Source organism: Halomonas sp. TP35 (assembly GCF_052375975.1).
Lineage (GTDB): Bacteria > Pseudomonadota > Gammaproteobacteria > Pseudomonadales > Halomonadaceae > Vreelandella > Vreelandella citrativorans.
Window position 1 is genome coordinate 57,672 of record NZ_JBQSUZ010000005.1, and the last position, 55,915, is coordinate 113,586.

Annotated in this window: 58 protein-coding genes and 1 pseudogene (1 of these 59 running past the window's edge); 26 read left to right on the plus strand and 33 right to left on the minus strand. The window is 53.1% G+C overall.

Going from position 1 to position 55,915, the window contains the following annotated elements:
• Positions 1 to 23 precede the first annotated feature (23 nt).
• The 7 genes from ACT3RU_RS08085 (at position 24) to pepQ (ending at position 8,142) form a co-directional block, all read left to right on the plus strand.
• Positions 24 to 1,595 (plus strand): ABC transporter substrate-binding protein, encoded by a 1,572-nt coding sequence (locus ACT3RU_RS08085; RefSeq protein WP_192528052.1) that lies wholly within the window; start codon positions 24 to 26, stop codon positions 1,593 to 1,595.
• A gap of 182 nt (positions 1,596 to 1,777) precedes the next feature.
• Positions 1,778 to 2,827 carry an ABC transporter permease gene (locus ACT3RU_RS08090; RefSeq protein WP_087107568.1) on the plus strand — a complete coding sequence of 350 codons (1,050 nt, stop codon included), beginning with the start codon at positions 1,778 to 1,780 and terminating at the stop codon, positions 2,825 to 2,827.
• Entirely contained in the window at positions 2,824 to 3,780 is a 957-nt protein-coding gene (locus ACT3RU_RS08095; RefSeq protein ID WP_483392653.1) for an ABC transporter permease, read from the plus strand. The genes ACT3RU_RS08090 and ACT3RU_RS08095 overlap by 4 nt, the downstream gene beginning before the upstream one ends.
• Positions 3,781 to 3,787: 7 nt before the next feature.
• Entirely contained in the window at positions 3,788 to 4,804 is a 1,017-nt protein-coding gene (locus tag ACT3RU_RS08100) for an ABC transporter ATP-binding protein (RefSeq protein ID WP_087107570.1), read from the plus strand.
• 17 nt (positions 4,805 to 4,821) lie between these two features.
• Entirely contained in the window at positions 4,822 to 5,868 is a 1,047-nt protein-coding gene (locus tag ACT3RU_RS08105; protein ID WP_087107664.1) for an ABC transporter ATP-binding protein, read from the plus strand.
• A gap of 49 nt (positions 5,869 to 5,917) precedes the next feature.
• Positions 5,918 to 6,829, plus strand: coding sequence for a LysR family transcriptional regulator (locus ACT3RU_RS08110; protein ID WP_192528055.1), 912 nt, complete (start codon positions 5,918 to 5,920; stop codon positions 6,827 to 6,829).
• Positions 6,830 to 6,843: 14 nt separating this feature from the next.
• Positions 6,844 to 8,142 carry a Xaa-Pro dipeptidase gene (gene pepQ / locus ACT3RU_RS08115; protein ID WP_192528057.1) on the plus strand — a complete coding sequence of 433 codons (1,299 nt, stop codon included), beginning with the start codon at positions 6,844 to 6,846 and terminating at the stop codon, positions 8,140 to 8,142.
• Between the two features lie 89 nt (positions 8,143 to 8,231).
• On the opposite strand, the gene ACT3RU_RS08120 is transcribed toward pepQ, so the two are convergent.
• Positions 8,232 to 8,837 (minus strand): OmpW/AlkL family protein, encoded by a 606-nt coding sequence (locus ACT3RU_RS08120; RefSeq protein ID WP_172118208.1) that lies wholly within the window; start codon positions 8,835 to 8,837, stop codon positions 8,232 to 8,234.
• 564 nt (positions 8,838 to 9,401) lie between these two features.
• On the opposite strand from ACT3RU_RS08120, the gene ACT3RU_RS08125 reads away from it, so the two are divergent.
• Both ACT3RU_RS08125 and ACT3RU_RS08130 read left to right on the plus strand, forming a co-directional pair.
• Complete coding sequence (locus ACT3RU_RS08125; protein WP_192528059.1) at positions 9,402 to 10,256, plus strand: AAA family ATPase; 855 nt, start codon at positions 9,402 to 9,404, stop codon at positions 10,254 to 10,256.
• A gap of 3 nt (positions 10,257 to 10,259) precedes the next feature.
• Positions 10,260 to 11,441 (plus strand): vWA domain-containing protein, encoded by a 1,182-nt coding sequence (locus ACT3RU_RS08130; RefSeq protein ID WP_192528060.1) that lies wholly within the window; start codon positions 10,260 to 10,262, stop codon positions 11,439 to 11,441.
• Between the two features lie 28 nt (positions 11,442 to 11,469).
• On the opposite strand, the gene ACT3RU_RS08135 is transcribed toward ACT3RU_RS08130, so the two are convergent.
• On the minus strand, positions 11,470 to 12,033 hold the full coding sequence (locus ACT3RU_RS08135) for a hypothetical protein (RefSeq protein WP_192528061.1): 564 nt from the start codon (positions 12,031 to 12,033) through the stop codon (positions 11,470 to 11,472).
• Between the two features lie 161 nt (positions 12,034 to 12,194).
• Between ACT3RU_RS08135 and ACT3RU_RS08140 the strand changes: the two genes are divergently transcribed.
• Entirely contained in the window at positions 12,195 to 12,344 is a 150-nt protein-coding gene (locus ACT3RU_RS08140) for a RidA family protein (protein WP_225733880.1), read from the plus strand.
• Between the two features lie 8 nt (positions 12,345 to 12,352).
• On the plus strand, positions 12,353 to 12,529 hold the full coding sequence (locus tag ACT3RU_RS08145; protein WP_318779702.1) for a RidA family protein: 177 nt from the start codon (positions 12,353 to 12,355) through the stop codon (positions 12,527 to 12,529).
• 72 nt (positions 12,530 to 12,601) lie between these two features.
• Here the strand turns inward: ACT3RU_RS08145 and ACT3RU_RS08150 are convergent, their stop codons facing one another.
• The 3 genes from ACT3RU_RS08150 to ACT3RU_RS08160 form a co-directional block, all read right to left on the minus strand.
• Complete coding sequence (locus ACT3RU_RS08150) at positions 12,602 to 14,557, minus strand: tripartite tricarboxylate transporter permease (protein ID WP_192528062.1); 1,956 nt, start codon at positions 14,555 to 14,557, stop codon at positions 12,602 to 12,604.
• A gap of 80 nt (positions 14,558 to 14,637) precedes the next feature.
• Positions 14,638 to 15,744, minus strand: a complete 1,107-nt coding sequence (locus tag ACT3RU_RS08155) for a type 2 periplasmic-binding domain-containing protein (RefSeq protein WP_225733881.1) — start codon at positions 15,742 to 15,744, stop codon at positions 14,638 to 14,640.
• Positions 15,745 to 15,796: 52 nt separating this feature from the next.
• Entirely contained in the window at positions 15,797 to 16,921 is a 1,125-nt protein-coding gene (locus tag ACT3RU_RS08160; RefSeq protein WP_192528064.1) for a 4-oxalomesaconate tautomerase, read from the minus strand.
• 148 nt (positions 16,922 to 17,069) lie between these two features.
• Here ACT3RU_RS08160 and ACT3RU_RS08165 point away from each other — a divergent pair, with 148 nt between their 5' ends.
• A complete protein-coding gene (locus ACT3RU_RS08165) occupies positions 17,070 to 17,975 on the plus strand; it encodes a LysR family transcriptional regulator (RefSeq protein WP_192528065.1) in 906 nt (301 codons plus the stop codon).
• On the opposite strand, the gene ACT3RU_RS08170 is transcribed toward ACT3RU_RS08165, so the two are convergent.
• Positions 17,972 to 19,429: a cobyric acid synthase gene (locus ACT3RU_RS08170; protein ID WP_192528068.1), complete on the minus strand. Its 1,458-nt coding sequence runs from the start codon at positions 19,427 to 19,429 to the stop codon at positions 17,972 to 17,974. The two genes, ACT3RU_RS08165 and ACT3RU_RS08170, sit on opposite strands and share 4 nt — an antisense overlap.
• 356 nt (positions 19,430 to 19,785) lie before the next feature.
• Between ACT3RU_RS08170 and ACT3RU_RS08175 the strand changes: the two genes are divergently transcribed.
• On the plus strand, positions 19,786 to 20,706 hold the full coding sequence (locus tag ACT3RU_RS08175; protein ID WP_192528070.1) for a glutaminase: 921 nt from the start codon (positions 19,786 to 19,788) through the stop codon (positions 20,704 to 20,706).
• 10 nt (positions 20,707 to 20,716) lie between these two features.
• Here the strand turns inward: ACT3RU_RS08175 and ACT3RU_RS08180 are convergent, their stop codons facing one another.
• Both ACT3RU_RS08180 and ACT3RU_RS08185 read right to left on the minus strand, forming a co-directional pair.
• Positions 20,717 to 21,229, minus strand: coding sequence for an O-acetyl-ADP-ribose deacetylase (locus tag ACT3RU_RS08180; RefSeq protein ID WP_192528072.1), 513 nt, complete (start codon positions 21,227 to 21,229; stop codon positions 20,717 to 20,719).
• An 18-nt stretch (positions 21,230 to 21,247) separates the two neighbouring features.
• Entirely contained in the window at positions 21,248 to 22,105 is an 858-nt protein-coding gene (locus ACT3RU_RS08185; protein ID WP_192528074.1) for a methylated-DNA--[protein]-cysteine S-methyltransferase, read from the minus strand.
• Between the two features lie 146 nt (positions 22,106 to 22,251).
• Here ACT3RU_RS08185 and ACT3RU_RS08190 point away from each other — a divergent pair.
• Positions 22,252 to 22,461 (plus strand): annotated as a pseudogene (locus tag ACT3RU_RS08190) (LysE family translocator); the annotation flags it as partial.
• Positions 22,462 to 22,503: 42 nt separating this feature from the next.
• The gene (locus ACT3RU_RS08195; protein WP_225733882.1) at positions 22,504 to 22,839 is read left to right on the plus strand and encodes a VTT domain-containing protein; all 336 of its coding nucleotides are present in this window, start codon (positions 22,504 to 22,506) and stop codon (positions 22,837 to 22,839) included.
• A gap of 148 nt (positions 22,840 to 22,987) precedes the next feature.
• Here the strand turns inward: ACT3RU_RS08195 and ACT3RU_RS08200 are convergent, their stop codons facing one another.
• Complete coding sequence (locus ACT3RU_RS08200) at positions 22,988 to 23,305, minus strand: antibiotic biosynthesis monooxygenase family protein (protein WP_192528075.1); 318 nt, start codon at positions 23,303 to 23,305, stop codon at positions 22,988 to 22,990.
• A 195-nt stretch (positions 23,306 to 23,500) separates the two neighbouring features.
• On the opposite strand from ACT3RU_RS08200, the gene ACT3RU_RS08205 reads away from it, so the two are divergent.
• The 5 genes from ACT3RU_RS08205 (at position 23,501) to ACT3RU_RS08225 (ending at position 27,363) form a co-directional block, all read left to right on the plus strand.
• Complete coding sequence (locus ACT3RU_RS08205) at positions 23,501 to 24,067, plus strand: isochorismatase family protein (RefSeq protein WP_192528076.1); 567 nt, start codon at positions 23,501 to 23,503, stop codon at positions 24,065 to 24,067.
• The gene (locus ACT3RU_RS08210) at positions 24,042 to 25,025 is read left to right on the plus strand and encodes a GlxA family transcriptional regulator (protein ID WP_192528077.1); all 984 of its coding nucleotides are present in this window, start codon (positions 24,042 to 24,044) and stop codon (positions 25,023 to 25,025) included. The genes ACT3RU_RS08205 and ACT3RU_RS08210 overlap by 26 nt, the downstream gene beginning before the upstream one ends.
• Before the next feature lie 106 nt (positions 25,026 to 25,131).
• On the plus strand, positions 25,132 to 25,935 hold the full coding sequence (locus ACT3RU_RS08215) for a helix-turn-helix transcriptional regulator (RefSeq protein WP_192528079.1): 804 nt from the start codon (positions 25,132 to 25,134) through the stop codon (positions 25,933 to 25,935).
• A gap of 50 nt (positions 25,936 to 25,985) precedes the next feature.
• A complete protein-coding gene (locus ACT3RU_RS08220) occupies positions 25,986 to 26,441 on the plus strand; it encodes a carboxymuconolactone decarboxylase family protein (protein WP_192528080.1) in 456 nt (151 codons plus the stop codon).
• Positions 26,442 to 26,577: 136 nt separating this feature from the next.
• Positions 26,578 to 27,363 (plus strand): class I SAM-dependent DNA methyltransferase, encoded by a 786-nt coding sequence (locus ACT3RU_RS08225; RefSeq protein ID WP_192528082.1) that lies wholly within the window; start codon positions 26,578 to 26,580, stop codon positions 27,361 to 27,363.
• Here ACT3RU_RS08225 and ACT3RU_RS08230 read toward each other — a convergent pair whose 3' ends face one another.
• Entirely contained in the window at positions 27,364 to 27,768 is a 405-nt protein-coding gene (locus tag ACT3RU_RS08230; RefSeq protein WP_192528083.1) for a DUF4019 domain-containing protein, read from the minus strand.
• Between the two features lie 214 nt (positions 27,769 to 27,982).
• Positions 27,983 to 29,026, minus strand: a complete 1,044-nt coding sequence (locus tag ACT3RU_RS08235) for a linear amide C-N hydrolase (protein ID WP_192528084.1) — start codon at positions 29,024 to 29,026, stop codon at positions 27,983 to 27,985.
• 272 nt (positions 29,027 to 29,298) lie between these two features.
• Between ACT3RU_RS08235 and ACT3RU_RS08240 the strand changes: the two genes are divergently transcribed.
• Genes ACT3RU_RS08240 through poxB form a run of 3 tightly spaced genes read left to right on the plus strand, consistent with a single transcriptional unit; the run spans position 29,299 to position 32,963 of the window.
• Positions 29,299 to 29,694: a cupin domain-containing protein gene (locus tag ACT3RU_RS08240; protein WP_172118233.1), complete on the plus strand. Its 396-nt coding sequence runs from the start codon at positions 29,299 to 29,301 to the stop codon at positions 29,692 to 29,694.
• 21 nt (positions 29,695 to 29,715) lie between these two features.
• Positions 29,716 to 31,218 (plus strand): malate dehydrogenase (quinone), encoded by a 1,503-nt coding sequence (gene mqo, locus ACT3RU_RS08245; RefSeq protein ID WP_192528085.1) that lies wholly within the window; start codon positions 29,716 to 29,718, stop codon positions 31,216 to 31,218.
• Positions 31,219 to 31,226: 8 nt separating this feature from the next.
• On the plus strand, positions 31,227 to 32,963 hold the full coding sequence (gene poxB / locus ACT3RU_RS08250; protein WP_192528086.1) for a ubiquinone-dependent pyruvate dehydrogenase: 1,737 nt from the start codon (positions 31,227 to 31,229) through the stop codon (positions 32,961 to 32,963).
• A gap of 96 nt (positions 32,964 to 33,059) precedes the next feature.
• Here poxB and ACT3RU_RS08255 read toward each other — a convergent pair whose 3' ends face one another.
• The 6 genes from ACT3RU_RS08255 to ACT3RU_RS08280 form a co-directional block, all read right to left on the minus strand.
• On the minus strand, positions 33,060 to 33,542 hold the full coding sequence (locus tag ACT3RU_RS08255; protein ID WP_087107629.1) for a YehS family protein: 483 nt from the start codon (positions 33,540 to 33,542) through the stop codon (positions 33,060 to 33,062).
• Between the two features lie 85 nt (positions 33,543 to 33,627).
• Complete coding sequence (locus tag ACT3RU_RS08260; RefSeq protein ID WP_192528088.1) at positions 33,628 to 34,050, minus strand: tetratricopeptide repeat protein; 423 nt, start codon at positions 34,048 to 34,050, stop codon at positions 33,628 to 33,630.
• 175 nt (positions 34,051 to 34,225) lie between these two features.
• A complete protein-coding gene (locus ACT3RU_RS08265; protein WP_192528089.1) occupies positions 34,226 to 34,501 on the minus strand; it encodes a putative quinol monooxygenase in 276 nt (91 codons plus the stop codon).
• 13 nt (positions 34,502 to 34,514) lie between these two features.
• A complete protein-coding gene (locus ACT3RU_RS08270) occupies positions 34,515 to 34,961 on the minus strand; it encodes a GNAT family N-acetyltransferase (protein ID WP_192528091.1) in 447 nt (148 codons plus the stop codon).
• 367 nt (positions 34,962 to 35,328) lie between these two features.
• On the minus strand, positions 35,329 to 35,889 hold the full coding sequence (locus ACT3RU_RS08275; RefSeq protein ID WP_192528092.1) for a flavodoxin family protein: 561 nt from the start codon (positions 35,887 to 35,889) through the stop codon (positions 35,329 to 35,331).
• Positions 35,890 to 35,934: 45 nt separating this feature from the next.
• Positions 35,935 to 36,360 (minus strand): VOC family protein, encoded by a 426-nt coding sequence (locus tag ACT3RU_RS08280; protein ID WP_192528094.1) that lies wholly within the window; start codon positions 36,358 to 36,360, stop codon positions 35,935 to 35,937.
• Positions 36,361 to 36,455: 95 nt separating this feature from the next.
• Here ACT3RU_RS08280 and soxR point away from each other — a divergent pair, with 95 nt between their 5' ends.
• Positions 36,456 to 36,935: a redox-sensitive transcriptional activator SoxR gene (gene soxR, locus ACT3RU_RS08285; RefSeq protein ID WP_192528095.1), complete on the plus strand. Its 480-nt coding sequence runs from the start codon at positions 36,456 to 36,458 to the stop codon at positions 36,933 to 36,935.
• Between the two features lie 129 nt (positions 36,936 to 37,064).
• Here the strand turns inward: soxR and sugE are convergent, their stop codons facing one another.
• On the minus strand, positions 37,065 to 37,382 hold the full coding sequence (gene sugE, locus ACT3RU_RS08290) for a quaternary ammonium compound efflux SMR transporter SugE (RefSeq protein ID WP_192528096.1): 318 nt from the start codon (positions 37,380 to 37,382) through the stop codon (positions 37,065 to 37,067).
• Positions 37,383 to 37,605: 223 nt separating this feature from the next.
• Here sugE and ACT3RU_RS08295 point away from each other — a divergent pair, with 223 nt between their 5' ends.
• A complete protein-coding gene (locus ACT3RU_RS08295) occupies positions 37,606 to 38,793 on the plus strand; it encodes a DEAD/DEAH box helicase (protein WP_192528098.1) in 1,188 nt (395 codons plus the stop codon).
• 134 nt (positions 38,794 to 38,927) lie between these two features.
• Here the strand turns inward: ACT3RU_RS08295 and rho are convergent, their stop codons facing one another.
• The 9 genes from rho to cbiE all read right to left on the minus strand — a co-directional run bounded on the left by rho (position 38,928) and on the right by cbiE (position 47,374).
• A complete protein-coding gene (gene rho / locus ACT3RU_RS08300; RefSeq protein WP_192528099.1) occupies positions 38,928 to 39,887 on the minus strand; it encodes a transcription termination factor Rho in 960 nt (319 codons plus the stop codon).
• 411 nt (positions 39,888 to 40,298) lie between these two features.
• On the minus strand, positions 40,299 to 41,267 hold the full coding sequence (locus ACT3RU_RS08305; protein WP_192527650.1) for a hypothetical protein: 969 nt from the start codon (positions 41,265 to 41,267) through the stop codon (positions 40,299 to 40,301).
• Positions 41,268 to 41,450: 183 nt separating this feature from the next.
• Entirely contained in the window at positions 41,451 to 42,563 is a 1,113-nt protein-coding gene (locus ACT3RU_RS08310) for a hypothetical protein (protein ID WP_192527651.1), read from the minus strand.
• Positions 42,560 to 43,117: a DUF4365 domain-containing protein gene (locus tag ACT3RU_RS08315; protein ID WP_192527652.1), complete on the minus strand. Its 558-nt coding sequence runs from the start codon at positions 43,115 to 43,117 to the stop codon at positions 42,560 to 42,562. Before ACT3RU_RS08315 ends, ACT3RU_RS08310 begins: the two co-directional genes overlap by 4 nt.
• 574 nt (positions 43,118 to 43,691) lie before the next feature.
• Positions 43,692 to 44,132: a YtoQ family protein gene (locus ACT3RU_RS08320; protein WP_192527653.1), complete on the minus strand. Its 441-nt coding sequence runs from the start codon at positions 44,130 to 44,132 to the stop codon at positions 43,692 to 43,694.
• Positions 44,133 to 44,206: 74 nt separating this feature from the next.
• Positions 44,207 to 44,971: a precorrin-6A synthase (deacetylating) gene (gene cobF, locus ACT3RU_RS08325; protein WP_192527654.1), complete on the minus strand. Its 765-nt coding sequence runs from the start codon at positions 44,969 to 44,971 to the stop codon at positions 44,207 to 44,209.
• Positions 44,968 to 45,765, minus strand: a complete 798-nt coding sequence (gene cobM, locus ACT3RU_RS08330; protein WP_192527655.1) for a precorrin-4 C(11)-methyltransferase — start codon at positions 45,763 to 45,765, stop codon at positions 44,968 to 44,970. The genes cobF and cobM overlap by 4 nt, the downstream gene beginning before the upstream one ends.
• Positions 45,762 to 46,169, minus strand: coding sequence for a cobalamin biosynthesis protein (locus ACT3RU_RS08335; protein WP_192527656.1), 408 nt, complete (start codon positions 46,167 to 46,169; stop codon positions 45,762 to 45,764). Before ACT3RU_RS08335 ends, cobM begins: the two co-directional genes overlap by 4 nt.
• Positions 46,166 to 47,374, minus strand: coding sequence for a precorrin-6y C5,15-methyltransferase (decarboxylating) subunit CbiE (gene cbiE / locus ACT3RU_RS08340; protein WP_483392654.1), 1,209 nt, complete (start codon positions 47,372 to 47,374; stop codon positions 46,166 to 46,168). Before cbiE ends, ACT3RU_RS08335 begins: the two co-directional genes overlap by 4 nt.
• Here cbiE and ACT3RU_RS08345 point away from each other — a divergent pair.
• Positions 47,373 to 48,101: a cobalt-precorrin-6A reductase gene (locus ACT3RU_RS08345; protein ID WP_192527658.1), complete on the plus strand. Its 729-nt coding sequence runs from the start codon at positions 47,373 to 47,375 to the stop codon at positions 48,099 to 48,101. The genes cbiE and ACT3RU_RS08345 overlap by 2 nt on opposite strands.
• Before the next feature lie 61 nt (positions 48,102 to 48,162).
• Here ACT3RU_RS08345 and cobJ read toward each other — a convergent pair whose 3' ends face one another.
• The 6 genes in view from cobJ to cobW are tightly spaced (each overlapping or abutting the next) and all read right to left on the minus strand, a layout consistent with a single transcriptional unit that may run on beyond the window.
• Positions 48,163 to 48,912 carry a precorrin-3B C(17)-methyltransferase gene (gene cobJ, locus ACT3RU_RS08350; RefSeq protein WP_192527659.1) on the minus strand — a complete coding sequence of 250 codons (750 nt, stop codon included), beginning with the start codon at positions 48,910 to 48,912 and terminating at the stop codon, positions 48,163 to 48,165.
• Entirely contained in the window at positions 48,909 to 49,646 is a 738-nt protein-coding gene (locus tag ACT3RU_RS08355) for a precorrin-2 C(20)-methyltransferase (protein WP_192527660.1), read from the minus strand. Before ACT3RU_RS08355 ends, cobJ begins: the two co-directional genes overlap by 4 nt.
• Positions 49,643 to 50,272 carry a precorrin-8X methylmutase gene (locus ACT3RU_RS08360; RefSeq protein ID WP_483392655.1) on the minus strand — a complete coding sequence of 210 codons (630 nt, stop codon included), beginning with the start codon at positions 50,270 to 50,272 and terminating at the stop codon, positions 49,643 to 49,645. The genes ACT3RU_RS08355 and ACT3RU_RS08360 overlap by 4 nt, the downstream gene beginning before the upstream one ends.
• Complete coding sequence (locus ACT3RU_RS08365) at positions 50,262 to 51,431, minus strand: ferredoxin-like domain-containing protein (protein ID WP_192527661.1); 1,170 nt, start codon at positions 51,429 to 51,431, stop codon at positions 50,262 to 50,264. The genes ACT3RU_RS08360 and ACT3RU_RS08365 overlap by 11 nt, the downstream gene beginning before the upstream one ends.
• A complete protein-coding gene (cobN, locus tag ACT3RU_RS08370) occupies positions 51,428 to 55,273 on the minus strand; it encodes a cobaltochelatase subunit CobN (protein WP_192527662.1) in 3,846 nt (1,281 codons plus the stop codon). The genes ACT3RU_RS08365 and cobN overlap by 4 nt, the downstream gene beginning before the upstream one ends.
• A protein-coding gene (gene cobW, locus ACT3RU_RS08375; RefSeq protein ID WP_483392656.1) for a cobalamin biosynthesis protein CobW crosses the window boundary here: on the minus strand, positions 55,273 to 55,915 show its 3' portion. It continues 458 nt past the right edge of the window; only the last 643 of its 1,101 coding nucleotides appear in the window; its start codon lies beyond the right edge, outside the window — the gene reads right to left on this strand; the stop codon is at positions 55,273 to 55,275. Before cobW ends, cobN begins: the two co-directional genes overlap by 1 nt.

Genomic DNA, 55,915 nt, shown 5'->3' on the forward strand with positions numbered 1-55,915 from the left:
TTATCAATAAGACGGGAACGATTATGGCGCTCAAAAAAAAGATACTGGCCACTATTATCGGTGCAACTGTTGCGGGTAGCGCAGTGCTCCCTTTGACAGCAAACGCTGAAACGTTGCGCATTGGCTACTCCGCCGATCCAGAAACGCTTGATATTCACGAACAACTTTCCGGCGGTATGCTGCGTTTCTCCCACTTGGCGTTTGATCCTCTCGTCCGCTGGACCAAGGACTTTCAGTTTGAGCCCCGCTTGGCAACTGAATGGGTACAAACAGACGATACTCATATGCGCATGACGCTTCGTGAAGGCGTCAAGTTTCATTCGGGTAACGAGCTGACGGCTGAAGACGTGGTATGGACGATTGAGCGCTTAAAAGAGAGCCCTGACTACCGCGCCATTTTTGAGCCCATTGCTACCGCCGAAGCGGTTGATGACTACACGGTGGAAATCACGACGACGACCCCCTATCCGCTGTTGCTCAACCTGGCGACCTACATTTTTCCCATGGATAGCCAGTTCTATACCGGTGAAACCGAAAATGGCGTCGATAAAGCGGAGATCGTAAAAGCAGGCAACTCGTTTGCTTCACGCAATGTTTCCGGTACCGGCCCGTTCGTTCTTACTGACCGTCGCCAAGGCGTGCGTGTCGATTTTGAGCGCTTTGAAGATTATTGGGATACTGAAAGCGAAGGCAATGTCTCAAGCATTGTACTGACGCCGATTGCGGAAAACGCCGCGCGCGTAGCAGCCTTGCTCTCAGGCGGCGTCGACTTTATTGACGCTGTGCCGCCGAATGATCTGGAGCGCGTTCGTGAAGCAAGTGATGTTAAGCTTTTCGAAGTACCGGGCACGCGTATTATCGGCTTCCAGCTTAACGAAGAACAGGTTGAAGCCTTCAAAGACGTGCGCGTTCGTCAAGCCGTTGATCTTGCCATCAACCAGGAAGGCATCGCTGATCGCTTAATGCGTGGCTTTGCGACACCTGCTGGGCAGTTTTCACCGGAAGGCTACTCCGGTCACAACCCGGATCTGGTACCACGCTATGACCTGACCCGCGCTCAAGAGCTAATGGCGGAAGCGGGTTATGAAGATGGCTTTAGCGTTGACATGATTGCGCCCAACAATCGCTACGTCAACGACGCACAAATTGCCCAAGCGGTCGCGAACATGCTATCGCGTATCAATATCAACGTTAACCTGCGCACCATGCCGCTTGCCCAGTACTGGCCGGAATACGATACCCGTCAATCGGATATCGCCATGCTTGGCTGGCATTCGGATACTGAAGATACTGCCAACTTCTTCCAGTACCTCTCCTTCTGTATTGATGAAGAGAGCGGTGCGGGCCAATACAACTATGGCAATTACTGCAATGAAGAGATCGACGCGCTTGTCACTGAAGCCGACAGCGTAACCGATCTTGAGCGACGCAATGAAATGCTGCGTGAAGCAGAAGCCATGCTGTATGAAGATGTTGGTTTTATCACGCTGCATTGGCAGAACCTTGCGTATGCCGCTGCCGAAGGCGTTGAGATTGAACCCGTCGTTAACGCCATCGACTTCCCCTATCTGGGCGATCTCGTGATTAATCGTTAAGTTTGATTAACGGCTTGTAAATTGCCTGCACGGATGCTTCGCTCTCCAGCCAACTGGAGAGCGAAGCGCTTGTTGTGTCGAAACCGCGTCAAAAACTGTTGCGTCAAAACCCATTGCAAAATGTTTAACGGCACTTACCCCGACTTCCTTTGCTAAACACTATTACATAGGTGGCGTACGCCATGATTGCCTTTTTAATCAAGCGGCTGATGCACGCGGTATTGGTGATGTTCATCATCAGCGTGCTGGCCTTCGCCATCCAGGATAACCTGGGTGATCCGGTACAGCAGATGGTCGGACAATCGGTCCCCGAAAGTGAACGAGAAGCCCTACGCGAGCGCTTGGGCCTTAATGATTCATTCATGGTGCAGTATGTACGCTTTGCCAAAAACGCCGTGCAAGGCGACTTTGGTAACTCCTACTTCTACCGCGAACCGGCGCTCAGCGTTATTGCACGCCACCTGCCAGCAACGCTTGAGCTCGTCTTTGCAGCCACCTTAATTATCGTGGTGTTTTCGGCACCTATCGGGGTATACAGCGCTATCAAACCGCGCTCGATTATCTCCCGTTTTTTTATGGGGGCGTCGATTATCGGTATTTCGATCCCGGTATTCTTAACCGCGATTGTATTAATTCAAATTTTTTCTATCGGCATTACCGTCTCTATTTTTCCCGAGGGAACCGCGTGGGGGGCCTGGTTAAACAGTGCATTATCTACCCAAGGCAATATGCCCTCGTTTGGGCGCGGTTATGACCTGGTGCACGTGTTTGGCTATTGGGATACCAACCTGGCCTCCTGGAGCGGCCTGCAACACCTGGTGCTACCTGCCATTTCACTCGCCTCTATCATGCTGCCGCTGTTTATTCGCTTGATCCGCGCTGAAATGATGGAAGTACTGCAGTCTGAATACGTTAAGTATGCCCGAGCCAAGGGTATTTCAATGCGCCGCGTCTATTTTGTCCATGCGCTTAAAAACACCATGCTACCGGTGATCACCGTAGGCGGTGTTCAAATTGGTACGATGGTGGCATACACCATTCTGACCGAAACCGTGTTCCAGTGGCCGGGCATGGGCCTTATGTTTTTGGACGCGATCAATCGGGCTGATATCCCGCTAATCGTGGCCTATCTAATGATTGTCGGTGTCATTTTCGTGGTGACCAACACCATCGTGGATTTGATTTACGGCTTTGTGAACCCCACCGTAAAACTGACGGGTAAACCCGCATGACGATGACAACAAAGAGCGTGCCCAAGAGCAAATCGCCCAGCCATTTTCAACGCTTTCGCGACTCCTATTTATGGTACAGCTTCAAGAGTGACCGCACGGCACAGCTTTGCTTGGCCGTGTTTATCTGCTTGGTGGTGGCTGCTTTTGCCGCGCCTCTTATTGCGCCTACCGATCCGTACGATTTGCGTCAGATCGATATTATGGCCTCCGAATTGCCACCGTTCTGGGTCGACGGAGCTGACGAACGCTACTCACTGGGCACCGATGCCCAGGGCCGAGACCTTTGGTCAATTATTTTGTACGGTACGCGGGTATCGCTTTTAATCGGCTTTGGTGCGGTGATCTTACAGGCACTTTTGGGTGTGACGTTTGGCCTAATGGCGGGCTATTTGGGCGGCCGCGTGGATGCCTTTTTTATGCGCTTGGCGGATATTCAGCTGTCGTTCTCCACCTTGATGGCGGCTATCGTGGTCGGCGCTGTCGTGAAGGCCACCCTGGGTAGCTCTTTTTATAGTCAATACGCAGTACTGATGCTGGTACTGATTATTGGCTTGGCCGAGTGGCCACAATACGCCCGCACCGTGCGCGCTTCCGTACTTGCCGAAAAAAACAAGGAGTATGTAGACGCTGCCCGGGTGATGGGATTGCGCAGCAAACGGATTATGTTCCGCCATGTGTTGCCCAATACGTTATCGCCTATTTTCGTTATTTCTACCGTGCAAATTGCCAACGCCATTATTTCTGAAGCGGCGCTGTCGTTTTTGGGCCTGGGGATGCCCGAGACCCACCCATCGCTTGGTTCGTTAATCAAGGCAGGCTTTGACTACATTCAGTCAGGCTCCTGGTGGATCACGCTAATTCCCGGTGCGGTACTGGTAGTGCTGGTGCTGTCTATCAATCTATTGGGCGACTGGCTGCGCGATGTCATGAACCCACGACTCTATAAAGGCTGAGGACACCATGGCATTACTTGAAGTTTCTCAACTGGATGTACGTTTTGGCCTGCGCCAGGGCGAAGTACGTGCACTGCGTGACGTAAGCTTTACGCTGGAGCGCGGTGAACGTTTAGGCATTGTAGGCGAGTCTGGTGCTGGCAAATCAGTTGCGGCGTTTTCGCTGCTTAATCTGATTGCCAGGCCAGGGTTTATTGCCGGTGGCAGTATTGCGTTTGAAGGACAAACGCTCAATACCATGTCGGAGCGCGGGCTGCGTAAAATACGTGGCAACCGAATTTCGATGATCTTCCAGGACCCAATGATGACGCTGAACCCAGTGTTATCGATTGGCGCTCAAATGGTGGAGTGTCTAAAAGCTCACCGACGGATTTCCTCTAAAGAAGCTCGCGCCATTGCACTGGATAAATTACGCCAGGTGCAAATTCCCTCACCGGAAAAGCGTCTTGACCAATACCCTCATGAGCTTTCGGGCGGCATGCGACAGCGCATTATTATCGCTATTGCATTGCTGCTTGACCCGGACATCATTATCGCCGATGAGCCTACAACAGCACTGGATGTCACCATTCAGGCAGAAATCATGGCGCTATTGCTGGATCTCTGCGAACAGCACAATGTCGGGCTTATTTTGATTACTCACGACCTTGGCGTTGTGAGTCAGGTCACTCAACGCATGCTGGTCATGTATGCCGGTCGCGTGATTGAGCAAGGCCCTACGCGCGAGATCATTAATGACCCGCAGCACCCCTACACCCAAGGGCTGATTAATGCCCTGCCCCAGATGGCAACGCCCGGTGAAAGACTGAATCAGATCCGTGGCAGCATGCCTTCACTATCCAATCTACCTAGCGGCTGCGCCTTTCATCCGCGCTGCGACTTTATTAAGCGCGCCGATGGGCAAACCCGCCCCGCTTGTATTGAGCAAGTACCCGGTTTTGTACAAGCGGGCAACTGCCAGGTAGCTTGCCATATGGTGGCTGAACTGCTGGAAGATCGTCGTTTAAAGGAGGAAAGCCAATGAGTACGCAGGCAAGTGCGATGGCAGAGCATCACATCCCCGCTGAAAACGTCGAAGAAGCCCAGACACTTCTGCAAATCTGCGATCTCAAAAAGCGGTTTTCGCTGTCAGGTGACTTTCTTGACCAGCTGCGATTTAAAGGCGGCAAGCTCGTTCGTCACCAGGAGCACGTACACGCTATTAATGGCGTAAACCTGGAGATAATGCGTGGCGAAGCACTCTGCGTCGTCGGCGAATCCGGCTGCGGAAAATCTACCGTCGCCCGTACGGTCATGGGGCTAATCACCCCGTCTGAAGGCGAGATTCACTATGATGGTCAGCGCATTGACCATTTAAGCTCGCGCCAATTGCTGCCGTATCGCAAACGCATGCAGATGATCTTCCAGAACCCTTACGCGTCACTTAATCCGCGGATGACCATTCAGCAAACGCTGGAAGAGCCACTGCGCTTGCACCACCCTACATGGAACCGCCAGCAGATCGCCGATAAGGTCGAAGAAGTAATGGGCTCGGTGGGCATTGACCCAGACTGGGGTAAGCGTTTCGGTCATGAATTTTCCGGCGGCCAGCGTCAACGTATTGCCATTGCGCGAGCGCTGGCAGTAGATCCTGAATTTATTGTTGCCGATGAGCCCATTTCAGCGCTGGATGTCTCTATTCAGGCACAAGTGCTGAACCTGTTAATGGAAGCCCAGCACGCGCGCAACTTGACCTACCTGTTTATTACCCACGACCTAGCGGTCGTGGAGCATTTTGGTACGCGGGTTGCCGTTATGTATCTGGGCACCGTGTGCGAAATAGCCACGACCTCGACTCTGTTCGCCAAGCCCCGCCACCCTTACACCCAAGCACTCCTTTCATCTATTCCGCGCCTTGAAGATGATCGGCCGCAGCATATTCGCCTTAAAGGTGAGGTGCCAACGCCGGTTAACTTACCGAGCGGCTGTGTTTTTCATGGTCGCTGCCCGTATGCCAATGCGCGCTGCATTCAAGAAATCCCGCCACTAAAAATGCAGGATGACGGCACGCGTGTTGCCTGCCACGCTGTTGAGGAAGGCCGCCTATGAAACGTAGGCATTTACTGGCCAGTCACGTCATCTCACTGCGAGGTAAAGCATGGAAATTCGCTGGCTAGAAGACTTTATTGCCCTGGCCAGGACTCGGCACTTTTCACGTGCCGCCGACGATCAAAACGTAACCCAGCCGACCTTCTCTAGACGGATTAAACTGCTTGAAGAAGAGATGGGCATTACACTCATTAATCGCCAAACGCTACCGCTTTCGTTAACCCCCGCCGGTGAGGAGTTCCTCACCTTATGCGAACAGGTAACGGAGCGCGTTCGTTTAACGCGTGATCGATTGCGCGAGATTAATGCCGGTCAACAGCGGCGCATTATGGTGGCCGCCCCGCAAAGCCTGCTGGGGAATTTCCTGCCTGAATGGCTAGCGTCTACCGGCTGGCAGGACCATGTACAGCCCTACCTGCGCGCTACCGGGTGGATTGCTCACGACTATTTTCAAGCGTTAATGCGCGCAGAGTGCGACCTGGCTATCTGTTACTGGCCTGTCGGGCGATGCGACCTGGATATCGATACAAGCGCTTGTACCTATCGGGTGATCGGCCATGAGCGGCTAATTCCCGTGACAGGCCTTGCCCCTCAAGGCGAGCCTTGTACCGTTTTGCCAGGCACACGCCAACAGCCCTCGCCTTGGCTTGCCTACCCCAAGCGAGGCCTGCTGGGCTCTGCGATAAAGGCACACCTGGCCAGATTACCTCAAAGCACCCACCTGGTGGCACAAAGTGAAAATCTGTACGCGGCAAGCATAAAAGAGCTGGTATTGCTGGGGTATGGCATGAGTTGGCTGCCGGAGCGCAGCGTTTCACATGAGCTCGCCCAAGGCACCCTCGTCAGAGCAGGCGATAGCCGCTGGGATGTGCCCATGGAGCTGCGCTTATACCGCCATCAGCATCAGCACCATGCAGAACTAGACAAACTCTGGAGCGAACTCGCCCCGTCACGTAGTTAACAGGATAGACTTTCATGTCAACAACGCTTTTTAACCTGCAGCTTGATCATATCGTTCATTTACAACATGCCTATGAGCAGGTGTTAGCAAAGTACGGCTTTGACAGTCTGGTGATTTATAGCGGCCACGCCAGCCATCATTTTGCTGACGATCATGCCACCTCTTTCCAAACCTATGGCCATTTTATGCACTGGGTAGGCCTTGCGGATATTCAGCACAGCTGGCTAGTCATCCAATCCGGCAAAAAACCGCAGTTTTATCTGCATGCACCCGCTGATTTTTGGCATCAGCCTACTCAGCTACCCGATGAGCCTTGGCTATCCGTCATTGATGTACATCAGTGTACCCAAGCCCTCGCGCCTCCCGTGGAGGGCCGCAGCGTCGTCATCGGCGATATAGCAAGCACGACGCCCGATATTCAGCAAGCGCTGAACGCTGAAACAGCCTCTAATGAGGTTGTGCGAGCGCTTGATGAACTTCGCATGTTCAAAACACCTTACGAAGTTGCCTGTCTACGAGAAGCTAACCACCTGGCAATGGCAGGTCACGAGGCCGCCCAAGCCGCCTTTATTGGCGCTTCAGGCGAGCTCGATATTCAACTGGCCTACCTAGCGGCTAGCCGACAACGCGAATCTAGCGTTCCTTACCAGAATATTATTGGTTTGAATGGACATGCAGGCGTCCTGCACTACCAACATTACGATATAACACCACCCAGCCAGCGCTACAGTTTGTTAGTAGATGCCGGGCGACGCTTTAGAGGGTACTGCGCAGATATCACCCGCACCCACGCAGGGCCTGATGCCCCCGCGATTTTTAAAGAACTGGTAACGGCACTACATCACCTAAAAGATGACATTATTACTCGCATCGAACCGGATACCTCTTTTGTTGAGCTACACCAGCAAATGCACCAAGCCCTGGGAAGCGTTCTCGTTGCCCATGACATATTTAAAGGCACCGGCGAGCAAGCGGTAAGCGAAGGAGTCACTCGCGCCTTCTGCCCACACGGTTTAGGTCACTCCCTGGGACTTCAAGTGCATGACGTAGCCGGTTTACGTCACCCTGATGGTTCAGCGGCCCCCGCCCCAAGCGAACATCCCGCCCTGCGCTTAACGCGTATTTTGAAACCCGGCATGGTGGTAACCGTTGAGCCAGGACTCTACTTTATTCCGATGCTCCTAAACCCGTTGCGCGACACATCGCTTCCAATTAACTGGACGCTGGTGGATCAGTTAATGTCCTGTGGTGGTATTCGTATCGAGGATAACGTAGTGGTCACTGAAAATGGTTACGATAATCTGACCCCATAAGGCCCGTAGCAGAACCTGTTGTTAAGCCGTAACAAAAACACCCGGCGCAAGGCCGGGTGTTAGATGATATTTTGAAGCTGGCTTATGCCTTAGAAACGGAACGTCACGCCACCGCCGATGGTGACCGGATCCATATCGACTTTACCGATATGCTCGCCATCACGTTTGATCTCGCCATCCACATCCGCATAGCTTACGTAGCCATTCAGTAACACGTTCTGGGTGACTGCTAAATCCACACCGGCTTGGCCGATAGCGCCATAGCTTCTGCGTACGTCAATATTGTCAGGACCACCCGAGAAGCGTGTGTAGTTAAGACCTGCACCAACGTACGGCTGAACACGTGAATCCAGCCCACCCATGGGGTAGTAATTTACCAATAGATTTACGGGTAAGCGGTCAATGCTTCCCAGGTCTTGTGATGCCGCATTGAGCTGATGTTCAAACTTTTCAGAACTATTAAGCTCAACACCCACTTTATCAGTAAATAGATAACCAGCGCCGAACGTAAAGCCTGTCTCGCTTTGAACGTTCAGTGACTCTCCATTGATATTACCGTTGCCTGATCCTGTATCGGTTTGAGCGACGCCACCACGAACAAATGCATCGCCAGCGTTGTACGCTAAGGCAGCCTGACTTGCCAGTGCTAAGCCAGCAGTTACCACAGCGGCTGAAATTAATTTCATATTGCTCATTAGGTTCACCCTCTATGCATTTTAGCTTGGGATTGGTGCCAACCAACCGGCTTACCTATACAATATATACCAATCGAACAGTGTTTCCAAATTTCTTGTGACATTCTTGTTATATGTTGAAAATGTTAGTTCTTTTTCTTCAAACATAAAAAAAGCCCCCCGAAGGGGACCCAAGTGGAGCACGCCAGCTCACACGGTGTATCGCAAAACGGTCATTACCGTGGCGATATAGCAAAGAAGGAAGAGCATCCAATGTGGCTAGTGATGCTGTTCATTTGCTTCGTACTTACGATATAGCGAACTGCGTGCCATTATCCTAAAAACTATTAAAATACAAATACATATACAAAGCACCCGTACTCAACTCGCCTACCTCAATATCTCATGTGAAGAAAGTGCACCAACCCTGTTCGTGCTTAGGTAGTTTTGCCCCATAAAGGTACCGTGCGTATCCATTGGGTCTTGGTGCTTCTATTTAACGCCATCGGAATTGGCTGTTGGCCCCGACACCTACCCTCACGTACACTTGTTTGAATACGTTTTCGACCCGTCGAGGCACTCTTCATGGCGTTTGACTCTACTTCTTCCTACATTGCCACTGATGCACTAAAGCAAGCGGTTAACGCGGCGATTGTTCTTGAACGGCCGTTGCTTATTAAGGGCGAGCCTGGCACCGGTAAAACCCTGCTCGCGGAAGAGCTGGCCGAGTCATTGGGCACTCAGCTGATTACCTGGCATATTAAATCCAGTACCAAGGCCGCCCAAGGGCTTTATGAGTACGATGCGGTTAGCCGGCTGCGCGATTCTCAGCTAGGTGTCGAAGGCGTGGAGAACGTGGCCAACTACATAAAGCCCGGCAAACTATGGGAAGCCTTTACGGCCGATGAACGTGTCGTGCTTTTGATCGACGAGATAGATAAGGCCGATATCGAGTTTCCGAACGACTTGCTCCAGGAACTGGATCGCATGGAGTTCCACGTTTACGAGACCGGTGAAACGATCCGAGCCGATCAACGCCCCATTATTATCATCACGTCCAATAATGAAAAAGAGCTACCCGATGCATTTCTGCGCCGCTGCTTTTTTCATTACATTGAATTTCCCGACCGAGCCACTCTGCAGGCAATAGTGGATGTGCACTTTCCGGATATTGCACCGCGGCTGGTCGGCGAAGCGTTGAACGTATTTTTCGAACTACGTGATGCGCCCGGCCTTAAGAAGAAACCTTCAACCTCTGAACTGGTTGATTGGCTTAAGCTGCTAATGGCGGATGAAATTGCCCAGGAAGCGCTCTACAACCGCGACCCAGCCAAGGCACTGCCGCCCATGGCTGGCGCACTGGTTAAAAACGAGCAGGATACCCAGCTGCTTGAACGCCTGACGTTTATGTTACGCCGTCAAAAAGGCACAGGTCGTTAAGCCATGTTTATTGGTCTGTTTGAAACCCTAAAGCGGGCAGGCGTTCCTGTGTCGCTGCGTGAACTGCTGGACCTGCATGCGGTGGTTGAACGGGGCGTCGTATTTGCCGATATGGAAGTATTTTACCAAGTCGCTCGCACAGTAATGGTAAAAGATGAACGCCACTTTGACCGCTTTGATCGTGCGTTTGCTGCCTGGTTTAAAGGCCTTGAAGACATGGACGCCGCCATTGAGGCGTTGATTCCCGATGACTGGCTGCGCCGGGAATTCGAAAAGCAGCTATCTGATGAAGAGAAAGCCAACATTGAATCGCTAGGCGGCCTGGAAGCGCTGATCAAAACCTTTAAAAAACGCCTGGAAGAGCAAAAAGAGCGCCATGCAGGCGGTAACAAGTGGATTGGCACAGGCGGCACCAGCCCGTTTGGCGCCTATGGCTATAACCCTGAAGGTATTCGTATCGGCCAGGAAAGCTCACGCCATCGCCGCGCAACAAAGGTATGGGATGAACGACGCTTTCGCGACTATGACGATTCTTTGGAGCTGGGTACCCGCAATATCAAAATGGCGCTGCGCCGACTACGCAAGTTCGCACGCCAGGGTGCTGTAGAAGAATTCGATGTCGACAGCACCATCCGTGAAACAGCGCGTGACGGGGGCTTACTAAACGTTCAGATGCGTCCTGAGCGCCACAACGCCGTTAAGGTGCTGCTGTTTCTGGATGTAGGCGGCTCCATGGATGACCACATTCGCGTTTGTGAGGAGCTGTTTTCGGCTGCCCGATCTGAATTCAAGCACCTTGAACACTACTACTTTCATAACTGTTTATACGAAGGGGTCTGGCGACATAATTCAAGACGCGGCAGCGAGCGCATCCCCACCATGGACGTGCTCCACACTTACGGCGCGGATTATCAGGTAGTCATCGTGGGCGATGCGGCCATGTCGCCTTATGAGATTACTCACCGAGGTGGCAGCGTCGAGCATTTTAATGAAGAACCCGGCGGCGCATGGCTTAAACGCGTCTGCGAGACCTTTCCCCACTTGGCATGGCTTAACCCTATGCCACCTCGCGCTTGGGAGTACACGTATTCCACGCAGTTGATTCGTGACATTATTGAAGACCGCATGTACCCCATGACACTGGAAGGGCTGGAAAGCGCCATGCGCGAACTGGCCAAAAAGTAGCCTCGGCCAGCTCACAGGATAAGCATGCTCAGAGCGTTGCGGGAAACTGGTTCAAGCCGTTTAAAAAGTCCTGCTTGGCGCTTTCAAATGCTTTTGGGTCGTGCTTGAAGCGTCGTAAAATGAGTGCCTCATCCAGCGCAACGGTCGCGGCCAGTTCGCCTGCATGACTGGCCGGATGGCGGCCGCTTAAGCCAATGCGCTTGCTGTCAGCGCCATCAAACCAGCGCTTGATACCGCTCGCCTGATAAACCGCTTCCTGCTCCGCATTATCCACCTCAACGCGCAGCGGCGCTTTAAGCGCCAATTCGCTGATAAGCCGCTGCTTGGCGCCTTGCTCAAACTCGCAGGCGTGAGTAATCGTCATGCCTTCGCCCGCTTCATCCAATACCAACAGCGCCAGCGACAACGGCTTACTACCAGCACCATCTACACCCGCCACCAAACGGGCTATTTCCTGCGTAAACAGCACCTTGCGCGTACCGGCAAACACCACCAGCGGGGTTAATCCTGCCTGCTGACCATAAACGCTAGCGCACAGTTGCGCTAAACAGGCATCTCGCTGCCCCGCTTCTTTAATCTGAACTACCTTCATGACGCTCTCTTTAAGCTGTTGCTAACCGTATTAGCTACGTTAATGCATGTCGGGATACGAATAGTCACGCAATTGAGCACTTTTGCTGCCCGCTGGAGGTTAAATGCCTCAGTTTATCAACTGATCCGACACTACCCAAACCAGACTTCACAGGAAGTCACATGGTGATAGATGATCACTACGTGTTTCTCTCGGGTCGAACCGTTGCCGACCTTTCTAACGGCCACGATGCCAAAGGCGATATCAAGGAAGAAACGCGCCTAGTGATGCGCGAGCTTGAACGCATGCTGAATCAAAAGAAGGTAGCTTAGCGGATGTGGTGCGTGTTGACATCCATTTGGCTGATTTAAAAGGTATCAGCGCGATGGACGCTATTTATTCCGAATTTTTTGGGCCGGGTTGTTACCCGGCCCGCACATGCACTGAATCGCCCTCTATCTGCGGCGGTAGTCGCCTTGAAATTACCCTGATGGCTAAATGCGTTAGAGATTCGTAGCTCTAACTACTTTGCAGCACAAAAAGCCAACTGAATGGCCTTTTGTGTACTCGTCTCTAGAAAGAACTTGTTTTACAAACTTGCCAACATTCCAGTGGGATAAGTAAGCGTCAGCAGATTTGCCATCCCCATTAAGAAGAGCGTCACTCCAGCCGCTAAACCCACGGCAGCTACGGGCTTCATACGTGCCACCACCAGTAAGAAGCCAAGGCAAAATATGGCGGCGGCAAACAGGAAGCCGAGCACCATCACGCCTCCAATCAACGCGAAGAAACCGGCGACCCAAGGCAACTGCTGACTTAATGTCTGAGTTTGCCACTTCATCGGTTTGATGACCGTTCTGACAATTTCCAGCACGCAGGCTGCCACGATAATGGCAATCGCCAACCGGGGCATGATGCCACCCAGCATGGAAAGATCCGCAAACGCCCACCACATATACGCGGCACCGGCTAACAGGCTGCCCAGCAATGCCACATCAATCACGCCCAGCGACAGCGGAGCCACCTCTTCTTGAAGCGGATGAGCAGCAGACTCCTCGCTTTGACGGCGCTTTTGCAGGTGGTTACGTAAAGAGCGACGTAGCGGCGGAAGTAGCAGTGAGGCCGCAATCAGTGCGCCAATGACCAGTACGCCAGGCCGCATGAAGGCCTCAGCCCCCTGAAACTGGGCGGCTTGATAGAAGTATGCTTCAGCACCGGGCGCGAGCACAAAGCCAATCAAGAAGGCCGGGCGAGACCAGTTCGCCTGCTTGAACAGCACGCCAATCGCACCAATAATGCCGAGTGCAAAGAGATCCCCCAGCGAACGCGTTGCTTGATAGGCCGCAAAGAGAATCAAGATGGTAATCAGCGGCGCTAAAATCACGAACGGCACTCGCGTTAAACTCGCCACCGGACGCGCTAAGCCTAAACAGAGCGCTGCGCCTAAGATATTCGCTAAAGCTAACGACCAAATAATGGTGTACGTCAGATCAAGATTGGTCTCCAGCATACTAACCCCGGGCTGAAGGCCCAGCAGTAGCAAACCACCTAAGAACACCGCCGCCGTGCCAGACCCAGGAATACCAAACAGCAGCGTGGGCACCATTGCCCCGCAGGCACAGGCGTTGTTAGCAGATTCGGGCGCAATCACACCACGAATATCGCCTTTACCAAACTGTGATTTATCCTTGGCGCTCTGCACCGCATGGCCATAGGTGAGCCAATCCACCACTGAACCCGCCAGACCAGGAATCGTGCCCATCAAGCTGCCAATGCCCGCGCAGCGAGCCACCAACCCAGGCCGTTTGGCTACATCCTTGACGCCCTCCTTCCAGCCTTTGCCCAATTGGCAGGGCTGCTCGGCAATTGCGCCGCGCTTCACTAATAAATCAATGATTTCAGGCAGTGCGAAAATACCTAACCCCACCACCACTAACGGCAATCCATCGTAGAGGTAGTCAATTTCAAACGGCAGCCGGAACTCCCCAGTGGCGGGAGCCATGCCAATGGTGCCCACCAGTAAGCCAGCGCCGCAGGCAGCAATGCCTTTAAAAACATCTTTACCAGACAGAACCGCCACCATGGAAAGCCCCAGCAGCGTCAACATAAATAGCTCTGAGGAAGAGAACGACAGCACAACAGGCCGGGCAATGAGGATAAAAGCCGTCAGCACCAGCGCACCGATAAGCCCACCGATCATTGACGACAGAAACGCGCTAGAGAGCGCTCGTGCAGCCTGCCCTTTCTTAGCCAATGCAAAGCCATCCACCACGGTGGCCTGGGAAGCACTAGAGCCTGGGATTCCAAGCAGTACAGAGGCAAACGTATCGCCAGTGGGAATCACCGCCACTAACCCCATCAGCATACCCAAGGCGACGGAAGGCTCCATACCATAGAGGAAAGGCAGCAGAAGCGACATACCGGCAATGCCGCCAAGCCCAGGGATGATGCCCACAATCAGCCCAATCAGGACACCAATCACCATGTACAGCATATGGGGAACAGTAAACAGCTGCCCCAAACTGGAGAATAAGACATCTATCATTGTATTGGCTCTTATGTTGTTTAATGTAAGGGAGCCCAAAAGCACTGCTTAAGCAGTGCTTTTTTGTGTTAACTGGCGTGTTAAATACGGGCACCGTGCTGCTCTAGCAGCCACTCGACCAACCACTGTCGCGTGGCATCATCAAGTGACATGGCCTCCTGTAGATGCTGCTCGACGACCTCACCCACCACTGGCGTGTAGGGGCCAAGCTGTGCCATTGCTGCATCTTTAAACGCTTCTGTATCCACAAAACGCTGTGCTGCTTCGCGATACTCCTGAATCAGCGCTTGTGGAGCATCGTTTGGCAGTAGGATCAACTTTTGCAGCGTGAACCCTGAGGCAAAGAACTTACGATACGCCTCGGCGGCGGGACCGCTAGGCGCTTCACCATGCAGGGTTTCATACACTTCATTGAAGGTTGGCAAGTCAGGAAAGGCAGGATCACGAACGATCTCGCCGCTGTCATTAAGCACGCCTAGGGAAAACAGCGGCACCGCTCGGCCGCTCTCTACCAGAGGTTCTACGCTGCTGAAATAGGCAGAGGTGGTCTGGAAATCGATATCGGCCTCGCCACGCTCAAAGGCTAACCGCCCTTCTCCACGGCTACGCATGCCCGAAACGGCCTGCACATCGGCCCCCAGCAAATCAAGCGCAATCAATACCGGCAGCTCTAGCCCGGTATGGCTTTGAACGGCAAACTTAACGCGCTGGTTAGTTACCGCGTTCAGCACTTCCTCTGCGCTATCGCCTAGGCCAGGTTGGGCATAGACCACGCCGCCGGTGGGCGTCGCTAAAATCGGCGTCCAATCATCGTAGCTATAGCGTACTCGGCGGTCTTGCAGCATGGCAGGGTATTGGGTAGAGGCAGACGTGCCAATCCACTGGCTGCCATCCGAGTCCGCCCGCATGGCGAACAGATTACTGCCATTGATAGAGCCGCCGCCGGGTACGTTGTCGATCACTAGCGTCGGGTTGCCTTGAATATTCTCGCTCATCCAAGTAGTGAAAAAGCGTGCCCATACGTCGGTTCCTCCGCCCACACCAAACGGAATGGTCCAGCGAATGGTGTCAGGCACGTTCACATCGTCAGCTTGAGCATTCACACTGATAGCACCGAGCGTGGAACAAGCAACCACAAGTAGCGCTTTCTTGAACGTCTTTAGTGGCGTGTTTTCCAGAGTGGCCATGGCGATACTCCTGTTATTGATTATTGTCGGTCAGTCATAAAGGTAGCGTTATTCAATCAACGGTTTCGATAACGTGTTGCCCCACTTTCTTTGGAGGGGTCGCGTAAAAAATTTGCCCGCTCATGATTTTGCGAGCCGTTCGAATGAGCGATACGCGCGCTAGGTCAAAGGCATTCTGCTGGCGATATTCGGCCGTTAGCTCAATAGAGCCAGAAGGATGCTCCAGAACAATCTGTGATAGCAGTTGCCCAGCGGAAAGCTTATGAGTGCTCATGGCCATGTGATTGGCAATCGAGCCGGGCACGTTAATCGCCGCCACCACGGCCATCGCACCTGTAACGGCAATCGCTTTATGGCAGCGATGGGGCACAAAATAGCGCACATTCAGCGTGTGGGATGCTGCTTCAGCCGCTGAAATAAGTACCACCTTGGGCAGTACGCTCTGGCTAACATCGCCCATTCCCATTCGTCGCCCCGCTTCACGGCGCAGGGTCTCTAAGCGGGTTAATAAGGCCGCGTTATTATCCAGCTCAACAGGCGACTCATGGCCAGTTAACCCGACCGACTCAGCGCGCAGCAGCATAATTGGGGTGGCCGCATCAATACAGCTCACCTCGACACCATCAATCTCATCGCAGGCGTTTCCGGTGGGTAGCAGCTGGCCCGTTTTACTGCCCATGATGTCTAAAAAGCTGAGCTGGATGCCCGCCGCACTGCCAGGAACGCCGCTAATGGTAACGCTACCTTCGTACTGCACCTGCTTACCCGGAGTGGGTACATGGCACTCAATCAACCGCTGGGTGTTCAGGTTATGCACCTTCACCACGGTCGTACCGTCTTGGGGTTCCACCAGCCCTGTTTCGATGGCATAGGGCCCAACGGCAGAGAGCATGTTGCCGCAGTTCGGGTTAAAGTCGACGCGCTTGTTCACTACGTCTACTTGAGCAAACAGGTAGTCAACATCGGCATTAGGGTGTGACGAGCGCTCCACAATGGCCACTTTACTGGTGAGCGGGTCTCCGCCTCCAATACCATCGATCTGTAGCGCATGGCCGGAGCCCATCAAACTCAGCAGAATATCAGCCTGCTGGGCCTGGTCACTGGGCAGATCTTTCATGCGAATAAAGGGGCCTCTAGAGGTGCCGCCCCGCATAATGACACAAGGAATGCTGTTCATATCGCTCCGCCATAGTTCGCGATGACTGTATGAACGAAGAATGTCAGCCAATGTTTAATGTCTCAAATGCAAATATAGGTTGCTATAAATCCGTTTTGTGCATTAATGTGTTTTGGTTATTAATCACCCTCTTTAGCGCAACAATCCTATGCTGCATAGACTCGAATTTCTCGACCTCCAGGCCTTCATTTTGGTCGCTGAATTAGGCACCTTTCATGAGGCGGCGCAGCGCTTGCATTTATCGCAGCCAGCGCTTACTCGGCGCATCCAAAAACTCGAAGAACTCCTTGAAGTTGAATTACTTGAGAGAACCACGAGACGTACCCGACTAACGCCAATTGGAGCTGACTTTCTACCCCGTGCCAGACGTATGTTAGAGGAGTATGAGTCCTCGATTTTGGGAATTCGCGAGCTCGTCACGCACCAAAAAGGCACGGTGACGATTGCCTGCTTGCCAACGGCGGCCTTCTACTTTTTGCCTAGTGTCATTCGCGTGTTTAGCGAGGCTTGGCCGGGCATTCGCATCCGAATTCTGGATGTCAGTGCTAACGAGGGACTGGAAAAAGTCATTAATGGTGAGGCGGATTTCGGCATTAACATGATCAGCGCGCAAAGCTCCGAGGTGCGCTTTACCCCGCTACTTCTAGACCCCTTTGTGCTGGCACTGCGCTCAGACCACCCGCTTGCCAGCAAAAAGCAGATTGAGTGGGGCGATTTAGAAGATGTGCGTCTCATTACTGTGAGCCGCGATAGTGGCAATCGCACGTTGCTGGATAACGCGCTTTCAGCGGAGGGTATCCACCTCAACAGCTTTTATGAGGTACAGCATCTCTCTACCTCATTAGGGCTGGTGGAATCGGGGTTGGGTGTGGCTATTTTGCCGCGCATGACCATGCCCGGCCCGGATCACGACACGCTCTGTTCTCGCGATTTACCCGAGCCACGCATTCAGCGCTCAATTGGTTTGGTACGCAGCAACTCGCACAGCTTATCCAGTACTGCGCAGCTATTTATTGATCTTCTTTTAGAGCACTGGGGCAAAGAAGCTATCTAGCGACTTTCGGAAGGTAGCAACGCTAATACCGCCTCAATATCTACATGGGCTTCCAGCATATCCGCCAAGCGATCAAGTTCACGCTCTCGGTGGGCTTGGTAATCGCTTTGTTCGCCGTCAGTGAGGCCCAGTTGTTTTAACAGCCCATGGCAGGCCTCAGGATGGTCAAATAGCCCATGCAGATAGGTGCCGATGATTTGGCCATCATCACTGACCGAGCCTTCTGGTCGACCATTAATATCAAATAGCGGCCTGCTCAGGGCGGAGCCTTCGCTAATGCCGTTATGAATTTCATAACCCGTGACCGTTGCCGTTTCGCCGACTAGCACACCGCTAACATTACGTAGCTGTTTGCCCGGTACCATACGTGTGGTGAGCGATAAAAGCCCCAATCCGGCTACTTTCCCTGGCTGCCCTTCTAGCCCGTCGGGGTCATCGACCCACTCGCCCAGCATCTGAAAACCACCGCAAATACCCAACACCTTACCGCCATAGCGCAGGTGACGCTGAATGGCGTTATCCCAGCCCTGGCGCTTTAGCCAAGCTAGGTCGCTGGCAGTGCTTTTACTGCCCGGTAGAATGATCACATCAGCGGGGGGTATCGGCTGCTCGGGGCCCACGAAGGTCAGCGCTATCTGGGGGTGCAAACGCAACGGGTCAAAATCAGTGTGATTACTGATACGCGGCAATGCGGGCACGATGACTTTCAAAGCCGCTGTCTGCGTATTTTTGTGAGCCAGGCCAACGCTATCCTCAGCATCCAGTAATAATCCCTGCAGATACGGCAAGGTGCCGAACACAGGTTTACCTGTCCGCTGGGTCAACCATTCAAGCCCTGGATTCAGCAGGCCAATATCACCGCGAAAACGATTAACAATAAATCCCCTGGTACGCGCCTGCTCGCTTTTACTGAGCAACTCAAGCGTGCCTACCAACTGGGCAAATACGCCCCCTCGATCAATATCGCCGACCAGTAACACGGGGCAATCTGCCGCTTCCGCAAACCCCATATTCGCGATATCGCCCTTTCGCAGATTAATTTCGGCAGGGCTGCCCGCCCCTTCGGCAATAATGACATCATAACGGCGCTGCAATGCATGCCAGGCGGCCATCACACTTTCCTGAGCTGTCTGCTTAAAGGCGTGATAATCCAACGCCCCCATATGGCCGTACACCTTGCCGCGCAAAATTACCTGGGCGCCACGATCCGATTCAGGCTTAAGCAGCACGGGGTTCATATCGCTATGAGGCGCAACGCCAGCGGCCTGTGCTTGTAGAGCGGTAGAGCGGCCGATTTCTCCGCCATCTTCAGTTACGGCACTGTTCAATGCCATGTTTTGAGGCTTGAAAGGAGCAACACGAAAGCCTCGACGTTTAAGTACTCGGCATAGCCCGGCGACCACGGTGCTCTTACCTGCATCTGACGTGGTGCCTTGAATCATTAAGGTGGCCATGCGACATGCTCCATACGTTCAGTTAGCCCAGCAAAGGCCGAACTGTAGCGAGCACTCTACAAGGATGCAACGCACATCAATGGCAAAGAAGACCATCCTTGCGGCGGCGCGCCCAGCAGGCTTAGCGATTCAAACAAGCGCTTTACGACCCTCAGCGCTGCCAGTACCGCACTGATTCGACCAGCACGTTCGCTCTGTTGTTTCGCGCAGAATAAGGGCGTTGTTGGGCACAACAGCAAGGCTTCCAACACTCAGGCTTGTAAAAACTGGCCTACTAGCTATAGGCTTCTGGCAGACATGGCCGCTGTTTTCGGTTACTTTGACAGCCCTCTTTTACCCAAAATTAACGGCTATAAATGCAAGATGTACTCAACGAGATCGCAAGGGCAATGGCCGCCGAAACCGAGCGTGGAAAAGTGGCCGACTATATCCCTGAGCTTGCTCATGTGGACCCCCAAAAATTTGCCATTTCACTTGCTACAGTGGAAGGCGCACGCTACTCAGCCGGTTGTGCCACCACTCCTTTCTCGATTCAGAGTATTTCGAAAGTGTTTACGCTGACGATTGCGTTGGGAAAAATGGGCGATGCGCTTTGGTCCAATGTAGGCCGCGAGCCATCGGGTGATCCGTTTAACTCTATCGTTCAACTTGAGCACGAAGGCGGCAAACCGCGGAATCCATTTATTAATGCCGGGGCGATAGCAGTCGTTGACGCCATCATGATGGGTCATGAACCCAAGGAAACGCTTGCCGAACTGCTAAGCTTTGTGCGCTATATCGCGGACGACGACAGCATCTGCTTTGACCATACTGTCGCTGCTTCTGAAATGGCGCACCGTGACCGCAACGCCTCGCTTGCCCACTTTATGAAAGCATTTGGCCGCCTGCGCCACGACGTCGATAAAGTCCTGGGTACCTATTTTCACCAGTGCGCCATTGCCATGAGCTGCCAGCAGCTTGCTCATGCAGGACTATTTTTAGCGTCTGATGGCGTTAACCAGCCCAGCAACATTCGTGTCGTCTCCCCTCAACGGGCCCGGCGCATTAACTCGTTGATGATGATGTGCGGGCATTACGACGCCTCGGGTGAATTTGCTTTTCGGGTGGGGCTACCGGGTAAAAGTGGCGTCGGTGGTGGCATCCTGGCAATCGCCCCAGGCCAAGGCGCCATTGCTGTCTGGTCACCAGGCCTGGATGAATATGGCAATAGCCTGCTGGGCACGAAAGCACTTGAAATGTTTGTTCAACGCACCGGCTGGTCAGTATTTGGGCATTAAAGTGATCGCTTCAACGTCCTGATTGATCAAGACACGCTTCATACACCGCTAAATCCCCGGCAGAAAAGCAGCAAAACGTCACCGTCTCAACGGTAGAGCCCTGCTTTAGTGCCTCGCTCACCGTTGAGACAGCAATCCGTGCAGCTGCTTCAATAGGATAACGGTATACGCCGGTACTGATGCTCGGAAATGCTACCGAGTGTGCGCTTACCGATTCAGCCAGAGCCAAGCAGCGCTGATAGCAAGACGCCAATAATTCGGCTTCGCCGCGTGTTCCGCCGTGCCATACAGGGCCAACGGTATGGATGATAGTACGTGCTGGCAGTTTAAAGCCTTCGGTCAGTTTTGCATCGCCAGTGGTGCAGCCACCCAGCGTTCGACAGGTGTTAAGCAGTTCCGGTCCGGCCGCACGGTGAATGGCGCCATCTACACCTCCGCCACCCAGTAATGAGGTGTTAGCCGCGTTAACAATGGCATCAACATGAAGCGTAGTGATATCGGCTTGTATCGCGGTAATGTTCATTTACAACCTCCTTGTTGGCTATTTAGATACACCGAACGGCTCCACTTCCGGTGTTAAGTGCGCCAGCTCCCAGGCCTGCACCATCTGCTTTTTAGCGATGCCCCAACGGTAGCCGCCTAACGCCCCGCTTTGCTGGATAACACGGTGGCAAGGAATCCATAACGCAATCGGGTTCGCACCCACCGCATTGCCTACGGCTCGCGACGATTTAGGCATGCCCAGCGCTTGAGCAATATGCGTATAGCTTGCCAGTTGGCCTTCAGGAATGGTGAGTAGTGCTCGCCATACTGCGACTTGGAAATTGGTACCGGTCACGTGAAGCGATAACGTACCAGGTTTTGTTTTAGAAGTTGCAAATAACGCATCAACCACATACGCCGTCGCCGCTGGGCGATGCTTGAGCGAGCTTCGCGGCCACTCCTTGGCAAGCCGCGCCAGCAGTTCATCGGCGCTCGTAGCATCCACAAAGCCCATACGGCAAACGCCGCGCGGGGTCACCGCTACCAGCACGCTGCCCAAGGGCGTTGCATGCACGCCGTACTCTATAGAGACGCCCTCCCCTTGACGTTTATGCTCTCCAGGCGTCACCGCTTCTAACTGCACAAAGTGATCATAAAGCCGAGAGCCACCGCTCAGCCCAAGCTCGTGAGCAACATCCAGTAATGCCCGCGGCTCTTTTAATAATTGCTTACCCCGCTCCAGGGTGAGGGCCTGCAAAAAGCGCTTGGGCGAAATACCTGCATAGCGGCAGAACAGACGCTGAAAATGGTAGGCACTTAAATGCACATGAGCCGCAACCTCTTCCAAACTGGGTTGCAATACCGCCCGCTCGACCATGTAGACCATCGCCTTTTCGATACGCGCATAATCATCCATTGTCGGTTCCTCTGTGTGATACCGAAGCTCTCCTAGCTTAAGCGCTCCCTAGCGGCCTGCCGACCCGAATCTTGCGCATATCAATTTTATACAATACCCCGTCGTCACATCATCGCACACTCCCCTCACTGTTTAGGAGGATCACAATGTGCATTTCGCTTTTACTACCCATGGCAGCCTTTGCCTTGGCAGCGTCTATTTCCCCAGGCCCCGTCAATTTGATATGCCTCAGCAGCGGCACCCACTACCCTATGGTTAAAGGGTTAATCTTTGTGACAGGAGCCACTCTAGGGTTTATAGCGCTGTTTCCAGGAATTGGTGCAGGGCTTTACGCTTTGCTTACCACCGTGCCTTTAAATCCTAAAGTGTGGTTCTAGCGCATTAACGGCTCAAAGAATATGCTATGGCTATTGGCTACCAACACTACATTGGGCTGTCTGATCGCCTCCCTAGTGGGCTACAGCGTAGGCTTGCTGTTATTTACGTCGGTAGGCACATGGTTTATCAACGTCACCGGTATGCAGGAGAGCTTTCAGGCGTTTCAACTGTTTTTTGATCAATACGGTTTCGCTGCCATTATAGCCATGGGTATCCTGCCTATCCCCTTTCCGATAGCCATGATAACTGCGGGCCTTTCGGGCTACCCTGTCTTGCTGTTCTTACTGGCGGCATTAATTGCTCGTGGCCTTCTCTCTCTACTATGGCTTAGCCTGGCTGGTTTATCGCTTTGGTAATCGAGTGCTGTTGCTATGGAAGCGCCACGCGTTGTTCACCAGCTTGATAGGGGGCGTAATAGTGCTGTTGGTTGCTCTGGGACTACAAGCACTCACGCGCTTGATGATGTAGCCGACATAAAGCAGAAGACCAGGAAAGTGGCACCCGCTAGATACCGTAATCCCGCTCGACCTTGGCAATTCGGGTTTTAAAGTGCTGATACCACTGCTGATGCCCAAGCCGCTGTGCTTCTTTATGTTCGGCATGCGCCTTCCACGCTTTAATCGAGGCCAGGTCAGACCAGTAGGAAACCGTAACCCCCACCTCATTTCGAGCCGATTCAACGCCTAAAAAACCTGGCTGCTGCATGGCTAACTCAACCATACGCTCCGCCATGTCATCATAGCCATCTTCAATACCCGTGCGCACAGAGGTGAAAATAACGGCGTAATACGGGGGTTCTGGAGTCGTTGCGATAAGGGCCATGAAGTTCTCTTGAGCTGAAAGCAGTTCAAAAAAGCATACCGTAGGCGAAGCAGTAGACTCCATAGCTAATTATTGGTTTTTACTCATCAAAACAATGATGTCCGATATTGTCCGGTTTTTGACCGATCAGCACATCGTTCGCGTACCTGAACCCTATTAGGCTATAGCCTTTCTGCACTACTATTGAGGCTTACCATGTCACGCTCGAACACCGCACTACTCATGATCGACATACAATCCTCCTTCCCTGCGCGTGATTATTGGGTAGAATCACTTGCTAAAGCGTGGCGCCCGAACCAGCGCGCCCTGTTAAACGCGGCAAAGGCCCATCAGATTACCGTTGTACGGATACTTCATGAAGAGCCCGGCAGCCAAGGTGCATTTGACCCCGCAAACGGCCTGGTTTGTCCGCTAGAGAATTTTAACGATGAGGTGGCCGTCACGTTTAACAAGCGTGTGCATAACGCCTTTAGCGATACGCTACTTGAAAGCTGGCTGCGCGAGCGCGGCATTACTCATCTTGTGATCAGCGGCATTCGCACTGAGCAGTGCTGCGAAACCACAGCACGCGTTGCATCAGACCTTGGTTTTAGCGTCGACTTCGTCAGTGACGCCACTTTAACCTTCCCCATGACGCGCCAGGGTATTACCTGGTCAGCGGAAGATATCAAAACGCGTACAGAGCTGGTTCTTGAAGAGCGCTTTGCGCGCATCATCAACACTACGGATGTCATCAATGAGTGGCAAAGCAAGTGTGAATGAACCATTACGAATTGCGGTATTGATGATGCCGGGGCAAGTACCGCTCGACTTGATTGGCCCGCTGCAGGTATTGCAATGCGCAAGCCGCCTGTCTATAGAGATTGACGTGCGTTATATCGGCCCGGAGGCAGCCTTGCAATGGCTCGGGCCGCTATCGCTTAGCGGCATAGATACGCTGCCTGAGCAGCTAACGCATCAGCATTTACTGCTTATTCCAGGGCAATACCGCAACAGCATTGAGCCATTGGCGCAGCAAACGTGTGTCGGCTGGCTCAGGGCCAACGCCCAGTATGCCGATACGCTGATGACGGTTTGCTCAGGCACGCTGCTGCTCGCTGAAACGGGCCTATTGAATGGACGACGTTGCACCACGCATCACTCGCTGCTTGATCAGCTACGCGCCAAAGCGCCCCTAGCCAAGGTACAGCGCGACTGCATCTTTATCGAAGATGGGCACTATTTAACCAGCGCGGGCATCTCGACCGGCGTCGATACCATGCTGTATTGGCTTACCCGTACATGCGGTCATCAGTTGGCCTTAAGCGTTGCGCGTGAGATGGTACTTTACCTTCGCCGCAGCGGACAAGAGCCCCAGCTGGGCGCCTGGCTTGAAGGGCGCAACCACGTGGATGAACGAATTCACCGGGTGCAAGACACCCTTTGCGCGGCTCCCTCACAGCCTTGGCGTGTGGAAATGCTCGCCACACAGGCCGCCATGAGCGAACGCCATTTTCGGCGGCGGTTTAAACACCTCACCGGCATGTTGGTAGGCGATTATATTGCGGGCCTGAGACTCCAGCGCGCCAAGGCGTTAATGACCGAAACCACTTGGACACTCGCGCACATTGCCGCTGAATCCGGGTTTGGAGATGAGCGCCAGCTGCGCAGAATCTGGTCACGGCAGGAAAGCATGTCGCCTAGCGTATGGCGCCGTTCTCAGCTACTCATACCGATTTGAGTATTGAGAGCTTCACTGCCCAAACAGTGCTTTCGTAGCCCATGTGTTTACGCTTTAATACAGCTTATGCGATGAAGCCCATTCATCAACAAAGCAGGTTGTCGCCATGGCCCACTTTATTCTGCCCGGTAACGCCGTTCATTTGAATTTCCAGCAGCGCCTGCCCGACACCAACCTTCGCACATGGGTGCAATGCCTTTGGTCGATGGGCGGGCAAAGCCCCCTTGCGCATCCTATCGTAGAAAAGCTTTATCCCGATGCAGGCGCCAGCCTCATCATCCACCTTGGAAGCTCTCGCCCCATCGTCACGCTCTGCTTTAACAGACACATGCTGCTTGAGACGTTTGATACGTCCACCACCCGGATAGGCATTCGGTTTAAACCGGCCAGTATGTATAGCCTCCTGGGCTTAGCCCCGGAACAGTGTATAGACGCGCACCTTTGCTTGGGCGATGACATAAAACCCTCCTGGATGGACAGTTTAATGCCGGTGGTGGAGCGCCTTTATCAGCTTGATGCACCCAAAGGATTAGCCCTGCTTGAAACATGGCTTCTGGGTTTACTCAAAAGTCGACTAACGAGTAAAAGCCCTGTGCCAGGAATCATCCAAGCGATTAACCAGTTACAACTCCCACCTGAGCAGTTAGCTGCCAATATTGGGTTAACACGACGCACCCTGGAACGTCGATTAAAACGTGAAGTCGGTGTCTCGCCTGGCGCATTGGTGACGTATGCTCGCCTCAACAGAGCGCGACGGTGCTTACTTGAAGCTGACCGGCCGCTATCAGAAATAGCGCTCCACTGTGGCTACTATGATCAGCCACACTTTACCCACGCCTTCCAATCTTTTACCAACGAAACACCCGCCTCTTACCGCCAGCGCAAATTGTCGCAAATTTACAAGGCGTAGTACGCACACCTTTATAAGCTGAGACCTCATCAATCAACGAGGTCACTGCCATGTCTCAGCGTCTTTCTCGACAAGCCGTTTACAAGCTAACCCCTCGCCTTGCTAAACATTTGGTGCCTCTGGGCGAAGTAGCGGCTAATAGCGCGGTAACGCCTACCATCATCCACCTCGTTAAGCTACGCGTTTCCCAAATCAACCAGTGCTGCTTCTGCCAGCATATGCATACTCAGGAAGCCCGAGACGACGGCGAGCATCAGGTAAGACTGGATGTACTGCCTGCCTGGCGGGAAGCCCCCTGCTTCAATAAACAGGAACGTGCAGCCCTTGAGTGGGCCGAAGCGCTTACCTTAATCAGCCAACAGTCTGTTAGTGACAGCGTCTACCAGAATGCTCTGGCTGCCTTTGGTGAGCAGGACCTTCTTGAGCTAACCACGGTGATTCTAGCCATTAATAGTTGGAACCGGGTGGCGGTAAGCATGCAGTTTGCGCCTGACATCTCGCTATAAACCGAAAAAGACATCGCAAGCCTGTGCGACGGCCTGCGATGTCTTGATCAAAATTCTCTTCCGCACGGCTGGCTTCTAAAAGCCACTCCACTCGTTTACTATGCGCCACCCTCACTCCCAAGCTACCCAGGCCGCCATGTCCTTTAACGCACTCTATACCGACCTTTCTGGCTATTACGATGTGATGTGCGAAGACATCGACTACCGGGCACAAAGCAACGCCGTGCAGAGGCTTCACCAAATTTTTGGTAACGGTGGCAACCTTCACCTCGATGTAGCGTGTGGTACCGGGCCTCATGTTCGCCATTTTATTGATAATGGCTACGTGAGCAGCGGTTTGGACATTAACCAGCCCATGCTGGATATTGCCGCCACACGTTGTCCTGAGGCTCAGTTTACGTGTCAGGACATGGGCAACTTCCAGGTAAGCGACCCGCAGGATTTAATTACCTGTTTTTTATATTCGATTCACTACAGCGACGGAATTGAAAAGCTCAAAGCGTGTATTGAAAGTGCGCACAGCGCCTTAATGAGTGGCGGGGTTTTCTGCTTCAACGCAGTCGATAAAGATAAAATCGATAACAATCTGTTTGTGAGCCACACCGTTAAAAAAGCCGACAATGCCTTCACGTTTCGTTCCGGGTGGCATTACAGCGGTTGCGGTGAAAAACAGGCCCTCAAACTTAGTATTGCAAAAACCAACGCGTGCGATACCCAAGTATGGAACGACGAGCACCCCATGGTCGCGGTTAGTTTTGCCGAGCTAATTACGCTGCTTGAGCCCTGCTTTGAAGTGCATGTATTCGAGCACAACTTTGAAGCTATCACGCCGTGGAACACCACTTCGGGGAACGCCATTTTTGCCTGCGTGAAGATTCAACCCCCCACGGTTGTAGCAACGGGCCAATCCACTTGTTGCTGATCAGTTCACATAGTACCCACTTACTTTCCAAACGCCGTCTTCAAAGTGCGGCGTAATGGTTTCGGTAATATCAGACTTGTTGGAAAAACGCGTTTGATAGATGAACTTTTTGTAATCATTTTTGGGAGCGCCGGGCATAGAGGTTTGCGTGATGACGCGTGTACGGCGTCTTGCCTCCACCGACCCGAAGTCACGGCGCGCTGCGCTAATGATCCGCTCCAGCATACTGGGCGAAAGCGGACTCTTAAGAAGCGGTGATGACTCCTCCCAAGCCAGCTCATACTCACCACTGTCAATTGCATCAAGCCATGCCAGCGCCGCGGCCTCAGCCGCATCGGTATTCGCTTGAGCATAAGGTGCCAGCAGTAGCAGGGCTGTAATGAAACAGATCACGATTTTTGGCATGGATAACTCTGGGCAGCGATCAGTAAATAGGTGTGCTTAATTTAATATCGGTACCAGCCGCCATTACTTTAGTATTAATCACAACAATCGAACAAGCTAACCGCAGTTTTGTCTATCTCTTGGCTTTATTAAGTAAGAGAAAGCCCCCTGCGCCAACCGCGACACAGGGGGCTATTTCATGCGCTAACTAGCAAAAAACTGCCCTTAACGCACCTTACAGACCAGCAAATTCAAAGGGCTCGGCGTCCTCAAACGCGTTGACCGTATTGCCTGCATAAACACTGTTATTCTTGAGGCTCAGTTTGCGAACAGGCGCGCCCTCAGTAAAGTCGGCATCCTTCATATCCACCCAAAACGTGTTAGGCGTAAGTGCCGTCTCGAAATAATAAACAAGGTGCTTCTGATCAGATACCGCTCTCCACCTAGTGGAAGAAATATTCGGCTCCTCTTCTGATGAGATGCCGAAAGGAACAGACGCATTGCGAATCACGCTAAATGCACTGCCAACAGCGACTCTTGTATCGCTCGTTTTAGGGATGGCATCCATGTAGAACGACGCTCTGACAAATCGATCTGCGGCACGGTTTGTGCCAGGCAGCATGACCAAACCACCGATCTGTCTCCAGTAGTCATCCAGCGTCAGTTGCTGCTCGAAGGTGGGCGAGTTTGTCACCACATTGTATGACGTATCGTGATGAATAGTGAGTTTACCGCCGATATACTCAAATATTGCGCTATCACCCTTGGCATCTGAAATTGACAAGTGAAGCGTAGCAAATCGAGTGGTGCCCGGTATTTCAGCAGAGACGACCACAAAAGGCTCATCGCGCAGCGCCTCCACCGCCTCATCAACGGTCGCAAAATTATCCAAAACATACTGGACCCAGGCAGCCACGGAAAGACCCTCGTCATCCGGCCCAAATTCAGGATACTCTGCCTCAGCAAGCCATAGCAGGTTAGCCACCAAGCCTTTTTCGTTCATGCCATCAGTGCTTGAGATATCAAACGCGCTGGTAACGACACTTCCATACTGGGATGTCCAAGTAACGGAGTTGGGTCCAGCCGCACCATCGCGTTCCATTCCCTTTGGAAACAGCCATAGGTTCGGATGTATTTCGTCCCTCCAATCCATGGAGCGCGCCGTGATAATCATGTCATCAGGGCCCTGATATACCGCGCGCGTGCATGCATCCGCTGTGATGGCCACGAACAAAGCACACATGCTTGCCGCTAACGTTAATTTTTTTTTGATTCCCATGGTGGTTTCCTTTTATTTACAAACGTTATAGAGCCTGCCAGAGATAATTGGCGGCTAACAAGAAAAGCGCCAACCCCTTTTTTATAAAAAGAATAGCGGCATGGAATCCCCAGCCCATGCCCATATTTAAATTATCAAACCTACTTCACCTTAGGCATAAATTTAGCTTTGGTCACGCACCTTATTGCACAAAATCCGAACTAGTATTTAAACTCAGATGATTGTTCTATTTTTCATCATGTTTTGTCACTACTCACAATCAGGAGTCAGTAATGTTCCGATGTGTAAGGTTATGGACAGGCAGTAACCATCAATCGTGTTTTGAAGAAGGGTGGATTGATCTTCCCAAAGGTGAGCGCCATGACTTGCTCAGTGATGTCATCGAAACGACCAGCATCTCCTTTCGGGAAACAAGCGAAGGCGGCAGCTTTAGCTGGCATGACGCTCCCAACCGTCAATTCGTCTTAACGCTTAGCGGCACACTCACTTTCGAGACGCGCACGGGCGACTCATTCACGCTGTACCCCGGCGACATTTTATTGGCGGAAGACACCACAGGCGGCGGCCACCGCTGGCATCTAATCGATAACCAGCCTTGGCGACGCGTGTATGCCATAGTGCCTCAGGATATTGACCTTCCCTTTATCAGCGCATCAAGCAAGTGTTGAGTTCCTAAGCGGAGAACGTTCATGCCTACATCAACACAGATTCCCGAGCGGGCAGATATTGTAATGGTCGGCGCTGGCATCATGAGCGCCACGCTCGCAACCCTTCTCAAAGAGCTAGAGCCTTCACTCAAGATTGTGGTACTGGAAACGCTGAAAGATTGCGCCCAGGAAAGCTCCAATGGTTGGAATAACGCAGGCACCGGACATGCCGCCAACTGCGAAATGAACTACACCCCTGCTCGCTCAGACGGCACGGTTGATATTAGCAAGGCGCTGGAGGTCAACACAGAGTTCGATATTTCACGCCAACTCTGGGCCTACCTGGTCAAGAAAGGGGCCATTCCCAACCCGCAGGCGTTTATCAACCCCTGCCCGCACATGAGCTTTGTTTGGGGCGAGGATAACGTCAACTATCTACGCCAGCGCTTTAAACAGATGTCATCGCACCACTGCTATCACGGCATGGAATATAGCGAAGACCCCGCGCAGATTGAGCAGTGGACTCCGCTCATCATGGAAGGACGCAGCGATGGCGAGCCCGTCGCGGCGACGCGTATCGTATCAGGGTCTGATGTCGACTATGGCGCGCTTACCCACCTGCTGTTCGACCATTTGTCGCAGCAATCCGGGTTTGAAATTCACTACTTAAAGCACGTACAGGATATTACTCGGCAAAACGACAACCGCTGGTGCGTGGAAATGCACGATACGCACAGCAAGCACCACGAAAGCATTCAGGCTGGGTTTGTTTTCATCGGCGCGGGTGGCGGCGCTATCGAACTACTGCAAAAGTCTGGTATCCCTGAAGGGCACGGCTACGGCGGCTTCCCCGTCAGCGGTATTTGGTTACGCTGCGATATAGACAGCATTAGTGAACGCCATCACGCCAAGGTGTACGGCAAGGCAGCCCATGGCTCGCCCCCCATGTCAGTCCCCCACCTGGACACACGCCTTATTGGTGATAAAAAATCGCTGCTCTTCGGCCCTTACGCCGGTTTTTCATCTCGCTTTCTCAAGCAAGGCTCTCTTACGGATATGTTCCGTTCGGTACGGCCCGATAATGTGCTTCCCATGCTTGATGTTGCAAAGGATAACTGGCAACTAACGGAGTATCTGGTCTCCCAGGTACTGCAGAGCAAGAGCCACCAATTTGAGATGCTGCGCCAATACTACCCAATGGCACGCCATCACGATTGGACCCACGCCGTAGCGGGTCAGCGCGTGCAAATCATTAAACCCAGCCATGAAAAAGCCGGTGTTTTGGAGTTTGGCACCGAGCTAATCGCCTCATCCAATCACTCCCTCGCCGCGTTACTAGGCGCTTCGCCTGGCGCATCAACGGCGGCCTTTATCGCGCTAGAGGTATTAGAGAAATGCTTTGCCGACAAGCTAACTGATGATGGCTGGCTCCCCCAGCTCAAGACAATCATTCCCACCTACGGCATCGACCTTAAAACGGATAAAGAGGCCTGCTACGACACGCGCAAGCAAACAGCCGCAACGTTAAACCTGGACTTTGTTTGAGGTCTCTCATGTCTATCAAAAACGTATCTGATTTAGTGATCGAAACGCTGGTGGAAAGTGGTGTTGAGCGGATCTACGGCGTTGTTGGCGACAGCCTGAATGGCCTAACCGAGGCCATACGGGAGCGGCCCGGCATCGAATGGGTGGGCCTACGCCATGAGGAAGTTGCAGCATTCGCCGCCAGCGGCGAATCACAACTAACCGGCAGCCTGGCCGTTTGTGCAGGCTCTTGTGGCCCCGGCAACCTGCATCTTATCAACGGCTTGTTCGATGCCCACCGCACGCGCACGCCGGTGCTGGCCATTGCCGCGCATATTCCCTCTTCAGAGATCGGCGGCGGCTATTTTCAGGAAACCCATCCCCAAGAACTATTTCGTGAATGCAGCCACTACTGTGAGCTGGTCTCCGACGCCAGCCAATTACCTTATGTGCTGGACAATGCCATTCGCGCCGCCGTTGGGCAGCGTGGCGTTGCGGTCGTGGCGCTGCCTGGTGATGTTGCGCTGCGCGCCTCACCGGTTAAAACGGTAACGCCGCGCCATGGCTTATTACCCCCCACGCCACGTGTGGTGCCCGCAAAAACCGAAGTGGAAGCACTCGCCAAACTGCTCAACGATGCAGAGCGCATTACGCTTTTCGCTGGCCGAGGCTGCGCCGGTTCACACGCCCAGCTAATGCAATTGGCCGATGCGCTTAAAAGTCCCATCGTGCACGCACTCGGCGGCAAAGAGCACGTCGAATATGACAACCCCTATGATGTCGGCATGACCGGCTTTATCGGGTTCTCATCAGGTTACGCGGCCATGCAGGAGTGCGACCTGCTGCTGATGCTGGGCACGGATTTTCCGTATAAACAGTTTTTACCGCAAAAGACCAACGTCGTGCAGGTCGATATTCGCCCTGAAAACCTGGGCAGGCGTGCCAAGCTGGCATTGGGCGTGGTCGGCGATATCGGGTTAACCATTGAGGCCATTCTGCCGGCGCTTCATACGCGCACTGACCGGCACTTTCTGGATGCAGCGCTGGCCCACTACGTTAAAGCGCGCGAAGGGCTGGACAAACAGGCGCAAAATCACTCGGCCCACTCACCTATCCACCCACAGTACCTTGCGCGCTTGTTGAGCGAAAAGGCCAATGAGGATGCGATTTTTACTGCCGATGTAGGAACGTGCACAGTCTGGTCGGCACGCTACCTTAAAATGAACGGCCAACGTCGCCTTATCGGCTCGTTCTCGCATGGCTCGATGGCTAACGCCATGCCTCAGGCGATTGGCATTCAGTACGCGCAGCCGGGTCGGCAAGTTATTACGTTCTCCGGCGACGGTGGCCTTTCAATGCTGATGGGAGATTTACTGTCACTCAAACAGCACAACATCCCGATCAAAATCGTCATCTTTAATAATGGGGTGCTCGGCTTCGTCGCGCTTGAAATGAAAGCAGCCGGTTTCATTAACACGGGCGTAGACCTGGATAATCCCGACTTTGCTGCCGTCGCAAGCGCAATGGGCATTTATGCCCGCCGTGTTGAAAACCCTGACGAGCTGACCGACGCCATCGATAGCGTATTAGCCCACGATGGCCCCGCCCTACTGGATGTAGTGACAGCCAAACAAGAGCTGGTACTGCCGCCTACCATCGGCATGGAGCAAGTCAAAGGGTTTAGCCTCTGGGGGCTACGTGCCGTCATGGATGGCAGCATGCACGAAGTAATTGATCTGGCCAAAACCAACCTGCTAAAGCGTTAGGTTCTGTTTAAAAAACGCTTAAAAGCAAATGGCCATTCGCATTGAATGGCCATTTTTTACTTCTGAATCTCTGTAAATCGCAGCGGCGTGACAACCTCAGACCTCTTCTGAACCCTTGGATTCAGGGCGTTGCTGGAACTGAAGGCCCATTAAAAAATTACGCAACACCTGGTCTTTACACTCGCGATAATTTTTATGCGTAGGCTTACGAAAGAAAGCGCTTAACTCATGGTTGCTTAACCGAAACTCGGCCTGCTCAAAAATAGCTAAAATATCGTCGGCTTTTAAATTCAGCGCAATGCGCAGCTTCTGGAACACCATATTGTTGTTCAAGTTGCTTTCTGGCGCGGGCTGCTCGCCGTCGCGCTTCCCACGCTTATAGCTAATAAATCCGTTAAGAAACGCGGCCAACTCGCGGTCTCTCATCTTGAGGAATTTTTCGTCTTCCTCCTTTTTCAGCCACCCGGACACCTGCTCCTCAGATACTGTGAATTCTGCCAGCGCAAAAACTTTCAATACGGCAGTATCTTTTAAATCAAAGCAGTACCGGATACGGCGAAAAATATCATTATTGGTCAAACGACAGCTCCTGGCCTTAGGAAAACCCAGCACAATCCCGTTGGATGTGCATTTATCAAGATCATCATGGTAACAACAAAGCCAGCTATTTCGCTGTCAGTTTTTCAAGCAGCTCATCAATTTCTGCTTTCAAATCTTTATCTTCAATCTTGTTGGCGCTGATTTTGGCATTTTGCAGATGTTGAATAGCAGCCTCTTCCTGGCCCAACTCAACCTGCAGGGTCGCCATTGAAAAACCGATAGACGACAGGTGGTCTTTAGCATTGGCGACCTCGGCTTTGCGAAGCGCCTTTTCATACATCACCAGCGCGTCATCCAGCTCTTCGGTAAAATCCGCCAACGTTTCCCACTGCTCCGGATGATCCTTATCGGTATCTTCATGCTCGATACAAATAGCGTTCAGCTCTGCATAAAGCGAATCAAACGTCTCTCGATCGTCCTTCTCTGCCGCCTTCATCAGCTTTTCAGCCAACTCATAAACAGCCTTGTAAATTTTGGTATTGATCATGTCAGCTACCTTCAACAGTAAAATGAGAATCGACTGGTAAACTCGCCGATACGACCCGATATGCGCGCCCACACTACGGCAATTGGCGATGGGGCGCATTATACCCATGAAGCGCTCTCTTGAAGGTTTTTACTACAGTAAAGTAGAGTTGGCATAAATAGCCATACGATTCAGCCTACTCAAACACTTCGTAATGACGTTTCACGTTACGGGTTAGCTTGCCCCAGTCAGAGCTTGCCACCCGCTGTTGATGTTCTTCAAAGGCTTTGCGGTCAATAAATTCCTCATAAACATCAAAACGGCACGGGTCAGTTTTATCTTGAGTAACCTTAAACGTTATGCAGCCTGGCTCCTCAAGAGTAAGTTGGCGGTGAGTGTTAAGTTCGGCTTGCACGCCATCAAGATCGCTACCGGGAACCTCGATAAACCCTTTTAAGGTTACTTTTGCCACTGAACTCACCTTTTTATAGCGTTACGTACAGCCGCAACGCGTCTTGATGCTGTATGCCATCTTCAAGAATCGGCTCAGGGTAATTATTCAGAAAATAGTTTTTAACCACATGATCAACTCTAAACCCATGGCGTTGGTAATAGGTCAACTGATATCCAAAAGTGCCGGTACTTAATTCCACACGCTGTATTTTTTTGCTTTTCAGCTCAGACAAGGCAAAGCTCAACAGTCCAGAACCAAGGCCCTGCTGCTGAAATTCCGGGTAAACCGAGATATTAAATATTTCAGCGATGTCGGTGTTAATAGGTTTTGTGACACAGGCACCAACGACGTTTCCGTTTAGCTTTGCCGCGAAGCACCAAGCGCCATTCAGATACGATGCGATACTCTGCTCAGAAGGATCGGCTTCCAGTAAAAGCTGGGTGGGAATGTCACTGGCATTGACTTCTAGATAGTCCATTCTTATCTCAAGCCCATAACGATGGAGATTAGTACCGCTGAGTTACAGCATTCATGGCAGCCCTTATTGGCTACCCATGTACTCCAAATTTCATACGAGTAGACATGCTTAAACGCCCCTGTGATGTCGATTCCTATTTCAGAATAAAGGCAGTACGATAATTATGCCTGTAACCCCGTGCACCCTTGCATGTTCCACCACACTTTAGTGCCACTTCATAGAAAGCTTTAACTCCATCTTATGTTTTGGCGCGAGATGCTTACAAAGCTCACCATTCATTTAACACATGCCATAGTCATTGAGCGGTTAGGCAGTGTGTCCTCTTCCTCATAGCCTTCCCGTTTCATAAATTGGCACTTTTTCTCCTTCACGCCGCGAGCTTTTGAGCGGTTTGCACTACCCGCTGACCTAAATAACGCGCAGTAAGTAAGTCCGTTTCATTGAGATCAATATCCACGGAATGGGCAATAAGCCCGGACTGCGCACCAAGCCTGTTACGCATTGCAGGATCATAATTACCCGGTGTATCCAGACCCACCCAAAACATACCGTGCTGACTAGCGAACACTTGCAGGTACTGAATGGTATTCAGTTGATCACCACTTAAGTTAGCACCAATGGTAAAACCAGCGGCAATTTTGTTTGCCCATGCTTGCCTTGCCCACCACTCACTTGTGGCATCCGTAAACGCTTTGAACTGTGCTGATACGCAGCCCATATAAGTAGGTGAGCCAAAGATAATCGCATCAGCATTATCGAGTTGCCGCAGCAGCTCGATGTTACGAAAACGCCCTTCAACAATATCGGCGCCAACAATTTCTACTGCGACCACTTCAACACCAGGTTCCATTGCAGCACCTGATGCAATCGAGTGGGCCAGCTTTTTGGTAGTGCCTGTTACAGAATGAAAAATGACGACGACTTTCACTGCATTACCCCCCTTCCGTTGCTCTGATTCTTTCTACATTGCTGGTTACTGCGCATCGCGATTTAAATTACGCTCTGCCGGGATATCGCTCAGATACTCAACGAACTCCACCTCAAACCCCGCGGGGTCAACGAAGTAAACGTTTTTACGAAACGGCTCGGTGGCACCCGGTTTGGCAACGGAAAAGCCCGCGTTATTTAATCGAGCCACTACGGCATCCAGGTTATCGGTCACGTAGGCAAAGTGCGCTAGGCCCACACTATGGCCTTCCAGCGCTCGGTTCTGCCCTTCGCCATGGTCGCTTAACGCCAGGTAATGTCTGTCATCACCAAAGTGCACCCATTTACGCGGCTTGCCGTACCACTCACCCTGCCCCTCATCGCGTATACGCCAGTGTGGGAAGGCAGCGCGGTAAAACTCCAGCATGGCCTTCATATCAGCAACGACCAGATTCACGTGTTCCAGGTACATATTGTTCTCCTTGCGTGGGTTCAGATAAAAGGTTAAAACCTCAACCCAAGTTGAGGTAAAGCTTTTTTTGAACCAGAAGAAAAACAGGAGCGAGAATGGCGGAGGCAAACTGGAGTGTCGGCAAAGTCGCCAAGCGCTGCGGCATTAATATCAGCGCCCTGCACTTTTACGAACAGCAAGGGCTAATTCAAAGCTCGCGCAATGCGGGCAACCAACGCCGCTATAAACCGGAGGTGCTACGACGCATTTCAGTGATCAAAGCCGCGCAAAAAGTGGGCGTCAGCCTGGACGAGATCAAAAAAGCTTTCGAGTCACTGCCCAATAACCGCACGCCCACGGTAGAAGACTGGCAGCAGCTATCCCGGAATTGGCAGCGCATGCTGGATGGCCGCATTGCCTACCTGCAAACGCTGCGCAATAACCTGAGCGGCTGTATTGGCTGCGGCTGTTTAAGCATGACGAGTTGCCCGCTTTATAACCCAAATGATGAGTTGGCGGAGGTGGGTAGCGGCCCAGTGCTGTTGGATCAGGCGGAGGAGCGGGCTGCCGGTGATGAACATGATCAAGCGTCATGAACAATAACGGTGGCATTAACAGAGCAGATTTCGACAACGTGCTTTCGACAACGTACCTCCGGTGGCCTTTCGGGTAGCGCGCCCCAGTGCACTTAATGAACGGGCAGCCACTTGCGGCTTCCATGGATATCAGGCGTGGGCGAGTTTAAGCCCGACAAGCCCCGCAACAATCAGCGTTAAACTCATTAGTTTGAGTACGCCCAAAGATTCGCCAAACAGCACGATGCCTAAAATGGCCGTCCCCACTGCGCCAATCCCTACCCATATCGCGTAAGCGGTACCCACGGGCAGGGTTTTCAGCGCCAGGCCCAGCAGTAGAAAACTCGTCACTAGCGAAAGTACCGTCCAGGCGGTCGGCCAGAGTTTTGTAAAGCCCACCGAATATTTCAGCCCGATGGCCCAGCCGATCTCTAGAAGGCCCGCTACAAACAATATAAACCAGCTCATGTACTCCTCTTCATCGATTGCTTAATCAATTCTCTGACTCGATTATCTCATAATGGCGTACGGCGTTGCGGGTCAGCCTGCCCTATTCGGAATTTGGATGCGGAGCAGCAAGGCATGTGCAAAGTTCACGCAACACGGTAAATCAGCGCTACTACAAGCACTGCGTTATACTGCGGCATATTTTGATTTCGATATCCCTTACGACATCCCGTCAGAGCCCTCTATGTCATTTGCAAAACTAGGCTTATCCAGTCCTCTTGTTCAAGCGATTACCGAACTAGGTTACAAAACCCCAACGCCCATTCAAGAACAGGCGATTCCTGCCATTCTTTCGGGTAACGATTTAATCGCCACTGCACAAACCGGAACAGGCAAAACCGCTGCCTTCGTTCTGCCTCTGCTGGAAAGATTCACTACAGCGGGAACGCTACGCGGCAAACGCATCCGTGCGCTGATTCTCGTACCAACCCGTGAGCTAGCGGTTCAGGTTGAAGCCAGTGTGGCTCAATACGCTAAACATCTGCGCTTAACGTCTATGGCGGTGTATGGCGGTGTGGATAGCGAATCTCAAAAACAGCGTTTAATAGAAGGGATTGATATCCTCGTCGCCACACCGGGCAGATTGCTGGATTTAGTGCATCAGCGTGCGCTGCACTTTGATGAACTCAACGCCATGGTGTTGGACGAAGCGGACAGAATGGTCGACATGGGTTTTGTCGACGATATCAACAAAATCATAGAACGCCTGCCTGAAAACCGTCAGAACCTGCTGTTTTCGGCCACCATGAATGGCGACGTTCGCGCCCTCGCCTACGGTTTTTCAGACAGCAAGATGACCGACCTGGCGTCTGAAATATCCATTTCTCCCAACATTCGCGCCGCTGCTAATATCAAACAATGGCTAATCACCGTAGACAAAGACACCAAGTCCGCCCTGCTGAGCCACCTGATTAACGAGCAAGCGTGGGATCAAGCGCTTATTTTTATCGAGAAAAAACACGGCGCGGCCAAGCTGGTTGATCAACTCGCAAAACGTGGCATCAAAGCGGATTCCATTCATGGCGACAGAAGCCAGGCCATGCGCGAAAAGATTTTGGCGCAGTTCAAATCTGGCGAGCTAAAGTACCTGGTCGCCACGGGGGTTGCCGCACGGGGGTTGGATATTGGCGAGCTAAGCCGTGTGGTGAATTACGATCTACCCTTTCAGCCAGAAGAGTACATTCACCGTATTGGCCGAACTGGCCGTGCGGGTGCCTCGGGTGAAGCCATCTCGTTTGTCGCCTTGGGCGACTTTAAAAATCTTTGCGCCATTGAAAGACGATTAAACAGTATCATTGAGCGCAGAGAAATTGCAGGCTTTCCAGTTCGAAAAGTAGTGCCCGCTTCAAACCTGAACTTTAAGAAAAAGTAATCGTTAAACCTTACCAAAGAAGCTCACCTCTTAACGAATAAAAGGTGAGCTTCACTACTATAGGCGTTTGCAATTAAGGCCAGTTTTACCAAACTACGGATAAGCAGTGTGGCCGTTAAAGGTCTTCCTAACGACTAGACTGAGTCTGGTGAGAACGCGTCCAATAGCTCAGCATTAGTTGGATATTTCCCTAATAACTCAAACAGCTTCTGCGCCCCCTCGATTGGTTTGAGCTGGGTCAACGCGCGACGCAGTGTGCGTACTTTTTCGATATCCTTGGCATCAATCAAAAGCTCTTCACGGCGGGTACTACTTTTGGCGATATCGATTGCTGGGAAGATGCGTTGATTGGCCACGTCGCGTGACAGCACGATCTCCATATTGCCCGTGCCCTTGAACTCCTCGAAAATTACCTGATCCATTCGGCTTCCCGTATCCACCAGCACGGTGGCCAGAATCGTGAGCGACCCGCCGTTTTCGATCTTTCTCGCGGCGCCAAACAGCTTTCGGGGTATTTCCATCGCTCGGGCATCCAGCCCGCCGGACATGGTGCGGCTATTGCCCCGCTGCTCGGCGTTGTGAACGCGCGAGAGCCTCGTCAGAGAATCAATCACGATCATCACATCATGTCCCTCGCCCGCTTGCCTACGCGCTGTCTCAAGGAGCTGATCGGCCAACCGCACATGGTGTGCGTAGCTTTCGTCTGACGACGACGCATGTACCTCTGCCGTCACGCTGCGCTTGAAGTCCGTTACCTCTTCCGGGCGCTCATCGATCAGCAAGGCATACAGCTTGATATCCGGGTGCGCCTCGGCCACGGCTTGGCAGATATGTTTCAACAGCGTCGTCTTGCCAGAACCTGGCGGTGCTACGATCAGCCCACGTTGGCCCATCCCGATGGGCGTGACCAAATCCATCGCCCGCACGCTGCGCTGGCTGGAACCAGGCTCTAGATGAATGCGGGGGGAAGGATGAATAGCGACGCCGTTTAGAAAGCGTTTTTCGGGGTCATTCGGGAATTGATCGTCTACTTCGTCGGCGGGCTTGGCTTCTTGCTGCCTTTTTACCTTCAAGCCTAATGTTTTTCTCGTCATAAGATCGATGGAGCGCCTTGGGTAAGCTGGGTGTATAGAGTAATGGCTGGGCTTTGAAAATGGTATTGGTCTTGTAGTAGTACTGAATGTCACGGCTGACCGTGATGCCTTTTAGTAAGCAAACAGAATAGTTTTTAAAAGAATACCTGGGTCATAGGCTAAACAATCTTTCGCGCCTTTGCGGTACTTGGTATGGAAAACGAATAGGTCTAACTTTTGCTCAATCAAGTAATACACCGCGTGCTCAAAGGTACCGGATTGGAGCTGATCTTAGTAGTTGGTCACTATTACGGCGTTATGATGGTGGTTATAGAGTTTGAAGCGGGGCAGGCTGATCGCGTCTCGTCTGCTTTATTAATCTTACTAAAATCTAGCCGCGTATGGAATTTTTCTACAACCTCAACGCTGCATTTAGCGTTTTTTCAGCTGCAATGATTTGTTAGCATTTAGATAGTGATTTTCTTGACCAAAGTAAGGAAGCTTAAGGGTTCTACTTCTGGATCTGATTGTAGAAGATAGTGATATCTCCATATTATGAACTTTCATGTTTTCGGGCTTTCTGTCGCTAGGATAGAGTAATTTTGCTGATCTATTTTTAGCGTTTAAACAGACCTCAGGCCACTTCATTTTTAACTCATCAGGAAAGAATGTCCGCGGCAAGCATGATACATAATCAATAAATTTTAGAACTCTATCATCTTGTTTGTTATTTATAATCACATCTGAATTCCTGTTTTTTAATTTTCGCTTTACTAAAGATGCGAGTGCAGCCGACACTGCAAAAAGATTGCATAAATGATACGGAATATCTCTATTTAGTGAAATTGCACAATTCGATTCATTATGTATATCTGGATCAGGTCCCAATACACCACTCGCAACCACCCCTTCAATGTAGTATCCAACTATCAAGTTGTTATCCCAAGCACCATAAACCGTTCGAACTACTCTATGCCTATGTTTTATATAGTTAACGGATTTTCTTAAGTAGTCATTATATTCCTTGATTGAATTCGTAAACTCTCGGCTTAATTTAGTGAATTCTTTAGATTTTGTGTTTTCAAACAACGATTTTATGATCGACTGGCAACCATCCAAAAAATTTGCCATCGAAAAAAGAAAATGAAATATCCCATTTTTAATCGATAAATCTAATTCACTATCTGAAACTCCATTCACCCTTCTCTTATGCACTTCAATTACATCTCTTGTCAATCTTATACCACTTTCCACTGCGTCTTCAAAAACAGAACAGTAAACATCGTAAGGATGCATTAAGTTATAATTATCACAAAACAAAACGTCATCATCAATTTCGTTTAATATAACCATAACTTCCGGGCTATACCCAGCTACTTTTTTTGGTAAAATGTATTTCAAGTGACAAGACCCTATAACATATTTATTGAAATTCCAGCACATATATCACTGGATGCAATATCAAATTAGATATTATGTTAATTCAAATACACTTTTATCACCATTTTATAATCCAATATTATATTAACTTAAAACAATGTAGCCAATGAAATAATCACGTCTTGATAGCCAATCCCTTCACTTTTACAAGCTGAAATCTATTTCGAAATTTTCACTCAACTTAATACTATGCATCTTAAAAATATCAACAGCCGTTTTCACTCCCGACGTGATCAATAACTCGCAGGTAACTGCTATTTGCTTCTTAGCATGTTCAGCTTTTAAAGTCTCGTATAATTTAGAGTCGACTTCTATATAACATGAATAACTTCTATCATTGATTAATAACCTTAAATAAACTCGTCCGCACTCATCTTCTATAGGCCAACTATACTTTTCAATATACGCAGGTAAATCTTTATATTTTTTAACGTGACTCTTCTTCAGTAGATTCTTGTATTGTTCTATTTTCTCTCTATCATTAGCATTAAAGATGACTTTACTTGGAACATTTTCATAGACCTCCTCTCTAAATGACCAATCAAAAACAAACTCAAGCTGGTCAGCACTTTTAGAAAAAAGATTTAGGAAATTATTACAAAATGAGCTATTAACACCAAAGCTCAACAATTTAGCCGGAGACTTATGCTCATTTAAATTAATTTTTTCTGAAATTCGAGCTAATACAATTGCTAGGTTTGAGTTCACATAACGACTTAAAGATACTTCTTGCTTAAACGCATTGCTAGCATTGTTTCCTTCTTCCGTATCAAGAAGTTGCAATTCAACTGTATATATAAATGACCCTGCCTTAGGCGCTAACATATTTACACCTGATAGGTAATGATGAACTGCCTTTTTCTTTCCCTTTACATTTATAGCTGCATTTGCAGAAGCCTTAATTATCTCATACAGTCCATTTAGCGCGCTCAACCCCTCACTGAAATTAATACTTCCATGATTTACATTCTTTCCCGAAGAACGAACTTGCAATATATCACTATCATCATGAAGAAGTTTTTTTCTAAAAATATCAAAACTAAAACCATATGCTTTTGATAAATTAAAAATAGCTTCAGTTAGCATCTCATCGGACTGACTATGATTTACAAGCTCTTCAGCAGGTAGTATTACTTCTAATGAATGAGCCCTATCATACCAAACGCTAAAACGATCAGGAATAGTCGTCTTTTCTTCCGCGCCACATGAAGCAAGGTATCCTTTTAATGAAGAAAGGATAATTTCATTAGTATTCATACCACCCCCTCTTCTAAATTGTAAATCATTTGTGCTTTGCTCGTCAGCTCCATCATTTTAATTAAAGCCTGACAGTCAAAACGCTGTTTCAAAGGTATCCTGATAATGCGCGAGCCATTATCGATAGGCTCTTCACCATATAGACTATACCAGTAGGATGCGTATTTTATAGTTGTACCCTCGCCTTTTTCAATCAACCATTCATCAAAGCCAGGAGGAGCAAAATGTACCACCAAAATTAGAGGGAGTGGAGAAGGGCCAATTAAGTAATTATAGTTTTTCTTTTCAAGCTGAAAAACAAGCTCGTTATTTTTCAAGTCAATGCAATCAGACTTAGCTGTGCATTTTAGTTGCACTTCTATTTTTGGTTCTTTAAAAACACCCTTAAACCCTTTTCCTCTGATTGTTATATCAACTCCATCATTATCGATTTTAGGCTCATTATGATTTAGCCCTGTTGCAGCAAGTATCGCTTGCATATAAGCTAGACTTAATGACTCCTTAGAATGAGAAATAGCAGTTCCACCATTCCCTTTCAATAATGCAGTATTCAATATAAACCCCTAATCACTTTTTTATATTATTACCAAATACAAAATATTAAAATATCTGAACACATCAGTGGCACATGCTATTTTATATTTAATATCAACTACACAACACGCCAAACAATATATTATGAAAATAGTGGTAAGTAATTATTTTCATTCAGTCTTCTATAAAAAAATTCAGTTTTAGTATTTTTTGATCAATCAACCGTATATCAAAAATTTGCGTGCCGCCTCGCTTCCTATTCGATCATATTTTATTCACAAATTCACCTTAGGTCACGCGTAAGTTTAATGACACGGTCCAGAATGGGTCATGGGTCATGGGTCATGGGTCATGGGTCATAAGCTAATTTTATCAATGATTAAAGACATAAAGAATGCGAGTAGCATGTAAGGCACTATCGGAAGTATTGAAGAGGAGAGGCCGTGATCACTGCCCTCTGCGGGTCTTGTTAATCCGCGCTAAAGGGTGCTAAGCCGCGCGCTGAAGCGTGCTCCTACGGGGGCGGTGGTGGCTGGTTTGGGGATAGCGGAGGCTGCAGGCCGTGAAGGCCTGCAGGGTATTCCTGGGTCTGGCTTACACTTTGAGAACGTACTTGAGGGTTTCAACGACCTGATCGGTAGTGGTGCACCAGGCTTGTGCACCGGCATCCACTTCTTTCAGTGGATGAACGGTATCTTCACTGTGCAAAGTGATGTAGGGCTTGGCGAGTGCTGAGCAGTAACCCGCATCAAACGCGGCGTTCCACTGCTTGTACTTGTCGCCGAAGCGCACTACAACCAGATCGCTTTGCTCGATCAGCGTGCGGGTGCGAATGGCGTTGACCTTGGAGGACTGGTGGTCGCGCCAGAATTGGTTGTTCTGCTCGCCCAGGTGGTCGCCGGCGGCGTCACTGGCGTCGTGGTCGGTAACTGGGGCGGTAAACACGATATCCAGGCCTGCGGCTTCTGCGCCGCGCTGGATTTCCTCGCGCCAGTCGGTGTGGATCTCGCCAGATAAATAAACGTAAAAGCTCATATCGCTCTCCTGGTAATCACGTGTTGAGTGTATAGAGCCATTTTATGGAAAAACATTCCAACTTTATACCGGCGCTATATGAGAGGCTGTTTAGCTAACAGGTAGATATCCATAATCCAGCCGTGGGCTTCACGCAGTGCAGCGCGGCGCTCGATGATCTCTTCGCTCACCTCGTTCAGGCGTCCTTCAATTAAGCACTGTTTATCCATGCCCAAGTAGGCACCCCACCAGATATAGGTGTCGGCTTGTGGCAGCGTGGTAAACGCCCCGCCGCTGTCGAGCATCACGGCAACGGTGGCGGCATCGTTTGGCCAGCCGCGTTCGCGCAGGCGGCGGCCGGTGGTGATTTGGATGGGTTCAGCTAGCGCGTTCAGGGGGATTTTATGCTCGGCGGTAAGCACTTGCAGGCTGGTGATGCCGGGTACGACGTTGACCTCAACAGCGCGGCCGCTATCCATCAGGCGCTTGGCGATGCGCAGGCTGCTGTCGTAAAGCGAGGGGTCGCCCCATACCAGCATGCCGACGCGCCCGCCGCTGGGCAGATGTTTATCCATCAACTCAGCCCACACGCTAGCAATGGCGTTGTGCCACTCGTCTACTGCGCTTAGGTACTGGCGTTCGCCGTCGCGGGTGGGTAAATCGAACTCGACGATGCGGGTACTGGCCGTGTCATTAAGCAACTGTTCACACAGTACGCGGCGCAGGTCGATAAGGTCCGATTTCGCCTCGCCCTTGCGCGGCAGCAGAATCACCTCCGCCTCGTTCAAGGCGCGCACCGCCGCGAGTGTTACGTGGTCGACGTTGCCGGTGCCAATGCCGATCAGCGAGAGCGTGATCATACGCTGCCCTCTTCATCGCTGCTGGCAAACGGCGAATCGGCGGACTGCGGGCGAAAGCGGCGGTCGTAACCTACCGCGTACAGGCTGCTTTCCTGAAAGTCATGGGATTCGAGTACCGGCCCTACCAGAATCAGCGCGGTGCGCTGGAGTGTGTTGTCGATTAGGGATTCCACCGTCGATAAGCGCCCGCGCACCACGTGCTCATCCGGCCAGCTGGCTCGCCATACAATCGCTACCGGGCACTCTTCGCCGTAATGGGGCGTCAGGTTTTCCACTACCTGTGCCAGGTTGTGAATGGAGAGATGAATGGCAAGCGTTGCCCCGGTGCGGGCGAAGTTGGCAAGCGTCTCGTTTTCCGGCATAGCGCTTGCCCGGCCCGAGGTGCGAGTCAGCACCACGGATTGCGCTACGCCGGGTAGCGTTAGTTCCTGGCCGAGCGTTGCCGCCGCCGCCGCAAAGGAAGGCACGCCGGGGGTAACGCTGTAGGGAATATCAAGCTCGCGCAGGCGGCGCAGCTGTTCGCCCATGGCGGACCACACTGATAAATCGCCGGAGTGCAGCCGGGCGATATCCTGGCCTGCGGCGTGGGCGGTCTGGATTTCCTGCATAATGTCATCAAGTGACAGCGGCGCGGTGTTGATGATGCGCGCGCCTTCTGGGCAGTGCTCGAGAATTTGCTCGGGCACCAGTGAACCCGCATACAGGCACACCGGGCAGGCGGCGATTAAATCGCGCCCGCGCAGCGTCAAAAGATCCGGCGCGCCGGGGCCTGCGCCAATAAAATGAACCGTCATAACCTAACTCCTTGCGCCGCTGTGGTTGCCACCGCGGCCGTGGCCTTTCTATCGTTTGAAACCGTGCGCGGGCCTAAAAGCCGCGCCCCGCTGCCTGCGCCCAGCAGCGCCACGGCTTCGGCCACGCTGCCGGTGCCTTTTTCGCGCAGGCTGTAGGCGGAGTGGGTCAGCGTGGTAACGCTTGCCAGCGCTTCGTCCGCTACGCCTACTACCGGGATGTGGCGGGCGCTGCCCAGCGCTTCAACCAGTGGCAGCATACTGTGCGCTGCCGCCAACTGGTCGATAGGGCCGTACTCGGCAATCAATTGATCCAGCGCCTGTTCCAGTGATTCAAGCGTTGCCTGCTGGCGAAAGCCGAACCCTGCGACTTTAAGCGCCTGCCTGGCCACTGTTTGCTTCATCATCGAACGCCGCGCCACTGCACAATCGGGTAGCTGGCTTTCCAGCCTCGGCGCGTGCCCATGGGGGCGGCGTGGGCCAGTTCCAGGCGTAGCAGTTCGCCCCCCACCTGTTGCTGCCAGTGCGCCAGCAATGCTTCGGATTCCAGCGTGACCGCGTTGGCTACTACCCGCGTGCCGTTGGGCAACACCTGCCATAAAGCGTCCAGCAGCGCCAGGGAAAGCCCGCCGCCGATAAACACCGCATCGGGCAGCGGCGCCTTCTCAAGCACCTCCGTTGCGCGGCCTTCGTTTATCTCCAGCCAGTCAACGCCGAGGTTTTCTGCATTTCGCCGCGCCCGGGCGGCGCGCTCCGGGTACTGCTCGAAGCCGATGGCCTGATTATCCGGGTGGGCCAGCAGCCACTCAATGGCGATAGAGCCAGAGCCGGTGCCGATATCCCACAACCGCTCCCCAAACCTGGGGGAAAGTGCCGAAAGCGTTAAGCTACGCACGGCCTGCTTGGTGATCTGCCCGTCGTGCTCAAAAAAGCTATCGGCCAGGCCCGGCGTTAAGGGAATTGCGGGGCCGTTGCCCGCGACTTCGATGCCGACCGCCACCGGATGGGCGATATCCTCGGGTAGCGTGTCATCCATGCGCAGCGTGCGGATGCGCTCATCTTCACCGCCCAGAGCTTCCATCACGTTGAGCCGGGAATCCCCAAAGCCGAATGTTTTCACCAGCGCGGCCAATTCAACCACGGCGGCGCCATCGCGCAACAGCACCAGCAAGCGCTGGCCGCTTTGCAGGTAAGGTCGAATGCGGGTAAGCGGTTTGGCGTGCAGGCCCAGGCAGGTGCAGCGCTCCAGCGGCCAGACCAACCGGGCCGCCGCTAGGCTAAAGGTCGAAGGCGATGGCACGGCGATCCATTCACTGGCTTCCAGATGGCGCGCCACGCTAGTGCCCGCCCCGAACCAGAACGGGTCGCCGGAAACCAGCATGACTACGCGGCGGCTACGCTCGTTGAGAAGTGCGGGGATGCCATCAAGAAACGGCACCGGCCACTCACGAATATCCGCATTTAACGGGGGAAGAAGGCGCAAATGGCGATGCGCACCAAACACGATTTCGGCACGCTCAAGCTGCTCGCGGCTTGCCGCTGTCAGGCCCGCTGTGCCACTCTCCCCCCAACCTAACAGTGTGAGCCACGGAGCCTTGTTAACCTCAGCCATGATAAACGTCCTGATTCTTGGGGGTACGAGCGAGGCCAGTGCACTGGCCAGCGCCGTTAGCCAGCGCGGCATTCCAGCCATGTTCAGCTATGCGGGCCGGGTTAAAACGCCTAAAGCGCAACCGCTGCCCACCCGCGTGGGCGGTTTCGGCGGCGCCGACGGTTTGGCGGCCTTTATCACCCAACAGCGCATCACCCATATTATTGATGCAACCCACCCGTTTGCCACACAGATGAGCCGTAACGTGTTAGCCGCCGCCCAGCAAAGCGGTGTACCGGCAATTGCCCTGACCCGCCCCGCCTGGGTGCCCACCACTCACGATAACTGGCAACACGTGGCAAGTGTCGAAGAGGCGGTGAGCGCCCTGGAAGGCCCGCCCCAGCGCGTGCTGCTCGCCATTGGCCGCATGCACCTGGCCGCGTTTGCCGCGCAGCCCCAACACCACTATGTGCTGCGTTTGGTCGACCAGCCAACCGCCCCGCTGCCGCTTGCCCACTTCACCACCACGGTGGATAGAGGCCCGTTTACCCTGGAGGGCGATTTAGCGCTACTTAAAACTCAGCGTATCGAGCGCATCGTGTGCAAAAACGCTGGCGGCGAAGGTGCTGTTTCCAAACTTGACGCCGCCCGGGCGCTCGGCTTGCCGGTCATCATGATTGATCGCCCGGCGCTGCCCGCTCGCCATGAAGTACATAGCGTTGATCAGGTGCTGGCCTGGCTTCACTAAACACTCCAGGGTTTGCCTGAAAAGGCAACGAACGCAGCCGCTTTAGCCAAAGCCCACTTTTTCAAAGCGCTGAGCGCGGGGTATAAACCAACGGCTCGCCGTCTCGCTCGATCAGCCGGGTTTGCCGGGAGCCAACAATCACCAGCGTGCGCATATCCGCCATTTCCGGTGTGGCGTCTTTTAAGGTCGTTACGCGGATTGATTCTTCCGGCGTTGAAACCGCGCGGGCGAAGATGATTAACCGTTCAGGCTCACACGCCTCGCGCAGTACGTCCAGGGTGCGCTCAAACCCTACCGGGCGCGATTTTGAGCGCGGGTTATAAAACGCCATCGCAAAATCGGCTTCAACGGCCAAACGCAGGCGCTTTTCGATCAACGCCCAGGGCTTCAAGTTGTCGGATAAATTGATGCAGCAGAAGTCATGCCCCAGCGGCGCACCTGCACGGGCGCTGGCCGCCAGCATCGCAGAAATACCTGGCAGCACCTGAATATCCAATGCGCGCCATGCAGCATCGCCCGCTTCCAGCGCTTCAAACACCGCCGAGGCCATGGCGAAGACGCCGGGGTCGCCAGAGGAAACCACCACAACTCGGTGGCCTTCAAGCGCCAGCTGTAAAGCCTGCTCGGCCCGGCGAATCTCTTCGCGGTTATCCGAGCCGTGGCGCGTAAGCCCTTCCCTCGGTGCTACGCGGTTAACGTAAGGCACATAGCCGACAACGTCGGTGGCATCCAACAGCGCGGCGGACACTTCGGGGGTAATCATCGCTTCCGCACCAGGGCCCAGCCCGACAATTTTAAGCCAGCCACTCATGGCCGCCTCCCGTTGCCGTGAATCAGCACAATCGAGAAGTAAGGCACGCTCTCACCAACGTCTACCAACGGCAGCACGCGCTGTTGCTCCATGGCAGCGTACTCAATCAACCACGCCTGGTCTTCCCGACCCGCCTGTTTAAGCGCTCGGCGCAGCTTGTTCAAGTTGCGCCCAATCTTCATGACCACCAGCGCGTCGGTATCGGCGATATGTTTGGTGAGCGTTTCTTCCGACAGTGTGCCCATCAGCACGGTGAGAATATCGTCGCCCCAGGTAATCGGCTGCCCGGTCGCCGTCCAGGCGGCGGACATACCGGTAATCCCCGGCACTACCGACACCGGCACTTGGTTGAGCAGGCGCGTATACAGGTGCATAAACGAGCCGTAGAAGAACGGGTCGCCTTCGCAGAGCACCACCACGTTGTAACCGGCGTTGGCTATCTCGATCAGTTGGGCCACGCATTGCGAGTAAAACTCTGATAGCAGCGCGTTGTACTGCGGGTCGTCGAAGGGGATCTCCGTGGTGACCGGGTACTCCATGGGAAGCTCGATGGTGCCGGGAGCTAACAGCCCTTCAACAATGCTACGCGCATGGCCCTTGCGACCTTTTTTACGAAAATAGGCGATATGTGTGGCGCCACGAATCAGCCGGTCGGCGCGAACGCTCATCAAGTCCTGACTGCCCGGCCCCAGGCCAACGCCATAAACCGTGCCCTGTGTGGATGCCTGAGTCATTCGACGCGATCCACCATGGCGTTAATGGCCGCGACCGTTACCGCACTGCCGCCCAGGCGGCCACGTACGATGCAGCTGGGAATTTCAGGTGTTGCCCACAGCGCTTCCTTGGATTCGGCGGCGCCTACAAAGCCTACCGGGCAGCCGATTACCGCCGCTGGGCGTGGGCAGTTTGGGTCTTCCAGCATGTTCAAAAGATGAAACAGTGCGGTGGGTGCGTTGCCAATGGCCACCACGGCGCCTTCCAGATGCGGGCGCCATAGTTCAAGTGCTGCGGCCGAACGGGTGTTAGCCATTTCCTGCGCGAGGTGTGGCGTGCGCTCATCGTTCAGGGTGCAAATAATCTCGTTATTGGCTGGCAGCCGCTTGCGGGTGATGCCTTCAGAAACCATGCGTGCATCACAAAGAATCGGCGCGCCGCGTTCGAGTGCTGAACGCGCTTTATTGACCGCGTCATTTTGAAAGTGAATATGCGCGGCCAACTCGACAAGCCCGGCGGCGTGAATCATGCGCACGGCAACGGTCTCTTCCTCGGCAGAAAAGCGCGCAAGGTCGGCCTCGCTGCGGATAATCGCGAAGGATTCCCGGTAAATCGCCGGGCCGCTTGTTTCATACTTATAGGGCACCCAAACTCTCCAAATATTCGACGACCTCAGTCTCGGTGAGGCCTGTCTTAACGGGCGTGCTCTGTGCATCGCCCTTAACAATAAGATTAAATCGGCCTGCCTGACCGACCAGGCACACATCGGCCGATGAACGGCGGGCGCACCCCTTGGCGCAGCCGGATATATGAACGCTGTGTCTTTTAACGTCGGGCGCTAACCGTTTAGCCAGCGGCTGGGTAGCAACGCTTGCCTGAGCGCAGTAAGGCGCGCCGGGGCAGGCATCCATCAATAAGCGCGTATCCTGGTTATCACTGATCAACCCTTCAACCGGCCCGCTTGCGCCTTGGACCCATAAACGTCGCCACGGCGTTACCCGCACATGGCTCACCGCCGCAGGCGTTACGGATGCCCGCAATGCAGCAGCGGCTGCGCGGCCAAACGGCAGTCCGTAAACCATGCCCGCTTGATACTCGCCAAGCGCCAACGCCGCGCCTGGCATTTCACCCGCACTTACACAAGCGCTTGCGGGGCGCATTTTAGCAGGTGACCACGCGGGAAGCGGCACTTTATGCCGCTGCATCCGCCCGGCGTCATTTCCGCCGCTTTCTACAAACCAGTGCGTCAGGCGTATTAAATGATCAACGGCCGCCTCAATAGTGCCCACCGGTGTACCGCAGGCATGGCCTTCGGCGCGCACTATCAGCCCGCCGTCGATTGAGCGCTCAACTCGAAAATCAGCGGCGGTGTCTCCCAATACCGCTAATTCACCTGCATCAATCGCAATACCGACTTTGCTGGGCATCGCGGCCAGTTCACTGCCTCGCAGCTGTAACAAGCAGGCAAGTTGATGCGTGTCATCGCCCGCCTGCCAGCTGGGCGCCAGCAGGTACTGAGGCTGTTGCTCAGTGGCGGGGTCCGCGCTGACCAATTCGTGTGCGACCAAAAATTCCATTAGCGGCGGCCATGTGGTTTCTGAGACGCCACGCAGCTGAATATTGGCGCGGCTGGTTAACTCAACTAGCCCATTGCCGAAGGTTTCCGCTGCATCGCACAGCGCGAGCACCTGCGCTTTGGAAAGCTGGCCGAGCGGTGGGCGCACGCGTACAAGCCAGCCGTCGCCGGTTTCCATCGGCCGCCAAGCGCTGGGGCACCAGCCTTTAATCAGCGGACCGGTGCTCATAGGCTGACAGTTTCCCTGGCTTCGTCCATTTCCAGCAGCAGGTCTTGCAGCGCTTCGCCGTGCTCGCCGGGTTCCTGCCACATGCCGCGCTGGGCGGCTTCCAATAGCCGCTCGGCCATCTCTTCAAGCGCTGCCGGGTTGTGGTCGCGTAAAAACTGCTGATTAGCCTCATCCAGCACCAGCGCTTCGCTCACCTGGGCGTACTGGTAATCCGCCACCAAATCCGTGGTGGCGTCGTAAGCAAACAGGTAGTCGACCGTGGCGGCCATCTCAAACGCGCCCTTGTAGCCGTGTTCGCGCATGGCGTTGATCCATTTTGGGTTCAACACGCGCGAGCGAATGACCCGGGCAAGCTCCTCTTTGAGAGTGCGAATTTTGGGTACGGCGGGGTTGGCGTGGTCGGCGTGATAGATCTCCGGCGCCTGGCCGGCAAGCGCGCGGGTGGCGTTGGCCATGCCGCCCTGAAAGGCGTAGTAGCTGTTGGAGTCGAGAATATCGTGCTCGCGGTTATCCTGATTCTGCATCACCGCGTCCAGCCCTTTGATCTGCTTCTCAAAGGCGCCGCGTGCGGCGGTACCGGAATCCGCAAACTGCCCGTAAGCGTAGGCGCCGGTGCCCAGGTAGGCCTCGGCCAGGTCATCGGCATTGCTCCAGCTACGGTTTTCAATCAGCCGGTTTAGGCCTGCGCCATACTCGCCGGGCTTGCTGCCAAAAATACGGTAGCTCGCTTCCTGGGCAGCCATTTCGGAACTTAGCCCTTGGGCTTCAAGAGTTTGCTGGCGTTCAAGCACAGCGGCGCGAATGGTATTGCTATCGCCTGGTTCTGCATAGTTGGCAACCGCTTGCACGGCGGCATCAAACAGGCGAATTACATTGGGAAAGGCATCGCGAAAGAACCCCGATACGCGCAGCGTGACATCTACCCGTGGGCGGTTAAGCAGCATTGAAGGGATTACTTCAAAATCAATCACCCGCTGAGAACCCAATGACCATTTGGGCCGCACACCCATCAGCGCAAACGCCTGGGCGATGTCGTCGCCGCCAGTGCGCATGGTCGCGGTCCCCCAGATGGAGAGCCCCAAGCGGCGCGGGTAGTCACCGTGATCCTGCAAGTAGCGTTCGACAAACGCCTGGGCGGATTTTTCGCCAAGCCGCCAGGCGGCAGGCGATGGGATCGAGCGGTTATCCACGCTGAAAAAGTTGCGCCCGGTAGGCAGCGTATCCAACCGCCCTCGGCTCGGCGCACCGCTCGGCCCGGCGGGCACGAAAATCCCCTCAAGCCCATCCAGCAGCGAGCCAATCTCCATCTTTACGCCCTGCTGCATGGCGGCCCACAGCTGCTCGCGGGCAAATAGAAGCTGCTCGGCCGTGGCGGGATATGCTTGAGCAAGTGCGGCAAGATTACCTTGGGTCAACACATAGTCGGCTACCAGCTCTTCACCGAGCAGTTCCAGCCGCTCGCGGGTATCGGCGCCGGTTCGCCAGGCAGCGGTTAATTTGCCTGCCAGCACGGCAGGTTTGGGGCCAAGCCAAGGCTCGCTGCCCGCCGCCAGCGGGTCGAAGTCCTCACCCAGCGCCAGGTCAGCGGCCAGATTGTGCAGCAAACCACGGCTTGCCACCGCTTCACCACGCGGCAGCCTTAACAGGGCTACCAGCGTGGCTGCACGTTTTTCCTCGGGCGGAAGCGTGCCCAGTATATGTAGTCCGTGGCGAATCTGGGCTTCCTTGATATCGCACAAAAACGTGTCCAGCTCGTTGAGAATTTCGCTGTCACAGCTGCTGTTCACCGCGTGGGCAAGTTCTTGATCAATGCCAGTTGCCCGCAGGTGGGCCAATATTTGCTCGCGAATCAGCGCTTCGCGACGCGGGTCCATGTCCAGCGCCTGGTAATACTCATCGGTAAGCGCTTCAAGCTCGGCCATGGGGCCGTAAAGTTCGGCGCGCGCCAGCGGCGGCATCAGGTGGTCGATAATTACCGCCTGGCTTCTGCGCTTGGCCTGGGCGCCTTCGCCGGGGTCGTTGACGATAAACGGGTAGAAATGCGGCATCGGCCCGAGCGCAATATCCGGCCAGCATTCGGCGCTTAGCGCGGTGCTTTTGCCCGGCAGCCACTCAAGATTACCGTGCTTGCCCACATGAATAACCGCCTCGACCTGATAGTGCTCGCGCAGCCAGAGGTAAAACGCCAGATAGCTATGTGGCGGTGCCAGCTCCATATCGTGATAGGACTGGGTCAGGTCTTCAATAAAGTCGCGCTCGGGCTGGATGCCCACGAAGGTTTCGCCCAAGCGGATACCCGAAATCATCAGCCGCCCCTGGCGGCATTTGGGGTCGTCTTGCGGCGCGCCCCAGCGGGTGCCTATCGTTTTTTGAAGCGTAGCGGGCAGGGTTTGAAACCAGGCCAGATAATCCTCAACGCTGATACTTTGCCAGCAGGCGCGCTGATCCAGGCTGTCATGATCGTTAGTAACGGCGCCCTGGAGCAGGCGAATCAGCGCATCGCCGCTTTCCGGCAATTGGCTTAGCGGATAACCGGCACCCTTCAGGGCATTTAAAATTTGCAGCGTAGAGGCCGGCGTATCCAACCCTACTCCGTTACCGATACGCCCATCGCGGTTGGGGTAGTTGGCCATAATCAGCGCGACGCGCTTTTGGGCATTGGGCGTTTGGCGCAGCGCGCAAAACCGCCGGGCCAGCTTGGCCACAAAGGCGGCACGCTCCGGGTGCAGCGTATGGTGCGTAACAGAGAGCTGGGCGCGGGCGTTATAGTGCGCTTCGGCTTTAAACCCAACGGCGCGGGTGATAATCCGCCCATCCATTTCGGGTAGCACTACCTGCATAGCAACATCGCGGCTATGCAGCCCGGCGGCCATTCCCTGCCAGTCATCCGCTGTACTGCTGGCGAGTATCGCTTGAAGCACCACCGGCCGCCCGACAAAAAGGCTTTCATGAAGATTGCCGCTCATCTCATCTGCTGCATTGGCGTCATCGGCGGTGCGGTTTACCGAAAAGCTGGTGGTATTGACCACCAGCATAGCGCCGGTTTGCTCAATGAGGTGATTGGCATACGCGATGCAGGGGCCTTCTTTTAAAGACGCCACCGCGACGGCTAACGGCTCAAGTCCTTCGGCTTTTAGCGCGTCGATCATGCCGTCGAGCACGGCGGTATTCGCGCCTTGCAAGTGGCTGCGATAAAACAGCAGCAGGCACACCGGGCGCTCTGCAATACGCTGCGCGCGCCACTCGCTTAGGCTGACCGCCTGCTGGCCGTTGGCTTGAGGCGCGTAAATAACCGCAGCCGGGATCACTTTAGGCTCTTGCCACGAATACTCATGTGCCAAGTACTCATGCGCCAGGCATTCGCTTCCGATAAAGCGCAGCAGCTGCTCGGCGTTGTCCACGCCGCCTTCGCGCAAGTAGCGCCATACGCGGTAGGCATCGTTAAAGGCAATGCTGGAGTCTTCCAGCAGGGCATCGTCCGGGGCATCGCAGCCGGGCACCAGAATCAGTTGGCGCCCAGGCTTGGCAGTTGCCCAGGCCAGAAGCCGCTCGTAGCCGTACTGCCAATAGCCCTTTCCACCCAGCAGTGACACCACTACCAAGCGGGCTTTTTCCAGCACGCGGTCTTCGTAAAGATCAAACGCCGCCGGTTTCACCAGGTTCATCCAGTTCGCCAGCCGCACCGAGGGGTAGTCATCGCCCAAGCGATCAACCGCCTGGGCCAACGCCGACAAGTTACTGTCAGCGGCGGACATAATCACAACCTCGGCAGGGCTTTGCTGCAGGTCGATGATGCCTTCATCATCAACAAAGCCTCCCGGTTTGGCGGCGAAAAGATGCATTAGGCGCTTACCGATTTCTCAGCGCTGGCCAGCGCCTTATGAATTTCATCCCTGTTCAGCGTTTTACCGATAATCACTAGCTGAGTCTGGCGCGGCTCATCCTGGCGCCACAACCGGTCAAAATAGCCGTCCAGGCGCTCGCCGACGGCCTGAATAACTCGGCGCATGGGTTTACCGGGGATCGCCGCAAAGCCCTTGGCGCGATAAATCTCTTGGGTTTTCAGTAGATGTTGAAGCTTGGCCGCCAACTCATCGCCATCGACTTCGCCCAGCGTAATCACGCAGGAGTCAAAGTTATCGTGGGCGTGATCGTGGTGGGCGCCTTCGGCATGGTGCTTGTCGTGATGATTGGTAATCTTGTCGATATGCTCTTCACTGGCCGCGCCAATGCCCATCAGGGCTTCCAGCTGGGCCGTGTCAGTCGCTAGCGTTTGGTCGATAAACAGCGTTTTGACCGATGCGGGCACCCGCGCCTGTATCAGCGCTTCAACGCGGGCTTTTTCGTCAGCGTTCAGCAAGTCGGTTTTACTCACCAGCACTAAATCCGCCGCGCTTAGCTGGTCATCCAGCAGTTCGCGCAGGCTGGGGTCGTGATCCAAGCTGTCATCGGCCAGACGCTGAGCGGCCACTTTTCCTTCGTCG

What these genes read in the sequence shown, in the direction of transcription:
- ACT3RU_RS08120 (WP_172118208.1), bottom strand. Translation starts at nt 8,837, where the DNA reads ATGAGCAATATGAAATTAATTTCAGCCGCTGTGGTAACTGCTGGCTTA.
- ACT3RU_RS08105 (WP_087107664.1), top strand. Translation starts at nt 4,822, where the DNA reads ATGGCAGAGCATCACATCCCCGCTGAAAACGTCGAAGAAGCCCAGACA.
- ACT3RU_RS08280 (WP_192528094.1), bottom strand. Translation starts at nt 36,360, where the DNA reads ATGTACCTGGAACACGTGAATCTGGTCGTTGCTGATATGAAGGCCATG.
- ACT3RU_RS08140 (WP_225733880.1), top strand. Translation starts at nt 12,195, where the DNA reads ATGGTGATAGATGATCACTACGTGTTTCTCTCGGGTCGAACCGTTGCC.
- ACT3RU_RS08355 (WP_192527660.1), bottom strand. Translation starts at nt 49,646, where the DNA reads ATGACTCAGGCATCCACACAGGGCACGGTTTATGGCGTTGGCCTGGGG.
- ACT3RU_RS08100 (WP_087107570.1), top strand. Translation starts at nt 3,788, where the DNA reads ATGGCATTACTTGAAGTTTCTCAACTGGATGTACGTTTTGGCCTGCGC.
- ACT3RU_RS08155 (WP_225733881.1), bottom strand. Translation starts at nt 15,744, where the DNA reads ATGGCCACTCTGGAAAACACGCCACTAAAGACGTTCAAGAAAGCGCTA.
- ACT3RU_RS08365 (WP_192527661.1), bottom strand. Translation starts at nt 51,431, where the DNA reads ATGAGCACCGGTCCGCTGATTAAAGGCTGGTGCCCCAGCGCTTGGCGG.
- ACT3RU_RS08235 (WP_192528084.1), bottom strand. Translation starts at nt 29,026, where the DNA reads ATGGGAATCAAAAAAAAATTAACGTTAGCGGCAAGCATGTGTGCTTTG.
- cobN (WP_192527662.1), bottom strand. Translation starts at nt 55,273, where the DNA reads ATGCATCTTTTCGCCGCCAAACCGGGAGGCTTTGTTGATGATGAAGGC.
- ACT3RU_RS08240 (WP_172118233.1), top strand. Translation starts at nt 29,299, where the DNA reads ATGTTCCGATGTGTAAGGTTATGGACAGGCAGTAACCATCAATCGTGT.
- ACT3RU_RS08090 (WP_087107568.1), top strand. Translation starts at nt 1,778, where the DNA reads ATGATTGCCTTTTTAATCAAGCGGCTGATGCACGCGGTATTGGTGATG.
- cobM (WP_192527655.1), bottom strand. Translation starts at nt 45,765, where the DNA reads ATGACGGTTCATTTTATTGGCGCAGGCCCCGGCGCGCCGGATCTTTTG.
- ACT3RU_RS08195 (WP_225733882.1), top strand. Translation starts at nt 22,504, where the DNA reads ATGCTATGGCTATTGGCTACCAACACTACATTGGGCTGTCTGATCGCC.
- ACT3RU_RS08270 (WP_192528091.1), bottom strand. Translation starts at nt 34,961, where the DNA reads ATGGACTATCTAGAAGTCAATGCCAGTGACATTCCCACCCAGCTTTTA.
- rho (WP_192528099.1), bottom strand. Translation starts at nt 39,887, where the DNA reads ATGACGAGAAAAACATTAGGCTTGAAGGTAAAAAGGCAGCAAGAAGCC.
- ACT3RU_RS08260 (WP_192528088.1), bottom strand. Translation starts at nt 34,050, where the DNA reads ATGATCAATACCAAAATTTACAAGGCTGTTTATGAGTTGGCTGAAAAG.
- ACT3RU_RS08210 (WP_192528077.1), top strand. Translation starts at nt 24,042, where the DNA reads ATGAGTGGCAAAGCAAGTGTGAATGAACCATTACGAATTGCGGTATTG.
- ACT3RU_RS08215 (WP_192528079.1), top strand. Translation starts at nt 25,132, where the DNA reads ATGGCCCACTTTATTCTGCCCGGTAACGCCGTTCATTTGAATTTCCAG.
- ACT3RU_RS08295 (WP_192528098.1), top strand. Translation starts at nt 37,606, where the DNA reads ATGTCATTTGCAAAACTAGGCTTATCCAGTCCTCTTGTTCAAGCGATT.
- ACT3RU_RS08230 (WP_192528083.1), bottom strand. Translation starts at nt 27,768, where the DNA reads ATGCCAAAAATCGTGATCTGTTTCATTACAGCCCTGCTACTGCTGGCA.
- ACT3RU_RS08200 (WP_192528075.1), bottom strand. Translation starts at nt 23,305, where the DNA reads ATGGCCCTTATCGCAACGACTCCAGAACCCCCGTATTACGCCGTTATT.
- ACT3RU_RS08110 (WP_192528055.1), top strand. Translation starts at nt 5,918, where the DNA reads ATGGAAATTCGCTGGCTAGAAGACTTTATTGCCCTGGCCAGGACTCGG.
- cobF (WP_192527654.1), bottom strand. Translation starts at nt 44,971, where the DNA reads ATGATCACGCTCTCGCTGATCGGCATTGGCACCGGCAACGTCGACCAC.
- ACT3RU_RS08180 (WP_192528072.1), bottom strand. Translation starts at nt 21,229, where the DNA reads ATGAACATTACCGCGATACAAGCCGATATCACTACGCTTCATGTTGAT.
- ACT3RU_RS08095 (WP_483392653.1), top strand. Translation starts at nt 2,824, where the DNA reads ATGACGATGACAACAAAGAGCGTGCCCAAGAGCAAATCGCCCAGCCAT.
- ACT3RU_RS08335 (WP_192527656.1), bottom strand. Translation starts at nt 46,169, where the DNA reads ATGATGAAGCAAACAGTGGCCAGGCAGGCGCTTAAAGTCGCAGGGTTC.
- ACT3RU_RS08320 (WP_192527653.1), bottom strand. Translation starts at nt 44,132, where the DNA reads ATGAGCTTTTACGTTTATTTATCTGGCGAGATCCACACCGACTGGCGC.
- poxB (WP_192528086.1), top strand. Translation starts at nt 31,227, where the DNA reads ATGTCTATCAAAAACGTATCTGATTTAGTGATCGAAACGCTGGTGGAA.
- ACT3RU_RS08220 (WP_192528080.1), top strand. Translation starts at nt 25,986, where the DNA reads ATGTCTCAGCGTCTTTCTCGACAAGCCGTTTACAAGCTAACCCCTCGC.
- ACT3RU_RS08135 (WP_192528061.1), bottom strand. Translation starts at nt 12,033, where the DNA reads ATGAAGGTAGTTCAGATTAAAGAAGCGGGGCAGCGAGATGCCTGTTTA.
- ACT3RU_RS08310 (WP_192527651.1), bottom strand. Translation starts at nt 42,563, where the DNA reads ATGAATACTAATGAAATTATCCTTTCTTCATTAAAAGGATACCTTGCT.
- ACT3RU_RS08175 (WP_192528070.1), top strand. Translation starts at nt 19,786, where the DNA reads ATGCAAGATGTACTCAACGAGATCGCAAGGGCAATGGCCGCCGAAACC.
- ACT3RU_RS08345 (WP_192527658.1), top strand. Translation starts at nt 47,373, where the DNA reads ATGATAAACGTCCTGATTCTTGGGGGTACGAGCGAGGCCAGTGCACTG.
- ACT3RU_RS08125 (WP_192528059.1), top strand. Translation starts at nt 9,402, where the DNA reads ATGGCGTTTGACTCTACTTCTTCCTACATTGCCACTGATGCACTAAAG.
- cobJ (WP_192527659.1), bottom strand. Translation starts at nt 48,912, where the DNA reads ATGAGTGGCTGGCTTAAAATTGTCGGGCTGGGCCCTGGTGCGGAAGCG.
- ACT3RU_RS08130 (WP_192528060.1), top strand. Translation starts at nt 10,260, where the DNA reads ATGTTTATTGGTCTGTTTGAAACCCTAAAGCGGGCAGGCGTTCCTGTG.
- cbiE (WP_483392654.1), bottom strand. Translation starts at nt 47,374, where the DNA reads ATGGCTGAGGTTAACAAGGCTCCGTGGCTCACACTGTTAGGTTGGGGG.
- ACT3RU_RS08170 (WP_192528068.1), bottom strand. Translation starts at nt 19,429, where the DNA reads ATGGCCACCTTAATGATTCAAGGCACCACGTCAGATGCAGGTAAGAGC.
- pepQ (WP_192528057.1), top strand. Translation starts at nt 6,844, where the DNA reads ATGTCAACAACGCTTTTTAACCTGCAGCTTGATCATATCGTTCATTTA.
- ACT3RU_RS08165 (WP_192528065.1), top strand. Translation starts at nt 17,070, where the DNA reads ATGCTGCATAGACTCGAATTTCTCGACCTCCAGGCCTTCATTTTGGTC.
- mqo (WP_192528085.1), top strand. Translation starts at nt 29,716, where the DNA reads ATGCCTACATCAACACAGATTCCCGAGCGGGCAGATATTGTAATGGTC.
- ACT3RU_RS08160 (WP_192528064.1), bottom strand. Translation starts at nt 16,921, where the DNA reads ATGAACAGCATTCCTTGTGTCATTATGCGGGGCGGCACCTCTAGAGGC.
- ACT3RU_RS08185 (WP_192528074.1), bottom strand. Translation starts at nt 22,105, where the DNA reads ATGGATGATTATGCGCGTATCGAAAAGGCGATGGTCTACATGGTCGAG.
- ACT3RU_RS08225 (WP_192528082.1), top strand. Translation starts at nt 26,578, where the DNA reads ATGTCCTTTAACGCACTCTATACCGACCTTTCTGGCTATTACGATGTG.
- soxR (WP_192528095.1), top strand. Translation starts at nt 36,456, where the DNA reads ATGGCGGAGGCAAACTGGAGTGTCGGCAAAGTCGCCAAGCGCTGCGGC.
- sugE (WP_192528096.1), bottom strand. Translation starts at nt 37,382, where the DNA reads ATGAGCTGGTTTATATTGTTTGTAGCGGGCCTTCTAGAGATCGGCTGG.
- ACT3RU_RS08085 (WP_192528052.1), top strand. Translation starts at nt 24, where the DNA reads ATGGCGCTCAAAAAAAAGATACTGGCCACTATTATCGGTGCAACTGTT.
- ACT3RU_RS08150 (WP_192528062.1), bottom strand. Translation starts at nt 14,557, where the DNA reads ATGATAGATGTCTTATTCTCCAGTTTGGGGCAGCTGTTTACTGTTCCC.
- ACT3RU_RS08205 (WP_192528076.1), top strand. Translation starts at nt 23,501, where the DNA reads ATGTCACGCTCGAACACCGCACTACTCATGATCGACATACAATCCTCC.